Annotated in this window: 57 protein-coding genes and 1 tRNA gene (1 of these 58 running past the window's edge); 24 read left to right on the top strand and 34 right to left on the bottom strand. The window is 64.3% G+C overall.

The features are described 5' to 3' along the window. The 5 genes from GTP90_RS16965 to gpmA all read right to left on the bottom strand — a co-directional run. Positions 1–1,781, bottom strand: the 5' portion of a protein-coding gene (locus GTP90_RS16965) for an amidohydrolase family protein (RefSeq protein WP_161084664.1). Its footprint begins 346 nt before the window's first position; only the first 1,781 of its 2,127 coding nucleotides appear in the window; it begins with the start codon at positions 1,779–1,781; its stop codon lies off the left edge, out of view. Between the two features lie 28 nt (positions 1,782–1,809). Further along, positions 1,810–2,559 (bottom strand): HesA/MoeB/ThiF family protein, encoded by a 750-nt coding sequence (locus GTP90_RS16960; protein ID WP_161084663.1) that lies wholly within the window; start codon positions 2,557–2,559, stop codon positions 1,810–1,812. Between the two features lie 27 nt (positions 2,560–2,586). Next, positions 2,587–4,134, bottom strand: a complete 1,548-nt coding sequence (locus tag GTP90_RS16955) for a S41 family peptidase (RefSeq protein WP_161084662.1) — start codon at positions 4,132–4,134, stop codon at positions 2,587–2,589. A 14-nt stretch (positions 4,135–4,148) separates the two neighbouring features. After that, a complete protein-coding gene (locus GTP90_RS16950; protein WP_161084677.1) occupies positions 4,149–5,615 on the bottom strand; it encodes a murein hydrolase activator EnvC family protein in 1,467 nt (488 codons plus the stop codon). Between the two features lie 61 nt (positions 5,616–5,676). Next, positions 5,677–6,423, bottom strand: coding sequence for a 2,3-diphosphoglycerate-dependent phosphoglycerate mutase (gene gpmA / locus GTP90_RS16945; protein WP_117012623.1), 747 nt, complete (start codon positions 6,421–6,423; stop codon positions 5,677–5,679). Between the two features lie 107 nt (positions 6,424–6,530). Here gpmA and GTP90_RS16940 point away from each other — a divergent pair, with 107 nt between their 5' ends. From GTP90_RS16940 to GTP90_RS16920, 5 genes are all read left to right on the top strand, one after another. Next, positions 6,531–6,932 carry a rhodanese-like domain-containing protein gene (locus GTP90_RS16940; protein ID WP_161084661.1) on the top strand — a complete coding sequence of 134 codons (402 nt, stop codon included), beginning with the start codon at positions 6,531–6,533 and terminating at the stop codon, positions 6,930–6,932. Positions 6,933–6,942: 10 nt separating this feature from the next. After that, on the top strand, positions 6,943–7,203 hold the full coding sequence (gene grxC / locus GTP90_RS16935) for a glutaredoxin 3 (RefSeq protein WP_117012621.1): 261 nt from the start codon (positions 6,943–6,945) through the stop codon (positions 7,201–7,203). A gap of 153 nt (positions 7,204–7,356) precedes the next feature. Further along, the gene (gene secB, locus GTP90_RS16930; RefSeq protein WP_117012620.1) at positions 7,357–7,842 is read left to right on the top strand and encodes a protein-export chaperone SecB; all 486 of its coding nucleotides are present in this window, start codon (positions 7,357–7,359) and stop codon (positions 7,840–7,842) included. 98 nt (positions 7,843–7,940) lie between these two features. Continuing rightward, positions 7,941–8,384: an SH3 domain-containing protein gene (locus GTP90_RS16925; protein WP_161084660.1), complete on the top strand. Its 444-nt coding sequence runs from the start codon at positions 7,941–7,943 to the stop codon at positions 8,382–8,384. Between the two features lie 38 nt (positions 8,385–8,422). Next, positions 8,423–9,463: an NAD(P)H-dependent glycerol-3-phosphate dehydrogenase gene (locus GTP90_RS16920; RefSeq protein ID WP_161084659.1), complete on the top strand. Its 1,041-nt coding sequence runs from the start codon at positions 8,423–8,425 to the stop codon at positions 9,461–9,463. A 31-nt stretch (positions 9,464–9,494) separates the two neighbouring features. Here the strand turns inward: GTP90_RS16920 and GTP90_RS16915 are convergent, their stop codons facing one another. The 3 genes from GTP90_RS16915 to mscL are packed head-to-tail and all read right to left on the bottom strand — an operon-like array spanning position 9,495 to position 11,828. Further along, the gene (locus GTP90_RS16915) at positions 9,495–10,184 is read right to left on the bottom strand and encodes a DUF2461 domain-containing protein (RefSeq protein ID WP_161084658.1); all 690 of its coding nucleotides are present in this window, start codon (positions 10,182–10,184) and stop codon (positions 9,495–9,497) included. A 9-nt stretch (positions 10,185–10,193) separates the two neighbouring features. Beyond that, positions 10,194–11,357: a Do family serine endopeptidase gene (locus GTP90_RS16910; protein ID WP_161084657.1), complete on the bottom strand. Its 1,164-nt coding sequence runs from the start codon at positions 11,355–11,357 to the stop codon at positions 10,194–10,196. 36 nt (positions 11,358–11,393) lie between these two features. Beyond that, positions 11,394–11,828, bottom strand: coding sequence for a large conductance mechanosensitive channel protein MscL (mscL, locus tag GTP90_RS16905; protein WP_161084656.1), 435 nt, complete (start codon positions 11,826–11,828; stop codon positions 11,394–11,396). Positions 11,829–12,189: 361 nt separating this feature from the next. Here mscL and petA point away from each other — a divergent pair, with 361 nt between their 5' ends. The 8 genes from petA (at position 12,190) to GTP90_RS16865 (ending at position 18,292) form a co-directional block, all read left to right on the top strand. Next, positions 12,190–12,798 (top strand): ubiquinol-cytochrome c reductase iron-sulfur subunit, encoded by a 609-nt coding sequence (petA, locus tag GTP90_RS16900; protein ID WP_161084655.1) that lies wholly within the window; start codon positions 12,190–12,192, stop codon positions 12,796–12,798. A 3-nt stretch (positions 12,799–12,801) separates the two neighbouring features. Further along, positions 12,802–14,214: a cytochrome b gene (locus GTP90_RS16895; RefSeq protein WP_161084654.1), complete on the top strand. Its 1,413-nt coding sequence runs from the start codon at positions 12,802–12,804 to the stop codon at positions 14,212–14,214. A gap of 36 nt (positions 14,215–14,250) precedes the next feature. Continuing rightward, positions 14,251–15,015, top strand: a complete 765-nt coding sequence (locus tag GTP90_RS16890) for a cytochrome c1 (RefSeq protein ID WP_161084653.1) — start codon at positions 14,251–14,253, stop codon at positions 15,013–15,015. A 114-nt stretch (positions 15,016–15,129) separates the two neighbouring features. Then, entirely contained in the window at positions 15,130–15,741 is a 612-nt protein-coding gene (locus GTP90_RS16885; RefSeq protein WP_008443913.1) for a glutathione S-transferase N-terminal domain-containing protein, read from the top strand. A 90-nt stretch (positions 15,742–15,831) separates the two neighbouring features. Further along, on the top strand, positions 15,832–16,311 hold the full coding sequence (locus tag GTP90_RS16880) for a ClpXP protease specificity-enhancing factor (protein ID WP_161084652.1): 480 nt from the start codon (positions 15,832–15,834) through the stop codon (positions 16,309–16,311). Between the two features lie 26 nt (positions 16,312–16,337). After that, positions 16,338–16,413, top strand: a tRNA-Thr gene (locus tag GTP90_RS16875). Between the two features lie 266 nt (positions 16,414–16,679). Next, complete coding sequence (locus GTP90_RS16870; protein ID WP_161084651.1) at positions 16,680–16,943, top strand: helix-turn-helix domain-containing protein; 264 nt, start codon at positions 16,680–16,682, stop codon at positions 16,941–16,943. Positions 16,944–16,945: 2 nt separating this feature from the next. Next, complete coding sequence (locus GTP90_RS16865; RefSeq protein ID WP_161084650.1) at positions 16,946–18,292, top strand: type II toxin-antitoxin system HipA family toxin; 1,347 nt, start codon at positions 16,946–16,948, stop codon at positions 18,290–18,292. A gap of 46 nt (positions 18,293–18,338) precedes the next feature. On the opposite strand, the gene GTP90_RS37595 is transcribed toward GTP90_RS16865, so the two are convergent. Together GTP90_RS37595 and GTP90_RS16855 are read right to left on the bottom strand one after the other, a co-directional pair. Next, entirely contained in the window at positions 18,339–20,297 is a 1,959-nt protein-coding gene (locus tag GTP90_RS37595; protein ID WP_161084649.1) for a S9 family peptidase, read from the bottom strand. A 137-nt stretch (positions 20,298–20,434) separates the two neighbouring features. Further along, positions 20,435–21,316 (bottom strand): hypothetical protein, encoded by an 882-nt coding sequence (locus GTP90_RS16855; RefSeq protein WP_161084648.1) that lies wholly within the window; start codon positions 21,314–21,316, stop codon positions 20,435–20,437. Between the two features lie 387 nt (positions 21,317–21,703). On the opposite strand from GTP90_RS16855, the gene GTP90_RS16850 reads away from it, so the two are divergent. Continuing rightward, the gene (locus tag GTP90_RS16850) at positions 21,704–24,295 is read left to right on the top strand and encodes a glycoside hydrolase family 3 C-terminal domain-containing protein (protein ID WP_371875071.1); all 2,592 of its coding nucleotides are present in this window, start codon (positions 21,704–21,706) and stop codon (positions 24,293–24,295) included. A gap of 102 nt (positions 24,296–24,397) precedes the next feature. Beyond that, positions 24,398–27,358 carry a TonB-dependent receptor gene (locus GTP90_RS16845; protein WP_161084646.1) on the top strand — a complete coding sequence of 987 codons (2,961 nt, stop codon included), beginning with the start codon at positions 24,398–24,400 and terminating at the stop codon, positions 27,356–27,358. Positions 27,359–27,429: 71 nt separating this feature from the next. Here GTP90_RS16845 and GTP90_RS16840 read toward each other — a convergent pair whose 3' ends face one another. Then, on the bottom strand, positions 27,430–29,817 hold the full coding sequence (locus GTP90_RS16840) for a glycoside hydrolase family 3 N-terminal domain-containing protein (RefSeq protein WP_161084645.1): 2,388 nt from the start codon (positions 29,815–29,817) through the stop codon (positions 27,430–27,432). A gap of 103 nt (positions 29,818–29,920) precedes the next feature. Further along, a complete protein-coding gene (locus tag GTP90_RS16835) occupies positions 29,921–31,051 on the bottom strand; it encodes an endo-1,4-beta-xylanase (protein WP_161084644.1) in 1,131 nt (376 codons plus the stop codon). 140 nt (positions 31,052–31,191) lie between these two features. On the opposite strand from GTP90_RS16835, the gene GTP90_RS16830 reads away from it, so the two are divergent. After that, entirely contained in the window at positions 31,192–32,235 is a 1,044-nt protein-coding gene (locus GTP90_RS16830; protein ID WP_254451904.1) for a LacI family DNA-binding transcriptional regulator, read from the top strand. Here the strand turns inward: GTP90_RS16830 and GTP90_RS16825 are convergent. From GTP90_RS16825 to GTP90_RS16785, 10 genes are all read right to left on the bottom strand, one after another. Further along, positions 32,232–33,251, bottom strand: a complete 1,020-nt coding sequence (locus tag GTP90_RS16825) for a cupin-like domain-containing protein (protein ID WP_161084642.1) — start codon at positions 33,249–33,251, stop codon at positions 32,232–32,234. The genes GTP90_RS16830 and GTP90_RS16825 overlap by 4 nt on opposite strands. A 124-nt stretch (positions 33,252–33,375) precedes the next feature. After that, positions 33,376–33,969 (bottom strand): TetR/AcrR family transcriptional regulator, encoded by a 594-nt coding sequence (locus GTP90_RS16820; RefSeq protein WP_254451903.1) that lies wholly within the window; start codon positions 33,967–33,969, stop codon positions 33,376–33,378. 55 nt (positions 33,970–34,024) lie between these two features. Further along, positions 34,025–35,005: an SLAC1 family transporter gene (locus GTP90_RS16815; protein WP_161084641.1), complete on the bottom strand. Its 981-nt coding sequence runs from the start codon at positions 35,003–35,005 to the stop codon at positions 34,025–34,027. A gap of 79 nt (positions 35,006–35,084) precedes the next feature. Then, the gene (locus GTP90_RS16810; protein WP_161084640.1) at positions 35,085–35,432 is read right to left on the bottom strand and encodes a carboxymuconolactone decarboxylase family protein; all 348 of its coding nucleotides are present in this window, start codon (positions 35,430–35,432) and stop codon (positions 35,085–35,087) included. A gap of 76 nt (positions 35,433–35,508) precedes the next feature. After that, complete coding sequence (locus tag GTP90_RS16805) at positions 35,509–36,213, bottom strand: type 1 glutamine amidotransferase domain-containing protein (protein ID WP_117012598.1); 705 nt, start codon at positions 36,211–36,213, stop codon at positions 35,509–35,511. Positions 36,214–36,405: 192 nt separating this feature from the next. After that, positions 36,406–36,570 (bottom strand): hypothetical protein, encoded by a 165-nt coding sequence (locus GTP90_RS36435; protein ID WP_175048115.1) that lies wholly within the window; start codon positions 36,568–36,570, stop codon positions 36,406–36,408. Positions 36,571–36,635: 65 nt separating this feature from the next. Next, positions 36,636–37,667 carry an alcohol dehydrogenase gene (locus GTP90_RS16800; protein ID WP_161084639.1) on the bottom strand — a complete coding sequence of 344 codons (1,032 nt, stop codon included), beginning with the start codon at positions 37,665–37,667 and terminating at the stop codon, positions 36,636–36,638. 5 nt (positions 37,668–37,672) lie between these two features. Beyond that, positions 37,673–38,785: a flavin monoamine oxidase family protein gene (locus tag GTP90_RS16795; RefSeq protein ID WP_175048117.1), complete on the bottom strand. Its 1,113-nt coding sequence runs from the start codon at positions 38,783–38,785 to the stop codon at positions 37,673–37,675. A gap of 2 nt (positions 38,786–38,787) precedes the next feature. Next, complete coding sequence (locus GTP90_RS16790) at positions 38,788–39,456, bottom strand: cupin domain-containing protein (protein ID WP_161084638.1); 669 nt, start codon at positions 39,454–39,456, stop codon at positions 38,788–38,790. Positions 39,457–39,461: 5 nt separating this feature from the next. After that, entirely contained in the window at positions 39,462–39,740 is a 279-nt protein-coding gene (locus tag GTP90_RS16785; protein WP_161084637.1) for a hypothetical protein, read from the bottom strand. Positions 39,741–39,868: 128 nt separating this feature from the next. Between GTP90_RS16785 and gcvA the strand changes: the two genes are divergently transcribed. After that, a complete protein-coding gene (gene gcvA, locus GTP90_RS16780) occupies positions 39,869–40,834 on the top strand; it encodes a transcriptional regulator GcvA (protein WP_161084636.1) in 966 nt (321 codons plus the stop codon). Here the strand turns inward: gcvA and GTP90_RS36430 are convergent. Next, positions 40,771–41,040: a putative quinol monooxygenase gene (locus GTP90_RS36430; RefSeq protein ID WP_175048114.1), complete on the bottom strand. Its 270-nt coding sequence runs from the start codon at positions 41,038–41,040 to the stop codon at positions 40,771–40,773. The genes gcvA and GTP90_RS36430 overlap by 64 nt on opposite strands. Positions 41,041–41,073: 33 nt before the next feature. Here GTP90_RS36430 and GTP90_RS37590 point away from each other — a divergent pair, with 33 nt between their 5' ends. Further along, complete coding sequence (locus GTP90_RS37590) at positions 41,074–41,196, top strand: AraC family transcriptional regulator (RefSeq protein WP_371875070.1); 123 nt, start codon at positions 41,074–41,076, stop codon at positions 41,194–41,196. Here GTP90_RS37590 and GTP90_RS16770 read toward each other — a convergent pair. After that, on the bottom strand, positions 41,169–42,665 hold the full coding sequence (locus GTP90_RS16770; RefSeq protein ID WP_161084635.1) for an FAD-dependent monooxygenase: 1,497 nt from the start codon (positions 42,663–42,665) through the stop codon (positions 41,169–41,171). The genes GTP90_RS37590 and GTP90_RS16770 overlap by 28 nt on opposite strands. A gap of 54 nt (positions 42,666–42,719) precedes the next feature. Here GTP90_RS16770 and GTP90_RS16765 point away from each other — a divergent pair, with 54 nt between their 5' ends. From GTP90_RS16765 to GTP90_RS16755, 3 genes are all read left to right on the top strand, one after another. After that, entirely contained in the window at positions 42,720–43,352 is a 633-nt protein-coding gene (locus tag GTP90_RS16765) for a TetR/AcrR family transcriptional regulator (RefSeq protein ID WP_161084634.1), read from the top strand. Between the two features lie 85 nt (positions 43,353–43,437). After that, entirely contained in the window at positions 43,438–43,734 is a 297-nt protein-coding gene (locus GTP90_RS16760; RefSeq protein ID WP_161084633.1) for a toxin-antitoxin system TumE family protein, read from the top strand. Next, positions 43,731–43,931 (top strand): hypothetical protein, encoded by a 201-nt coding sequence (locus GTP90_RS16755; RefSeq protein ID WP_175048116.1) that lies wholly within the window; start codon positions 43,731–43,733, stop codon positions 43,929–43,931. The genes GTP90_RS16760 and GTP90_RS16755 overlap by 4 nt, the downstream gene beginning before the upstream one ends. 7 nt (positions 43,932–43,938) lie before the next feature. Here GTP90_RS16755 and GTP90_RS16750 read toward each other — a convergent pair whose 3' ends face one another. From GTP90_RS16750 to GTP90_RS16740, 3 genes are all read right to left on the bottom strand, one after another. Further along, positions 43,939–44,667, bottom strand: a complete 729-nt coding sequence (locus GTP90_RS16750) for a substrate-binding periplasmic protein (protein WP_254451902.1) — start codon at positions 44,665–44,667, stop codon at positions 43,939–43,941. A gap of 57 nt (positions 44,668–44,724) precedes the next feature. Continuing rightward, positions 44,725–45,720 carry an alpha/beta fold hydrolase gene (locus tag GTP90_RS16745; protein WP_161084631.1) on the bottom strand — a complete coding sequence of 332 codons (996 nt, stop codon included), beginning with the start codon at positions 45,718–45,720 and terminating at the stop codon, positions 44,725–44,727. 162 nt (positions 45,721–45,882) lie between these two features. After that, positions 45,883–46,734, bottom strand: coding sequence for an alpha/beta fold hydrolase (locus GTP90_RS16740; RefSeq protein WP_161084630.1), 852 nt, complete (start codon positions 46,732–46,734; stop codon positions 45,883–45,885). A gap of 172 nt (positions 46,735–46,906) precedes the next feature. On the opposite strand from GTP90_RS16740, the gene GTP90_RS16735 reads away from it, so the two are divergent. The 3 genes from GTP90_RS16735 (at position 46,907) to GTP90_RS16725 (ending at position 48,927) form a co-directional block, all read left to right on the top strand. After that, positions 46,907–47,806, top strand: a complete 900-nt coding sequence (locus GTP90_RS16735; protein WP_161084629.1) for a LysR family transcriptional regulator — start codon at positions 46,907–46,909, stop codon at positions 47,804–47,806. Between the two features lie 124 nt (positions 47,807–47,930). Next, positions 47,931–48,134: a hypothetical protein gene (locus tag GTP90_RS16730; protein ID WP_161084628.1), complete on the top strand. Its 204-nt coding sequence runs from the start codon at positions 47,931–47,933 to the stop codon at positions 48,132–48,134. 22 nt (positions 48,135–48,156) lie between these two features. Beyond that, a complete protein-coding gene (locus GTP90_RS16725; RefSeq protein ID WP_254451901.1) occupies positions 48,157–48,927 on the top strand; it encodes a GIN domain-containing protein in 771 nt (256 codons plus the stop codon). 81 nt (positions 48,928–49,008) lie between these two features. Here GTP90_RS16725 and GTP90_RS37440 read toward each other — a convergent pair whose 3' ends face one another. From GTP90_RS37440 to GTP90_RS16690, 7 genes are all read right to left on the bottom strand, one after another. Then, the gene (locus tag GTP90_RS37440) at positions 49,009–49,704 is read right to left on the bottom strand and encodes a LytR C-terminal domain-containing protein (protein WP_161084626.1); all 696 of its coding nucleotides are present in this window, start codon (positions 49,702–49,704) and stop codon (positions 49,009–49,011) included. Between the two features lie 6 nt (positions 49,705–49,710). Next, positions 49,711–50,646, bottom strand: a complete 936-nt coding sequence (locus GTP90_RS16715) for a type II secretion system F family protein (RefSeq protein ID WP_161084625.1) — start codon at positions 50,644–50,646, stop codon at positions 49,711–49,713. 10 nt (positions 50,647–50,656) lie between these two features. Beyond that, on the bottom strand, positions 50,657–51,634 hold the full coding sequence (locus GTP90_RS16710; RefSeq protein WP_161084624.1) for a type II secretion system F family protein: 978 nt from the start codon (positions 51,632–51,634) through the stop codon (positions 50,657–50,659). Positions 51,635–51,638: 4 nt separating this feature from the next. Continuing rightward, positions 51,639–52,985: a TadA family conjugal transfer-associated ATPase gene (locus GTP90_RS16705; RefSeq protein WP_161084623.1), complete on the bottom strand. Its 1,347-nt coding sequence runs from the start codon at positions 52,983–52,985 to the stop codon at positions 51,639–51,641. Positions 52,986–53,005: 20 nt separating this feature from the next. Next, entirely contained in the window at positions 53,006–54,178 is a 1,173-nt protein-coding gene (locus tag GTP90_RS16700; protein ID WP_161084622.1) for a CpaE/TadZ family protein, read from the bottom strand. A gap of 26 nt (positions 54,179–54,204) precedes the next feature. Continuing rightward, on the bottom strand, positions 54,205–54,483 hold the full coding sequence (locus tag GTP90_RS16695) for a hypothetical protein (protein ID WP_161084621.1): 279 nt from the start codon (positions 54,481–54,483) through the stop codon (positions 54,205–54,207). 13 nt (positions 54,484–54,496) lie between these two features. Beyond that, the coding region (locus GTP90_RS16690) for a type II and III secretion system protein family protein (protein WP_371875069.1) at positions 54,497–55,385 on the bottom strand (889 nt) is incomplete at its 5' end.

Here is a 55,385-nt window from a genome sequence, read left to right as displayed (position 1 = left end):
GCCTTGACCAGCAGCGCCAGCTCCGAATGCAGCGTGAAGCCGGCGATATCGTCGGTGCCGGCCACGATGGGCACACCGGCCTTGTACATGATGCCGACGAATTCCACCATCTTGCCGTAGGACTTCTGGTAGCGCTTGAGGGTGGCGTCGCCGTCGATCTTCATGGCACCGACCGCGAGGCTGCGCGCCACGTCCGGCGGCATGTTGGCGGCGAAGGCGCGGTAGGGCTCATTGAGGTCGCCGTCCTTCTGCTGGATGAAGGCGAAGGCCGACATGGTCGGGTCGATCGAGATCTGCTTTTTCGCCAGGCCGGCCACGAAGTCCTTGAACGGCTTGGTGTTGAAGTCCATGTCGGCCACTTTTTCGGCCGGCAGCAGGAAGCGGTTCAGGTTGCGCGTCTCGGTGTCCGGCTTGACGAGGAAGTTCAGCAGCACCTGGTTGATGTGCTGGATCTCGTCGTAGCCTGCGTCCAGCGCCTCCTGCGCGCGCAGGCCGGCCGGGATGTGGCCGGACACGCGCATGCCGCGGCTGTGGGCGTAAGCCACGGTGTCCTTCAGGATCGCCTTCGGGAAGGAGTTGTAGATCTTCAGCTGCGGATAGCCGCGCTCCGCGTACCAGTCGACCGCCTCCTTCGCGCCCGCCAGGTCCTTGATGACGAAGCCGTTGTTGGCGCTGAACGGGCTCTCGCCCTCCAGGAAGCCGGCCGGCACCACCTGCGGCGCCAGCAGCTTGCCGGCGGCGGTTTCGTCCAGCATCGCCTGCAGCTGCTTGTTGTCGTTGCCCATGTCGCGCACGCTGGTCACGCCGGTGGACATGTTCAGCGCGCCGGACCAGCGGTCCACGTGGCCGTGCATGTCGAACAGGCCAGGCAGCACGATGCGGCCGGCGGCGTCGATGGTGTTGTCGGCCTCGCGCACCGGCGAGCCGGCCGGCAGCACGGCGGTGATGCGGCCGCGCAGCACGTAGATGTCGGACGGCGCGCCGACGGTGGCCTTGTCGCTGTCGAACACGCGGGCGTTGCGCACCAATGTCAGGCCGGTGAGCGGGTGCTGCAGCTTGGCCGCCAGCTCTTCCAGCATGCGGTTCTCGGCTTTTTTCTGGCGCACGGCCAGCTCCGGCGCGGCGCCCTGCCAGCCCTCTTCCAGCATGTTGGCGAAGCCGGGGATGATCACGCCGAACAGGCGGGGGCTGGCGCCGGTGGTGGCCCAGTAAAACGCCGGCGACAAGCCGACGCCGGTCTGCGCCACCAGTTGCACGGTTTGTTTCGCGCCGCTGCCGCTGCTGACTTCCAGCGTATCGAGCACGGTCTGCGACAGCGTGCCCGATGGCAGCAGGGCCAGTTTATGCTCGGGCGCCGCGGCCAGCGCGGTGATGTAGGCGGAGACGATTTCAAAGGAACCGTTCAGCGGCAGGTAGCCGGCCGGGCCGCTGACGGCCTTGGTGCCCTGCTCGGAGGTGGACTTCCACTCGGCCTGGCCGCCGTTGCGCGCGAAGCGCTCGTCCACCACCGCGCCGAAGGTGGAGTTGCCCTTGACGCTGTACTCGCTCATCACGCCGTCGGCGCCCATGCGGAATTGCTCCGTCAGTTCCGGGCCGCGGCCGTTGTTCTTGAAGATGAAACGCACCTTGGTCAGGCCGTCGTCCTGGCGCTCGACGGCCTGTTCGCCGATCTGCTTGCCGTTTTCGGCGATGATCAGGTATTTGATGTTGGCGGCGGCGGTGGCCACCTGCGCGGCGAACGCCATGGACAGTGCCAGCGGCAGTACAGCGAGTCGTTTCATCAGCAAGATAGTCTCCTTCCGGTTAGTGTTATTTTTTTGCGCAGACCGGGCAATCGCCGTTGCGTCCCACACCGATGCTGGTCCACTCCATGTGCAAACCGTCCAGCATCAACAGGCGCCCGGCCAGCGAGGCGCCCACGCCCATCAGCAGCTTGAGCGCTTCGGCCGCCTGCATCGCGCCCACCACGCCCACCAGCGGCGCGAACACGCCCATGGTGGAGCAGGCCACGTCCTCGAACTTCTGGTCCTGCGGGAACAGGCAGGAATAGCAGGGCTGCGCGCCGCCGCGCGGATCGAACACGCTGACCTGGCCGTCGAAGCGGATCACCGCGCCCGACACCAGCGGCTTGCCCAGCGCGACACAGGCGCGGTTGACGGCGTGGCGCGTGGCGAAGTTGTCGGTGCAGTCGAGCACCACGTCGGCCTGCGCCACCAGTTCGGCCAGGCGGGCGTCGTCCACGCGCTCGGTCAGCGCGGTGACTTCGATCTCGGGATTGATCTGCGCCAGCGTGACGCGCGCCGATTCGGCCTTGGGCTGGCCGACCCGCTCCGTGGTGTGGGCGATCTGGCGCTGCAGGTTGGTGAGGTCGACGGTGTCGTTGTCGACCAGCGTGATGTGGCCGACACCGGCCGACGCCAGGTACATGGCGGCCGGCGATCCGAGGCCGCCGGCGCCGATCACCAGCGCATGCGCGGCCAGCAGCTTTTGCTGGCCTTCGATGCCGATTTCGTCGAGGAGGATATGGCGCGAGTAGCGCAGCAGTTGCGAGTCGTTCATCGTCTCAGGCCGGCGGCGCGCCCGCCGTTATTGGGTCACTGGTTGTTTCAGGGCCGGCTTCTTGTCGCTGGCCTTGGGCTTGGAATCCGGCTTGGCGGCTGGCTTGACGGCCGGCTTGCTGTCCGACTTGATCTCGCCAACCTCGCCGCCGGCGGCGGGCGCCGCCTCCACCTTCGACAGCTTGACCGGCAAGCCCTTGAAGTGGTTGATCGCCTGCGCCAGCTGGAAGTCGTCCTTTGAGCCGAATTCCACCGGCTTGGTTTTCTTCGCCAGCGAGGCCGCGCGCTGCTCGTCTTCCAGCTCGTCGCGCTGCGCGGTCAGGGCCTTCTGCGCGGCGCTGTCGCCGTCCGGGTCCTTGTCGTTGTTCAGGTGCTTTTGCAGGTCGGATTCGCGCACGCGCAGGCTGTTCAAGCCGTCGCCGTCGGCGGTTTCGTCGACCATCAAGTCCGGCACGATGCCGCGCGCCTGGATCGAGCGGTTGTGCGGCGTGTAGTAGCGCGCCGTGGTCAGCTTGACGGCGGTGTCGGCGGTCAGCTGGCGCAGCGTCTGCACCGAGCCCTTGCCGAAAGTCTGCGTGCCCATGATGGTGGCGCGCTTGTAGTCCTGCAGCGCGCCGGCGACAATCTCGGAGGCCGACGCCGAACCGGCGTTGACCAGCACGACCATCGGCACGTCCTTGAGCGCGGCCGGCAGCTTGGCCAGCGGATCGTTCTTGGCGCGCGTGGAATAGAACTCGCTGCGGCCGTAGAAGGTCTGCTTGGAGTCGAGCAGCTGGCCGTTGGTCGAGACGATCACCGAATCCTTGGGCAGGAAGGCGGCCGAGACGCCGATCGCGCCCGGCACCACGCCGCCCGGATCGTTGCGCAGGTCCAGCACCAGGCCCTTGATATGCGGGTCCTGCGCGTACAGGGCGGTGAGCTTGCGCGCCATGTCCTCGACAGTCGGCTCCTGGAACTGCGAGATGCGCAGCCACGCATAACCCGGCTCGATCATCTTGGCCTTGACGCTCTGCACGCGGATCTCCTCGCGCACGATGGTCAGGTTGAGCGGCTTGTCCTCGTCCTTGCGGCTGATGGTGACGGTGACCTTGGAGTGCGGCTCGCCGCGCATCTTCTTGACGCTTTCGTCCAGCGTCAGGCCCTTGATCGGCGTGCCGTCGATGCGGGTGATCAGGTCACCGGTCTTGATGCCGGCCTTGAAGGCGGGCGAATCCTCGATCGGCGAGACCACCTTGATGTAGCCGTCCTCCATGCCGACCTCGATGCCGATGCCGACGAATTTGCCGGCCACGGTCTCGCGCATTTCGCGGAAGGCTTTCTTGTCCAGGTAGACCGAGTGCGGGTCGAGCGAGGCCACCATGCCGGAAATGGCTTCGGTGAGCAGCTTCTTGTCGTCGACATTTTCAACGTAGTCGGTCTTGATCAAGCCGAAGACGTCGGACAGCTGGCGCAGCTCCTCCAGCGGCAGCGGCGAGCCGGTGACCTTTTGCGCGATGGCGGAAAACTGCAGGGAGACGGCAACCCCGGCCACCATCCCAAGGCCGATCAGGCCGATGCTCTTGACTTTGTTGCCCATTTTTTCCGCAAACCTTAAAACTTGACCCAGCCAGCCGGATCGAATGCCGTGCCCTGATGGCGAAGCTCAAAGTATAGCCCCGATTCCTCGTTGCCGCCGCTGTTACCTGCGCTGGCGATCGAGTCGCCGGCTTTGACGACGTCGCCGACCCGTTTGAGCAGCGACTCGCAATTGCCGTAGATGCTCCAGTACTGGCCGCCGTGGTCGACGATGATCATGTTGCCGAAGCCGCGCAGCCAGTCCGAGAAGATGACCTTGCCGCCAGCGATGGAGCGGATCTCGGCGCCCTCGCCGGTGCGGATGAACACGCCCTTCCAGCTTGGGCCGTCGCCGCGCTTGGTGCCGAACCTGGCGGCAAGCTTGCCGCTGACGGGCGCGCGCAGCTGTCCCTTAAGGCTGACGAACGGCGCGCCGGACGGCACGGTCGGCGCCAGCGCGATATCGGCCTGCTTGGCGGCCGGCCTGGCCGGCTCCTCCTCGCGCGGCGGCGGCTTGACCGGTTCCGGCGGCCGGACCGGCTGCTGCGCCACTTTCGGTTCGTCGGCGTCGATGGCGTCGGGCTTGGACGGCGGCGGCTTGATGGTGCCGGACTTGGCGGCGTTGGCCTTGGCCAGGCGCTGGCGTTCCGCCTCGGCCGCCTTGGCCTTGGCCAGTGCGCGCGCCTCGGCGTCAGCCCTGGCTTTGGCCTCGGCCCTGGCTTCCGCTTCGGCCTTGGCGCGGGCGGCGGCCAGTTCCTGGCGCTTCTTCTCGGCGGCGGCGGCGATCGCCTGTTCCTGGATCAGCTTGCCCAGCTTGTCGACCAGGCCGGTCAGGCGCTGTTCGTCGCGCTCGACGTTGCCGGCTTCCTTGCGCTGGGCCACAAGTTTCTTCGACAGCGAGGCCAGCAGCGCGGCGCGGCGCGACTTCTCCTGCTCCAGCCTGGCCTTCTGTTCCATTTCCTCGGCCGCGATTTCCTGCAGTTCGTCCTTGGCGTTCTGCGCCGCAGCCTGGTTGACCTCGACCGCCTTCAGGTTGGCGCGCAGCGAGTCCAGCAAGCGCGCCTGCGCCTGCGACACGTAGGACATCATCTGCAGGTCGCGGTTGATGCGGTTGGGGTTGTCGCCGGACAGCAGCAGCTTGATGCGGTCCTCGTTGCCGGCGACGTATTGCTCGCGCAGCAGCTTGGCCAGCTGCTGTTTCTGTTGGGCGACCGTGGCCGCCAGCTTGTCGTGTTCGACGGCGAGCTGTTGCAGCTTGGTGTTGGTGTCACCCTGCTCCTGCGCCAGGTCGCGCAGCGAGCGGTTGGCGTCCGAGATCGCCTGTTCGGACTCGGCCAGGGTGTCGGCGGCGTCGTCCTTGGCGCTCTCGGTCTTGCCGATGTCTTTCTTGAGCGCGCTGAGCTTCTGCTGCAGGCTGGCGCGCTCGGCCTCGGCCGCCGCTTTCTGCTTGCTGCGCTCGGTGGTCTTGCTGAACGGCGCGGCGTGCGCGCCATTCAACAGCATCAGCATCAGCGCCGCACTGGTGGCGGCGCCGCGCCAGCCTCGTAAGGAAAAATGCGACAAATTACTTGGCCTTGCCCTGGTTGGCCACGGCGGCTTGCGCTGCGGCGATGGCGTCGGCGTCGCCGAGATAGTAGTGGCGGATCGGCTTCAGGTCGGCGTCCAGTTCGTACACCAGCGGCTGGCCGTTCGGAATGTTCAGGCCGACGATGTCGTCATCGCTGATGCCGTCGAGCATCTTGATCAGCGCGCGCAGGCTGTTGCCGTGGGCCGAGATGATGATCTTCTTGCCGGCGCGGATGGCCGGGGCGATTTCCTCGTCCCAGGCCGGCATCACGCGCGCCACGGTGTCCTTCAGGCATTCGGTCAGCGGGATCTGCGACTTGTCCAGGCCGGCGTAGCGCGGGTCGTTGAAGGAGGCGCGGTCGTCGTTCTCGGCCAGCGGCGGCGGTGGCGTGTCGTAGCTGCGGCGCCATACCAGTACCTGGTCGTCGCCGTACTTGGCGGCGGTCTCGCCCTTGTCCAGTCCCTGCAGCGCGCCGTAGTGGCGCTCGTTCAAACGCCAGTCGTTCTTGACCGGCAGGTACATCATGTCCATCTCGTCCATGGTCAGCCACAGCGTGCGGATCGCGCGCTTGAGCACCGAGGTGTAGGCCAGGTCGAAGGTGTAGCCGGATTCCTTGAGCACCTTGCCGGCCGCCTTGGCTTCGGCGATGCCCTTCTCGGTCAGGTCCACGTCGGTCCAGCCGGTGAAGCGGTTCGAGAGGTTCCAGGTGGACTCGCCATGGCGCATGAATACGATTTTATACATTTGAACTATCTTCAAAAAGGATTGAACGGGACGGAAAACCGGTACTGCGAGAACTCTTCCAGCTTCTATTTTATAATGCGCGCATTGACTTAAACCATTGGAACCCTGTGAAATTCTTCATTGACAATATTTTCATCATCGCCATCGTGGTCCTCTCGGGCGGCGCCCTGCTCTGGCCGGTACTGACGCAGCGCGGCAAACGCGCCAGCGCGCAAGAGGTGACGCTGTTGATCAACCGCAGCAAAGCCACCGTTGTGGATGTTCGTGAAGCAACGGAATTTGCCGCTGGCCACTTGCCGGACGCCAAGAACATTCCGCTGGGCGAGCTGTCCAAGCGCATTGGCGAACTGGACAAGTTCAAGAGCAAGAGCGTGGTCCTGGTTTGCCAGAGCGGCGCGCGCGCCAACTCGGCGGCCGGCGTGCTGGCCAAGGCCGGCTTCGCGGACGTGGTCAACCTGGACGGCGGCATTGCCGCATGGCAAAAAGCCGGCTTGCCGCTGGCCAAATAAGGAGGTCAAGATGACAGCCCGTGTAATCATGTACACCACCGCCGTGTGCCCCTACTGCGTGCGCGCCGAGCGCCTGCTGGAAGCCAAGGGCGTGACCACGCTGGAAAAGATCCGCGTCGACCTTGATCCGGAACAGCGCATGCTGATGATGGAAAAGACCGGCCGCCGCACCGTGCCGCAGATCTATATCGGCGAGACCCACGTCGGCGGCTTCGACGATTTGTACGCGCTGGAGCAGGCGGGCGGCCTGACCCCCTTGTTAAACGGCTAAGCGCCCCCAAATAACAACGAGAGGGCCGCAGAAATAGTTTGAAATCTTAATGGTTTTGATACAATTGCCCTCGCGTTTGATTTGAGCTCCATACCAAGCCAACATATTCCGAGCGGCGCGTGCCGCTCGTTTTCACTATAACGAAAGCGTTCCATGTCTGACGAAAACCTGCAACCAGTATTCCAAATCCAACGCGTCTACCTGAAAGACATGTCGCTGGAACAACCGAACTCCCCAGCGATCTTCCTGGAACAGGAAGCGCCATCGATCGAAGTCGCCCTGGACGTCGGCGCCGAGCCGCTGGCCGATGGCGTGTTCGAATCGACCGTCACCATCACCGTGACCGCCAAAGTCAAAGACAAGGTCGCTTTCCTGGTTGAAGGCAAGCAAGCCGGTATCTTCGAAGCGCGCAACATCCCAGCCGAGCAGCTCGATCCGCTGCTGGGCATCGGTTGCCCGAACATCGTCTATCCTTACCTGCGCGCCAACATCGCCGACGTGATCACCCGTGCCGGTTTCCCACCAGTGCACCTGGCCGAGATCAACTTCGAAGTGTTCTACCAGCAGCGCATGCAAGCGATCGCCGACGCGGCCGCCGCAGCACCAGCAGCAACCGACGGCGCCGCGACCACGCACTAAGCCGTTTCTGAAGTACGACGCTGCCGGGCGCCACGTCCGGCAGCGGTATCACCCCGACACGCCGCGCCTTCGCGCGCTGTCCCTCTGCAAGGTAAGCCATGACTTTTCCCCGTTTGATTGCCGGTCTGACCCTGATGCTGGCGGTAAGCGCCGGGCACGCGTTCGACTTCAAAACGGTAGGCGCCGCGCCCGTGATCCTGTACGACGCGCCATCGACCAAGGGCGGCAAGCTGTTCGTGGTGCCGCGTGGTACGCCGCTGGAAGTGGTGCTGGCCTATGGCGAATGGCTCAAGGTGCGCGACGTCTCCGGCGAGCTGGCCTGGACCGAGGCCAAGGGCCTGACCGCCAAGCGCAACGTCATCATCCGCACGCCCAACCTGAAGATCCGCGCCACGCCGGACGACAGTGCCGCGCCGGTGTTCGTCGCCGACAAGGGCGTGCTGCTTGAAGTGACCGAATCGGCCGCCGGCGGCTGGCTCAAGGTGCGTCACCGCGACGGCCTGGTCGGTTACGTCAAGAATTCCGAAGTCTGGGGCATATAATTGCCGTAGCGGCGCCATCCGGCGCCGAATGAGGTCCCATGCAAGATAATCCAAACAAAGCCGCGGGCACCGTCCGCAAGGTGGCCGTGCTCGGCTCGGGTGCCTGGGGCACCGCCGTCGCCATGGCGCTGGCCCAGCGCCACGACGTCATGCTGTGGGGCCGCAACCGCGAGGCCATGCAGGACATGGCGCGCACGCGCGAGAACAGCGCCTACCTGCCCGGCCAACCCTTCCCCGCCGGCCTCCAGGTCACCGGCGATTTCGACGCCGCGCTGGCCCATGTGGCCGGCCCGGATAGCCTGCTGATCGCCGCCTGCCCGGTGGCGGGCCTGCGTCCGCTGCTGGAGCAGCTGAAGACGCGGGCGATACCGAACGTGGTCTGGCTGTGCAAAGGTTTTGAATACGGCACCGGCCTGCTGCCGCACCAGATCGTGCGCCAGGTACTGGGCGCCAGCGTGGCCGGTGGCGCCTTGTCCGGCCCGTCGTTTGCGCAGGAAGTGGCCAGGGGCCTGCCGTGCGCGCTGACCATCGCCTCCGACTCGGCCGCCTTGCGCGACTGCGTGGTGGCGGCCGTCCACGGCGGCAACATCCGCGTGTATTCCAGCGAAGACCTGGTTGGCGTGGAAGTGGGCGGCGCGGTGAAGAACGTGCTGGCCATCGCCACCGGCGTGGCCGACGGCCTGGGCCTGGGTCTGAACGCGCGCGCCGCGCTGATCACGCGCGGGCTGGCGGAAATCACCCGCCTCGGCACCGCGCTGGGCGGGCAGACCGAAACCTTCATGGGCCTGACCGGCATGGGCGACCTGATCCTGACCTGCACCGGCGACCTGTCGCGCAACCGCCGTGTCGGCCTCGGGCTGGCGCAGGGCAAGCCGCTGGACGCCATCGTGCACGAGCTGGGCCACGTGGCCGAAGGCGTGCCGTGCTCCAAGGCCGTGCGCGAACTGGCGGCGCGGATGGGCGTCGACATGCCGATCACCAACGCGGTGGCCGGCGTGCTGTTCGACGGCGACCAGCCGCAAGCGATGGTCTCGCGCCTGCTGGCGCGCGACCCCCGCGATGAAAAAGTAACGCGCTAACGTCATTCCCGCGTAGGCGGGAATGACCTGGTTAGTCCTCGGACGGCTCTTCTTTCGCGGCGCGCATCCATTCGACCAGCGGGTAGGCATCCTTCAGGCCGCTGGCGATCATCGGCACCAGCAGCTCCGGCTTGTTCAGCGGCAGGTCGACCTCGGTCCAGACAAAGAAACTCTTCAGCTTGATGTATTCGATGTGCTCGTGCTCGGGGTCGTAGCCCTTGGGTGGGCGCATCAGCTTGCCTTCGTTCTGGATGTCGCCGAAGGTGGCCTTTAATTTTTTATTCTTCAGCACCTTGCTGAAGCCGGCCGCGTCCTCGACCATGTGCTGGCGCAGCGCCTTCAGCCGCGCCGGCGGCGGCATGTATTCGCCCGCGCCGAACAGCAGCTTGCCGCTGCCGTCGATCTGCATGTAATACGTCGGCCCGCCGGCCTTGCTCGGACGGCGCAGGTCGTTCGGCGCCACCGCGGCCGAGAAGCGCGTCTTGTACGGGCTCTTGTCATGCGCGAAGCGCACGTCGCGGTTGATGCGGAACATCGCCTTCTTCGGATTGCAGAACTTGACGGCGGCGTCGAACTTGCCCAGCTCGCCTATCATCTCCGTCACCACCTGCAGGAATTCTTCGCGCAGGATGTCGTAGCGCGGTTTGTTCATGATGAACCAGGGACGGTTGTTGTTGTCCGCCAGTTCCTTGAGAAATTGAGTCAGGTCGCGCAGATGCATTCAGGTTCCTTATTTGGCGCCGGCCGGCCGCTTGCCGACCGTGATGTCGAGCGTGGTCTCGCGGCTCTTGCGCAAGATCCGCATTTTAGCGCTTCCGCCGGGAACGAGTTGGGCGATCAGATTGAGCATGTCGTTGGTGTCGGCCACCGGCTTGTCGTCCACCGACAGCAGGATGTCGCCCGGCTTCATGCCGCCCTTGTCGGCCGGGCCGTTGCGCACCACGCCAGCGATGATGGCGCCGCTCTGGCGCGTCAATCCGAAGCTCGACGCCAGCTCGGGCGTGATCTCCTGCGTCTCCACGCCGATCCAGCCGCGCACCACGTGGCCGGACTTGATGATGGCCTCCATCACCGACTTCGCGGTCGACACCGGAATGGCGAAGCCGATGCCCACCGATCCGCCCGACTGCGAGTAGATCGCCGAGTTAATCCCCAGCAGGTTGCCGCTGGCGTCCACCAGCGCGCCGCCGGAATTGCCGAAGTTGATCGCGGCGTCGGTCTGGATGAAGTTCTCGAAGTGGTTGATGTGCAGGTTGTTGCGCCCCAGCGCGGAGATGATGCCCATCGTCACGGTCTGGCCAACGCCAAACGGATTGCCGATGGCCAGCACCACATCGCCCACCCGCGCCTGCTCAGCCTGGCCCAGCACGATCACCGGCAGCTTGTCGAGCTCGATCTTGATGACGGCCAGGTCGGTCTCGGGATCGGTGCCCACCACCTTGGCGGCGGCCTTGCGGCCGTCGGCCAGGATCACCTCGATCTCGTCGGCCGCCTCGACCACGTGGTTGTTGGTCAGGATGTAGCCTTCGCCGGAGACGATGACGCCCGAGCCCAGGCTGGATTCATCGTCGTCGTTCTCGCCGTCGCGGTCGCCGAAGAATTTCTTGAAGAAGGGGTCGCGCAGCAGCGGATGCTTGCCGCGCTTGGGTTTCTTGCTGGTGATGATGTTGACCACGGCCGGCATGGCCCGCCCCGCCGCCGCCCGGTACGAGCCGACCGCCACGCCGGGCGCCTTGCCAGGCCCCGCCTCCAGCGTCACGGCCGGATGGTCGGCATTGCCGATCTGCTGGGAACGCACCGGCGCGAGCCGCTCCGGCCCCACCGCCGTGTAGACGAAATACAGTGCCAGTACGACGGTCACCGTTTGCGCAAACAATAACCAGAGTCGTCGCATAGCGTTCAGCCTGCCGCCCGGTGGACGGCGTCCTTGTTATTTCTTCAGAGAGTCGCGGATTTCGCGCAGCAGCACGATGTCTTCCGGGGTCGGCGCCGGCGCCGCGGCCGCTTCCGCCGCCACTTCCTTGGTGTTCAAATTGCGCGCCTTGTTCATCAGCCGCACCATCTGGAAGATCACGAAGGCCAGGATGATGAAGTTCAGCAGGATGGTGGCGAAATTGCCGTAGGCGAACACCGCGCCCAGCTTTTTCGCTTCGGCCAGGCTCAGGTGCGGATCCTGGCCGTTCAGCGCGATATAGTAATTGGCGAAATCGAGCCCGCCAAACAGTTTGCCGATCGGCGGCATGATGATGTCGGCCACCAGCGAGTCGACGATCTTGCCGAATGCGCCGCCGATGATCACGCCAACGGCGAGGTCGACCACATTGCCCTTCATCGCGAATTCTTTAAATTCCTGCATCATTGCCATTCTTCTATCCTCGCTCTGTGGTCATTTGTGAACAAAACTGCGTCTGGATCATACTATTTTTTCAATTGGATTCCAAACTCGCTCGCGCCATGCGCATTTGACACCGATTTACGCTATAAATTTGTCTTGCATCAATATCTATCGCTTGCGCTCCGCCAGTAGGGGATGGGCCGGCAAAATTCAAGTCCAAAACGGTGCGCAAATGCCCGCAATTGGGGTTACGGCAACGTTTTTGCTTTAATTCGTATCACGCTTACCTTATAATTTAAGGTTGCTAGAAGCGATATTCGTGCTTCAACAGGTTTCAGATTTTGTTCGCGGTTTTCGGATTTTGTTCGCACTTTGACTGATTGGGGTTTGTATGAGTATCGAAAAGCAGGTCGATTCGGGCCGACGCGGATTGCTCGTCGCAACAGGCGCGGCGGGTGGTGTAGTGGGCCTGGCAACCGCCGGGGCACTGGTAAGCACGTTCCAACCGTCCGAGCGCGCCAAGGCCGCCGGCGCACCGGTGGAAGTGGATATTTCCAGCCTCAATCCCGGTGAAATGAAAACCGTCGAATGGCGCGGCAAGCCGGTCTGGATTATCAAGCGTACCCCTGAGATGGTGGCCTCGCTGAAAAAGACCGACGGCAAAGTGGCCGACGCCGACTCCAAGCGCAACCCGGAGGAATTCACCCCGGAATACGCCCGCAACGAATGGCGCTCGCGCAAGCCGGAGATCCTGGTGGCGGTCGGCATCTGCACCCACCTGGGCTGCTCGCCATCGTCCAAATTCACTCCCGGCCCGCAGCCATCGCTGCCGGACGACTGGGAAGGCGGCTTCCTGTGCCCATGCCACGGTTCGACCTTCGACATGGCCGGCCGCGTGTTCAAGAACAAGCCGGCGCCGGACAATCTGCAGGTGCCGCGTCACATGTTCCTGAGCGACACCAAGCTGATCATTGGTAAAGACGAGAAAGGCGAGGCGTAAATCATGGCGGCTTTCAAAGAGACTAAATTCCCGGCCGATGCACCGGCCGCACAAAAAGCACTGGGCTGGGTCGACGACCGCTTCCCGCTGACCAAGCTGTGGAACGACCAATGGGGCAAATACTACGCCCCGAAAAACTTCAACTTCTGGTACATCTTCGGCTCGCTGGCCATGCTGGTGCTGGTGCTGCAGATCGTCACCGGCATCTTCCTGACCATGCACTACAAGCCGGACGCCAACCTGGCCTTCGGTTCGGTCGAATACATCATGCGCGAAGTACCGTGGGGCTGGCTGGTGCGCTACATGCACTCGACCGGCGCATCGGCCTTCTTCATCATCGTCTACCTGCACATGACGCGCGGCCTGCTGTACGGCTCGTACCGCAAGCCACGTGAACTGATCTGGCTGTTCGGTTTCGCCATCTTCCTGTGCCTGATGGCCGAAGCCTTCTTCGGCTACCTGCTGCCATGGGGCCAGATGTCGTACTGGGGCGCCCAGGTGATCGTCAACCTGTTCGGCGCCATCCCGCTGATCGGCCCTGACCTGTCGCTGTGGATCCGCGGCGACTACGTGGTGTCCGACGCCACCCTGAACCGCTTCTTCGCCTTCCACGTGATCGCGATCCCGCTGGTCCTGCTGGGTCTGGTGGCTGCCCACCTGATCGCGCTGCACGAAGTCGGCTCGAGCAACCCGGACGGCATCGAAGTGAAGGAAAACCTGGGCGCCGACGGCCACCCGGTCGATTCCATCCCTTCGCACCCTTACTACACCGTGCACGACCTGTTCGGCGTCTCGATCTTCCTGCTGATCTTCAGCACCGTGGTGTTCTTCGCCCCGGAAATGGGCGGCTACTTCCTGGAATATAACAACTTCCTGCCGGGCGACTCGCTCAAGACCCCGCTGCACATCGCGCCGACCTGGTACTTCACCGCGTTCTACTCGGTGCTGCGCGCCACCACCGCCGACTTCATGTGGGTGCTGATGTTCTTCGTGGCCGGCTATGTGGTGTTCATCTGGCTCAAGTCGCGCCTGTCGAGCGCGGTCAAGACCGCCATCGCCGCGATCGCGCTGGTGGCCATCGTCGGCATGCTGCCGCAGGTGCTCGACGCCAAGTTCTGGGGCGTGGTGTTCTTCGGCGGCTCGGTGGTGATCCTGGCCTTCCTGCCATGGCTGGACAAGTCGCCGGTCAAGTCGATCCGCTACCGCCCGAGCTGGCACAAGTATGTGTACGCCGTGTTCTTCTTCTGCTTCCTGTCGCTGGGCTACCTGGGTACCCTGCCACCGACCGAAGGCCGCACGCTGTTCTCGCAAGTATGCACCCTGCTTTACTTTAGCTTCTTCCTGTTCATGCCTTGGTGGAGCGCCATGGGCACGTTCAAGAAGGTCCCGGACCGCGTAGTGTTCCACGCGCACTGATCGACGCCTCCCGCTAAAGTACACAAAGGACATTACATGAATTTTTCTAAAAAACTGCTCGCCATCCTGGCCCTGGTGCCAGGCCTGGTACTGGCCAATGAAGGCGGCGTCGCCCTCGACAAGGCGCCTGACCGTTCGAATAACATGGCGGCCCTGCAAAACGGCGCCAAACTGTTCGTCAACTACTGCCTGAACTGTCATAATGCGTCCTCGATGCGCTACAACCGTCTGCGCGACCTCGGTCTGACGGAAGAGCAAATCAAGGCCAACCTGCTGTTCACCGGTGACAAGGTCGGCGAAATGATGACCACCACGATGAACCCGAAAGACGCGAAAGCATGGTTCGGCGTGGTGCCGCCGGACCTGTCGGTGATCGCGCGCGCGAAAGCCTCGGGCGCCGGCAGCGGCGGCGACTACCTGTACACCTACCTGCGCACCTTCTACAAGGACGACACCCGCCCGACCGGCTGGAACAACCTGGTGGTCAACAACGTGGCGATGCCGCACGTGTTGTGGGAACTGCAGGGCGTGCAGAAGGTCAAGATGGAAGAAGTGGCCGACCCGCACGAAGAAGGCAAAAAGATCCATCGCTTTGCCGGCTTCGAGCAAGTCACGCCGGGCAAAATGAGCAAGCTGGAATACGACACTGCGGTGGCCGACCTGGTCGGTTACATGGAGTGGATGGCGGAGCCTGCAGCGCAGACCCGCAAAAAACTGGGCGCATGGGTGGTGCTGTTTATGGCCGGCTTCGCCTTCCTGGCATGGCGCTTGAACGCGTCGTTCTGGAAAGAAGTTAAATAATCGAGAGTGCCGGCTAGCCGGCGCTTGTTTTGCGATGCCCGCGTTGGCGGGCGATCGATCCGGGGTGATCCGTTCGCGGCTTCACCCCCTTTGTTCTTCTAAGGAACTATAAAAATGATGGTTCTCTATTCGGGTACAACCTGCCCATTTTCGCAACGCTGCCGTCTGGTCCTGTTTGAAAAAGGCATGGACTTCGAAGTGCGCGATGTCGACCTGTTCAACAAGCCGGAAGACATCTCGACCATGAATCCCTATGGTCAGGTGCCCATCCTGGTGGAACGTGAATTGATCCTGTACGAATCGAACATCATCAATGAGTACATCGACGAACGCTTCCCGCATCCGCAGCTGATGCCGGCCGATCCGCTGATGCGCGCCCGTGCGCGCCTGATGCTGTTCAACTTCGAGAAAGAATTGTTCGTCCACGTGCACGTGCTGGAAAGCGAACGCGCCAAGAGCAACGACAAGAGCCACGACAAGGCGCGCGCGGAAATCCGCGACCGCCTGACCACGCTCGCGCCGCTGTTCCTGAAGAACAAGTACATGCTGGGCGATGAGTTCTCGATGCTGGACGTGGCGGTCGCGCCGCTGCTGTGGCGCCTGGATCACTACGGCATCGAACTGTCGAAGACCGCAGCCCCGCTGATGAAGTACGCCGAGCGCATCTTCTCGCGCCCAGCCTACATCGAAGCGCTGACGCCGTCGGAAAAGGTCATGCGCCGTTAATCGGACGCAGGCCGATTTACTTGAAGTCTATCGGCGCGTTTGCCGGCCTTAGCGGGCGGCGCGCCGGGTTCTACTGCAGTCTGGAAGACCATGTCTGAAATCTCAACCAAGCCCTACATGCTGCGCGCCATTTATGAGTGGTGCACGGACAGCGGCTATACGCCCTACCTCGCCGTCAAGGTCGACGCCTCGACCACGGTACCGATGGAATATGTGAAAAAAGGCGAAATCGTCCTCAACATCAGCTTCGGCGCCACCTCGGGCCTGAAGATGGACAACGACAGCATCCGCTTCCACGCGCGCTTCGGCGGTGTGTCGCGGGAGATCTACGTCCCGGTCAACAACGTCATGGCGATCTACGCCAACGAGAACGGCCAGGGGATGGCGTTCGAGCCGCAACTGGGCTTCGCCGAGCCGCCGGCCGATGAGGAAACCAGCGCGCCGGCACCGGTGCTGGCCGCCGTTCCAGCGCCCGCGCAAGAGGCTAAAACCGAGGCGCCAAGCGCTCCGGACGACGATACCGACCCGCCAAAAAAGGGTGGCCGGCCTACTCTCACGCGAATTAAATAGCGTATAATTCGCCCCGTACAAGTTTCGCCGACTTAGCTCATTTGGTAGAGCAGTTGATTTGTAATCATCAGGTGGCCAGTTCGAAACCGGCAGTCGGCACCATGAAATACTCGGTAATATTTAAGGGTTACACGTTTCGACGTGTAACCCTTTTTGTTCTATGGCTCCTTGCGATGCTCCATGTCACCGCTGTGTAACCGGTGCTGTTGTGGCGGCTGCCTGATGTCAACCAGTCCTGCGGCTTCCTGATCAGTCAGTGTTTGCCTTTGTCGTTAGGAGCGGGTATCCGGATGACGGATAAATTCGGATAGATTGAATTTATCTGAAATTCAGCTAAACTCAGTTTATCTGAATAACGGATACCTTCCATGCCAACTGCCCCCGCATCCCAGCTTATCATCACCACGCCACAGCTAGGTCAGTTGCTCTTGTCTACGCGTAAGCGGCGCAAGCTCACGCAGACCGCCGTGGCGCAGCGGCTTGGCCTGAGCCAGAACCGCATTTCGCACCTGGAGCAACATCCGGATGAAATCAGCGTCAAGCAGTTGCTCAGCTGGTGCTCGGCAATCGGGCTGGAGCTGCGGCTCGGGGAGCGAATCGAGGACGGGCCGAGCAGCTCCGCTGAGTGGTAATCATGGGCCGCCGCGCGCATCACCAAACACTGCACCTCTGGGCAAATGGGGACTATGTCGGGCGCTGGACGGTCAAAGCCTCTGGCGACTCCGAGCTGCAATACGACGAAGCCTGGTGCAAGTCCCCACGTGGGCGCCCAATCTCGCTATCGCTGCCGTTCAATCTTCATAACGAACCGCTAAAGGGAGACCGCGTCTCCCACTACTTCGATGGACTGCTGCCGGACAGCGACACCATACGCAAACGCCTTGCAGTCCGGTTCAGGACTGGCTCCACCGATGCGTTTGACCTTCTCGCGGCCGTCGGTCGGGACTGCGCTGGTGCTTTGCAGCTTCTGTCCGAGGGTGTCAACCCCGAAGGACAGGACAAGGTCGACGGCATAGTGGTTGATGATGAGGCCATTGAGCGGCACCTGCTGGACGTGGTTGATCCAGGCCACTACAGCGCCATGCCGGACCCCGATGACGATTTCAGGATCTCGCTGGCCGGCGCGCAAGAGAAGGACGCGTTCCTGTGGTGGGATGGAAAATGGATGAAGCCGCGGGGCGCCACACCGACGACGCATATCTTCAAGCTCCCCATCGGCCTGGTTGGCGGGAGAAAAGCGGACTTCTCCACATCGGTCGACAACGAGTGGCTATGCCTGCGGCTGTTCAAGGAATACGGGTTGCCGACAGCGAATGCGCAGATCGCGACATTCGGCTCACAGCGGGTACTCGTCGTCGAGCGCTTCGACAGGACAACGTCGCGCGATGGGAAGCAGCTGTTCCGGCTGGTTCAAGAGGATTTTTGTCAGGCGACGGGCACCTCGCCGCTGATGAAATACGAAAACGAAGGCGCTCCGGGCCTGCAACAGATGTTCACCTTGCTGCAGCAGTCGCAACAGGCGGTCGCGGACATGCACACACTCATGGCCACGCAGCTTCTGTTCTGGATGCTGCGTGCGCCGGATGGTCACGCCAAGAACTTCAGCATCCAGCTACTCGCCGGCGAGCAGCGCTTCAAGATGACGCCTGTCTATGACGTGATGTCGGCCTACCCTGCCATTGGCAATGGGCCGAACCAGTGGGCCGAGCAGGACGTCAAGATGGCCATGGCGCTACTCGGGAAGAACAGGCACTACCTGGCACACAGCATCATGCGACGCCACTTCAACAGCACGGCGAAGAAGGTCGGCTACGGCGACAACGCCGAGCCTCTGATCCAGGACTTCATTACCCGCACACCTGGGATTGTGGACAAGGTCCGCACGGAGCTGCCAGCCGGGTTCTCGGAAAAAGTCGCCGACCGAATTCTAGGTGGAATTCTGGCAGCAGCGCACGCCCTGGAACGGATGTCGCCAGTCTGATCGCGTACTTAACCGCGGTGCCGGCCGCCGATCCCCCCCCCCCCTACTATCGCGCCACGTCCGCTGCTTGTTCGGCGGGCATGGACGGTCCGATATTTCGGGCCAGGAAAGCTTCGATGTGCTTCCACAGATCGATGCGGTTGGCCTGGGTTTTCCAATCGGTCACGCTGGGCGAATAGGTCAGCCATTCCACGCGGGGATTGGTGGCGCTGAGCTTTTCGTAAAACTTGAGGCCGTCGGAGAACGGCACGCGTTGGTCTTCCTTGCCGTAGGCGAGCAGCACCGGCTGGTGTATGCGCGCTGCGTTCTGTAGCGGCGACGCGTCGTTGAACTGTGCCGCGTCCGACTTTGGATCGCCGACGATGGCGCGTAGTTCCGTCGTTGCGCGCGCGGCGGCAAGGCTGTCCGCATCGTACTTGAATATGGCGCCGATATCGGTGATGCCGGACCAACTGATGCCACATTTGAATACCTGTGGATCGCGGATCAGTCCCATCATCGCGGCATAACCACCGTAGCCCGGACCCGCGATGCAGACGCGCGCTGGATCGGTATAACCCTGCTGCACCGACCATTTGACTGCGTCGGCAATATCGTCCTGGATGGAGCGTCCCCATTGTTTGGCGCCAGCCTCCCTATGGGCGCGGCCAAAGCCGGCCACGCCTCGCGGATCAGGTCGCAGCACAAGATAGCCACGCGATGCCAGGAACTGCACTTCATCGTTCCACGCCCAGGACCCATTGCGCGTCCACTGCGTTTCCCCCATCAGCACCACGGTCGGCAGCATCTTCTTCGGTCCCGCAGCGGGCAAGGTGACATAGGCCGGTATCTTCATGCCGTCGCGTGCTGGATAACGGATCATCTCCGAGGTCGCCATGCGCGTGACGTCAATATCGGGATGGGCTCCGCCCAGCATCAGCAAGGTCTTGGCCTCCCGGTTGTAGAGCAGGTATATATGGCTGTGCACATCCGAGTAGCTGTCGATGACCACGAAAGGTGTCGTATTGTGATCACCGTACGAGAGATTGTTGACCCTGCCGGGCAGCAGCGCATCAACGTCGGCCTGCAGCTGCTTCATTTCTTTGTCGAACCACACCGTGGTTTCGCTTTCGAGATTGAGCTTAAAACCCAGCATCCGTTTTTCGTCCACCAGGAAGTGACCATCGGCGTCGAAACCTGGCGCCGTGATGAGCGGCCCGGGAATGATGGCATTTTTTTTCAGGTCGTAGCGATAGACGGACGATTCGTTGGCGCCGTTGTAGGCGCGTATGTACAGCATGCCATCGACGAACAGCAGCGGCTCGAAAGCTTCCGGGCTCAGCGGGCTAAAGGCGGCGATCTGGCGCCAGTTGCCATCGTCTTCGTAAAACACAACGTTTTCGTCTTTATGCCTCGCTACGGCGATGCGCGGATCGCCGGCGGCGTCGATCAACCAGTTGAAGGTTTTGAGGGGCGCCTGCATGGCGGTGCGCGCACCATTGCGGGTGTTAAGACGCACCAGCTCGACCCGGTCCTCCCAGCGCTCCATCGCGAACATGGCCTCCCGCTTGCGCGCGGCGAAACCATGCATCGACAAGCTAGCCAGCGTGCCGCTGTTGTTGGAGGAATCGGTATCGGCAAAGGAGCGTGGTTGTTTGATGGTTTCCGTCAGCGCGGAAAACTTGCTGCCGTCGCGGTCCACCGCATACAGGCCCGGTACGCCGATGTCGCCATCATGGTCGACGTTGATGATCGAAAAGGCCAGGCGTTTGTCGCTCAGCCAATAGAAGTGTTCGATATCGGCGTTGCGATAGTTGGCTACCGCCTTCTGTTCGCGCGTCTCGGTATTGAGGATCACCAGCATGCTGCGGCCATTTGGCGACTGCGTGCGCATCGCAACGAAATGACCATCGGGGGAGATGGTGGCGCCCGTCATCTCGGGTCTTTTGAAGAAATCCTCGATTGGAAGGAGAGCGGGCTCCGCAGCCAGCGCCCCGCTGATTGCGAGCGAGCAGGCGATGAGCACGGCCGAGCGCCAGGGGGCTGAAGTCATTGTCGAGTATGAAGATGTTAAAAAATTAATTCTAGCAGAATGCCAGTCCATTGAAAGGCTTTTAACATCTGCGCCTGGCATTCGCCATGACACGCAGCGCACAGCCCGAATCAGCCCAGCCGTCCAGTCAGCCACAGCGCGACGTTGCTGGCGTATCGATGAACCGAACGCATTGCGTGAGGCGTCGTCGCCAGACTATTCCCCGGCGCCTCGCTCACGAAATCCGGGCAGCCTGAGGCAGGGTTCCAGTTGTAGTCGGCGAAGTGGTGGAAGGTGGACTCTGCAATCACCGGTCCGTTGCCGGCGGACGCTTCGATTGCGACGGCGATATTGAACGGGTTGCCGGTGGCCTTGCTGATGCCGGTGGCGATCACGCGTGCATTCGCCACGCCGGCGGGCGCGTCGACCGCGCCTTCATGCGGATGGGCCGGCAGATAATGCAACAAGCCGTCTTCGGACTCGGCATCGCGCAACACGGGATGCGCCGGACTAACAATGTTGATGCGCTGGGCGTCGCCGTTGGCGCCCGAATGAAAATTTGGCCACAGGATTTGCGGCGTGCCGCGATCGTCCGGCGCGGGCGGCAAGCTGCCCGCGACGCGATTATGGTTATGGAAAATATGCATGGCGCCGATCACGTCTATCGAGCAGATGGAGCAGCCCAAATCCATGTGGTCGCGCGTGATCATCAAGCCGCCGCCCCGGCGGTGAAACGCGGAGAGTCCCGCGCGGTCATCGGCGTGCAAGCCGTCGCCGGTGTCGACCGCGAACAGCCATACCTGGCCGTAGTCCGACTCCGCCAATGTGGACAGCACCGGATCGGCGCTGCCGACACTGACGCGATCGCGCGCAGTGACCTCGAACAGCGGCTGGCCATCGTCGCCGGTCAAGCCGGCCAGCAAGTCGCGCAGCAAAGAGAAGCGGCCGATATGCCAGTCATTGTCGGTGCTGACGATGGTGGTCTGCAAAAGAATCTTGATGGGCTTGTTCATGGCGCCTTCCTTACAATTTGTGGTCGATGGCCATTACATTACAACAGCCTTGGTTGAATACCCGCTGGACCTTCACGCTCCGGACCGAGATCGGACCATGGACCGCCGCCGGCGTCAAGCGCAAGCGGATTTCCACAATCCACTCATCTGCCCACCGCAAAGGCGATCGGCGCAACCGGCGCGCCCTCCCTGTGATATCAATTTCGATATCAAGCGCGAAAAAAAAGTGATTGGTTAATTGATAATGCAAGGACTACATTTGTCGTATTAAAAAATGTTACCGCAAACATTTTTAGCTTCACTAACATGAAGGCTAACATGCGACATAAAAAGGCCCGCCTACAGGGCCGAACAGGAGACACGTATCGCGGATGGAAGCGCTTGGCCGTGCAGGCCCTGGTGCTGGCTGCTGCCATTCCGCTTCCCGTCCACGGCGCAGACGTGCGCGGTGACGCCCAGGCGCACGCCCACCGCCTGGTGGCGCAACTGACGCTGGACGAAAAGATCAATCAGTTGCTGAACGTGGCGCCCGCCGTGCCGCGCCTGGGCATCCCGGCCTACAACTGGTGGACCGAGTCGCTGCACGGCGCACTGGGGCCGCTGCCCACCACCAACTTCCCCGAACCGATAGGCCTGGCCGCCAGTTTCGACGCGCCGCTGCTGCACCAGGTGGCCGCCGCCATCAGCACCGAAGTGCGGGCCCTGCACACGCTGGGCCGCGAGACCGGGCACCTGGGACGCATCGGCACCGGGCTCGACACTTGGTCGCCCAACATCAACATCTTCCGCGACCCGCGCTGGGGACGCGGCCAGGAAACCTATGGCGAGGACCCTTACCTGACCGCGTCGCTGGGCGTCGCTTTCATCCGCGGCATCCAGGGCGGCAATCCGGACCTGCCCGACGTGATCGCCACGCCCAAGCACTTCGCCGTGCACAGCGGCCCGGAATCGACACGCCATGCGGCGAACGTGTTCGTTTCCGCGCATGATCTCGAGGACACCTATCTGCCGGCCTTCCGCGCCGCCATTGTCGATGCCAAGGCCGGCTCCATCATGTGCGCCTACAACCGCATCAACGGCCAGCCGGCCTGCGGCAGCGAGCTGCTGATGCAGCAGCATCTGCGCGGTGCCTGGGGCTTCAAGGGCTATGTGGTTTCCGATTGCGACGCGGTGACCGACATCTCGGAACGCCACAAGTACGCCGCCGACCCCGCCGCCGCCGTGGCGGTGGCGCTGAAGGCCGGCACCGACAACGAGTGCAATACCAAGACCCTGGGCGAAACGCCGGGCCTGGCGGAGCGCTATCGCGAAGCCTGGCAGCGCGGCCTGATCAGCATGGCCGACATCGACCAGGCCCTGGTGCGGCTGTTCTCGGCGCGCTACCGCAACGGCGACCTGGCCGGCCTGCCGCAGCGCCAGGCCCATGCGGTGCCGGTCAGCGCCATCAACACGCCCGCGCACCAGGCACTGGCGCTGCAGGCGGCCACGCGCAGCCTGGTGCTGCTGAAGAACGACGGCGTGCTGCCGCTCAAGCCGGGACTGAAACTGGCGCTGATCGGCCCGCTGGCGGACGCCACCCGCGTCCTGCGCGGCAATTACTCGTCGACCCAGTCGGCGCCGCCGGTATCGGTGCTGGAGGGCTTGCGCCGCGTGCTGCCGCAGGCGCGGATCACGCTGGCGCCGGCCGGCGCCTCGATCACCGATGGCGATCCGGTGCCGGCCTCCGCCCTGCGCGCGCCGGATGGACAGCCGGGCTTGCGCGTCGAGTACTTCAACCGCAACGGTGAACAATACGACAGCAAGCCGGCGCTGAGCGTCAACGAACCGGGACTCGAGGCGCACGGCCTGCAATTCAAGGCGGTCGCCGATCATCACAAGGTCACCTGGGATGGCGAGCTGAGCGTTCCGGAAAGCGGCTTGTACCGGCTGGGTGTCAGCGGCGTCAAGGGTGCGCTGAAGGCAGGCGGCAAGGCGCTGGTCGAGGCCAGCGAGTATTCGCAATGGGGCGAGCCGCTGAAACTGACCACGGTGCGGCTGGAACAAGGCCAGCGCTATCCGCTGCACTTCGAGGCGGAGTCCGGCGGCAGCGGCGTGCCCGGCCTGTTCTGGAAGCGCATCTCCAGCGACGCCGATGCCGACCTGCGCCGCGCCACCGCGGACGCCGACGTGATCGTTGCCGTGGTCGGCCTGACGTCGGACCTGGAAGGCGAGGAAATGGCGATCAAGGTGGACGGCTTCGAGGGCGGCGACAAGACATCGCTGGACCTGCCGGCCGAGCAGCGGCAACTGCTGGAACGCGCCAAGGCGCTGGGCAAGCCGCTGGTGGTGGTGCTGATGAACGGCAGCGCGCTCGACCTGTCGTGGGCCAAGGACAACGCCGCCGCCATCCTGGAGGCCTGGTATCCCGGCCAGTCGGGCGGCCTGGCGATTGCCGATGTGCTGACCGGCCGCGCCGATCCGGGCGGCCGCCTGCCGCTGACCTTCTACCGCAACGTGGCCGACCTGCCGCCGTTCGACGACTACGGCATGCGTGGCCGCACCTACCGCTACTACAACGGCACGCCGGTCTATGCCTTCGGCGCCGGGCTCAGCTACACGAGCTTCGGCTACGCGCCGCTGCACATCGCGCCGGTGGATGGCGCGCCGGAAAACGGCGTGACGGTGACCACGCAAGTGACCAACACCGGCGGCCGCGACGGCGACGAAGTGGCGCAGCTGTACCTGACGCCGCCGGCCTTCGAGGGTGCGCCACGGCTGGCGTTGCGCGGCTTCCAGCGCGTCACGCTGAAGGCGGGCGAGAGCCGCAAGATCAGTTTCCGCCTGACGCCGCGCGACCTGAGCTTTGTCACGCGCGACGGCCAGCGCCAGCTGACACCGGGACAGTACCAGCTGAGCGTGGGTTCCGGGCAGCCCGGCACGGGCGTGGCGGGACAGCAGGCGCCCATGGAACTGAAGCGCACCGTGTCATTGCAGCGATGACAGGGAGCGGCTAAACATCAACCGTTACAAGGAGAGAAGCGACCGGACATCAAACCGTTAGACCACGTACAAGCAACTCAATATAAAAAATACGGAGACTTTATGCAGAAACCTTTTCAACGTCGTTTGATGTACCTGGCCGTTGCCAGTGCATGCAGCGCGCTGGCCATGCCCGGCCACGCACAGCAGGCGCCAGTTCCCGGCACCGAAGGCCCGCAAGTTATCGTGACAGGCATCCGTGCCAGTATGCAGTCAACCCTGAACCTGAAGCGCAACTCGGACGGCATCGTCGATGGCATCGTTGCCGAAGACATGGGCAAGTTCCCCGATACCAACCTGGCCGAATCGCTGCAGCGGATTTCCGGCGTCTCGATCGACCGCAGCAATGGCGAAGGGCAGAAAGTCACCGTGCGTGGCCTGGGTCCGGACTTCAACCTGGTGCTGCTGAACGGCCGCCAGATGCCCACCACCGACCTGAGCGATTTGTCCGGCCGGTCGTTTGACTTTTCGAACCTGGCGTCGGAATCGATTTCGCAACTGCAGGTGTACAAAACCGGCCGCGCCGACAGCCCGACCGGCGGCATCGGCGCCACCATCAACGTGGTCACCGGCCGTCCGTTCGACAATCCCGGCATGCACTCCAGCATCGGCGTCAAGGCGGTCAAGGACACCTCGAACGACCATCTGCCTGCTGGCGTGAAGGGCGACAGCGTCACCCCGGAAGTGTCCGGCATCTACTCGAACACCAGCGCCGACGGCCGCTTTGGCGTGTCGTTGAGCGCCAGCTTCCAGTCGCGCGATTCCGGCTTCAACCGCGCCGGCCTGTTCAACGGCTACCAGGGTCCGTATCTGGGATCGGCGGTCATCGACGGACAGACCCTGCCGCAGCCTGGCAAGCCCGGCTCGCAGAACATCACCAATCGTCCGGCACAGGACGCGCTGTATTCGATTCCACAAAATATGAACTACAACGTTGCCGCGGTCCAGCGGCAGCGCACCAACGGCCAGCTGACCTTCCAGTTCCGCCCGGTGAAGGACCTGACCACCACGGTCGACTACACCTATTCGGAAAACAAGATCCAGACCAAGCGTAACGAACTCAGCGTATGGTTCGCGCAGACGCCGACCTCGACCAGCAGCTGGCCGAGCGGCCACGTGGTCAGCCCGCTGACCTATTCGGAGGTCTACCCGACGCCGCAGGATATCTCGGTGGTGGGCAGCGACTTCGCCACCAAGACCAAGAACCAGTCGATCGGCTTCAACGCCGCCTGGAAAGTCCGCCCAGGCCTGAAGCTGGAGTTCGACGCCCACCACTCCACCGCCGAGTCGGGCTCGGACAGCCCGTTCGGCAGCGAGAACGCGCTGTCCAACGCCAGCTTCAGCCGTGGCACGACCAAGGTCGACTTCACCCACGAGCTGCCGATCCTGAGCATGCCGGCCGCCAACCTGGCCGCCGCGCCGATCCAGGCCGCCGGGTCGTGGTTCCACAACGGCTACGAGAAATCGGTCATCAAGCAGGCGCAGGCAAAAGGCAGCCTGCAGTTGATGGAGGCATCCGAGCTGAACTTCGGCGTCGGCTATACCGACACCACCAACCGCTCGACCTTCTCCAATGTGCAGAACAACACCTGGGGCGGCGCGACCAAGGCGTCGGACTATCCGGCCAGCCTGTTCCAGGCCAATTCCCTGCCCTCGTTCTTCAACAAGCTGGGCGGCGCCAACTCGCCCGACCTGTTCGCCACGCTGTACACCTTCGACTTCGCCAAGGTGCGCCAGGTGACCGCGAACGCGGTGGGCAACCAGGCCGCGTATCTTCCTAACTTCGGCGTTCCCGACACCGACCGCACGCTGCAGGAAAAAACCACGTCGGCCTACCTGTCCCTCAGCAGCGATTGGGATCTCAAGATTCCGGTCCACACGTCGGTCGGGGTGCGGGTGGAACGTACCCAGGTCAGCTCGGTCGCCCAGGTGCTGCCGGCCAGCGCGGTGGTGTGGGTGGCGCAGAACGAGTTGCCGCTGACCTTCGGCGGCCAGGCATTCAGCAACACCGATGCGTCCTACACCAACGTGCTGCCGGCCCTCAACCTGGATGCCGACCTGCGCAGCGACATGAAGCTGCGGGCCAGCCTCGGCGCCACCATCGGCCGCGCGCGCTACGATCAGCTGCAAGGCGGGCTGACGCTGGGCACCATCGCCAACGTCTTCACCGGCGGCAGCGCCTCGGTCGGCAACCCGGCGCTGAAGCCGGTCAAGTCGAAGAACCTGGATCTCTCGTGGGAATGGTATTACAACAAGCAGAGCCTGTTGTCGCTGGCGTTCTTCCGCAAACAGCTGGACAACTACGCCGGCCAGACCCTGGTCTCGCAGACGCTGTACGACCTGCACACGCCGATCGGCGGCGCCTACTACAAGGCTGCGTTGTCGAACGGCTGCGGCGCCGCCGATACCAACTGCATCCGCAATTACATCCTGGGCCACTTCGACGGCCAGCCAGGCGTGAAGAAAACCGGGGTCAAAGGCGATGGCATGCTGGACGGTACCATCACCGGCCTGTCGACCGACCCGCTGCTCAACTTCCAGACCACCACCTATGCCAACCAGAAATCGGCCAACGTCAGTGGCGCCGAGGTCAACGTGCAGCACATGTTCGGCGAAAGCGGTTTCGGTGTGCAGGCGAACTACACGTACGTGCACTCGCCGCTGAAGTACAACAACGCCGACGTCAACGACCAGTTCGCCATTCTCGGCTTGAGCAACTCAGCCAACGTGGTGGGCATCTTCGAGAACAAGCAATGGTCGGTGCGGGTGGCGTACAACTGGCGCGACGAGTTCCTGGCCGCGACAGTCGACGGCAACAACCGCGCGGCGCCGGTGTACACCGACGCCTACGGTCAGGTCGACGTCAGCGTGGGCTACAACTACAACAAGAACCTGAGCTTCCAACTTGAGGCGATCAACCTGAACGATGCCACCCAGCGCCAGCATGGCCGCACGTTCGCATCGACCTTGAATGTGACGCAGGCCGGACCGCGTTACATGATCGGCGCGCGCTACAAGTTCTAAGCACTACACCATCGTCTCGCGGCCACGCTCGTGGTCTTAGCCGCTCCCCGTAAAGGGAGCGGCTTTTTTGCTTATGACACCATCAGCTTGACGGATTTCAGCTGCACGCTGTCCGGGCCGGCATGGATGGTAAAACTGCCCGGCTCGACGACCCGCTTCATGTCGATGTTGTAGAACCACAGATCGGCCGGCGTGATGTCGAAGGACAGCGTGCGTTGCTCGCCCGGTTGCAGCGTCACGCGCTTGAAGGCCTTCAGCTCCAGCACCGGACGGGTGACCGAGCTGACGTCGTCGCGGATATAGATCTGCACCACTTCGTCGCCGGCCAGCTTGCCGGTGTTGCGCACGTCCACTTCGACCCTGGTCGATTCGCCGGCATGGATGCTGGCCTTGGCCAGGCGCGGCGCCGAGATGTCGAAGCTGGTGTAGCTCAGGCCGAAGCCGAAGGGATACAGCGGCTTGGTCACGCCGTCGATGTAGCCGCGGCGCGCGGAAGGCTTGTGGTTGTAGAACACCGGCAGCTGGCCGACGCTGCGTGCGATCGACACCGGCAGCTTGCCGCCCGGGTTGGCGCGGCCGAACAGCAGGTCGGCGGCGGCGTGGCCGGTTTCCTGGCCCATGTACCAGCCTTCGATCAGCGCGTCGGCCTTTTCCGCCAGCAGGTTGACCGACAACGGGCGGCCGTTCAGCAGGAACACCACGGTCGGCTTGCCCAGCGCGAAAATGGCGCGCGCCAGGTCGTTCTGCTGGCCCATCAGGTCCAGGCTGTCGCGGTCGCCCAGGTGGTTGTCGGCCCAGGCCTCGCGGCTGGTCTGCTCGTTGTCGCCGAGGACCATGATGATGGTGTCGGCCGACTTGGCCGCCTCCACCGCCTCGGCGATCAACCTGGCGTTGACGTCCGGCGCCGTGAACCTGATCTCGTCCGCGCCCCAGACGTGGCCTTCGGTGATGCGCACGCCTTCCGCGTAGCGCAGTTCAAAACCCTGTGCCCGGCTCTCGGCCAGCAAGCCGTCGTGGATCGACACCACATGGCGCGGCACATCGGAATAGCCGCCGATCGGGCAGTCCTTGGCGTGGGTGCCGAGCAGCAGCACCTTGCCGACCTTCTTCGGATCCAGCGGCAGCAAGCCCTTGTCGTTCTTCAGCAGCACCGGCGTACGGGTCGCGGCGCGGCGCGCCAGCGCGACCGCTTCCGGCGTCGCGGTCAGGCCGTCGGCGGCCTTGGCATCCACATAGGGCTGTTCGAACAGGCCGGCCAGGAATTTCAGTTCCAGGATGCGGCGCACGACGGCATCGATTTCTTTTTCGGCGATCTTCTTTTCGCGCACCAGTTCGCCCAGCGTCTTGTAGGCCAGGCCGTCCGGCGTTTCGATATCCACGCCGGCCTTGAAGGCAACCAGCGCGGCCTCCTTCGGCGTGGCGGCCAGCTTGTGGCGGCTGATCAACTCGTTGATGCCGAAATAGTCCGACACCGTCACGCCCTTGAAGCCCCACTCCTCGCGCAGCACCTTGGTCAGCAGCCAGCGGTTGGCGTGCGAGGGGACGCCGCCGATCTCGTTATACGACGGCATCACGGCGCTGATAGGGGTTTCCTTGACCAGCTTCTCGAACGGCGGGAAGAACTCCTCGCGCAGCGTGCGCTCGCTGACTTCGGCCGGGCCGATGTTGGTGCCGCTCTCCGGCTGGCCGTGTCCGGTCATGTGCTTCAGCGTGGCGAATACCTTGTCCTTGCCCAGCTGTCGCGATTCGCCCATGAAGCCCAGAACGGCCGCCTTGCCCATCTCGCCACACAGGTGCGGGTCTTCACCGTAGGTTTCCTCGATGCGGCCCCAGCGCGGCTCACGCGCCACGTCCACCACCGGCGCCAGCGCCAGGTTGGCGCCGCGCGCGCGCATCTCGCGCGCGGCGGCGCTGAACACGTCGCGCACCATGCCGGTATCGAACGACGACGCCAGGCCGATCGCCTGCGGGAAGCTGGTCGCGTCGCGGGCCACGTAGCCGTGCAGCGACTCCTCGTGCATCAGCAAGGGGATGCCGAGGCGGGTTTGCTCGAGTGCCCATTTCTGCATGGCGTTCACATAGGTCGCGGTTTCAAACGCATTGCGGTTGCCCACCGCACCGGTGTCGCCGGCGCCGGCCGCCTGCCCCACCTGGCGGTCGGACGGACGCGCCACCATGCCCAGGCCGTGCGGGTAAAGCCGCATCGCCTTCTCGGCGGAGAATTCGTTCTGCGCGTCCTGGATCAGCTTCTTGTCCTGCCAGATGCACTGCATCTGCGCGACCTTCTCGTCCAGCGTCATGCGGCCCAGGAGATCGTCCACCCGCCTGGCGAGCGGCAGCGACGCATCCTTGTAAGGCGGGCGCGCGCTGGCGCCCAGCGCCATCGCCGGCGCGAGCGATGCCGCGCCGGCCAGGCCGGTCATCGATTTGAGGAACTGCCTGCGCTTGTCGTTACTCATCTTGTCTCCTGGTTTTTGTTAGGCGGTATGACGCCATTAACTCAAAATGAATAGCGCTACCATTTCCCAGTGTGATCGAATGAGATTGCCAAGTCAACACGTCTTAGCCAGGCGCGCCGGACCTGGGCGACATGGCCTTGATGGCGTTCGCGATGGCTGTGCGCAGCGGCTTGCCGTTCAGCCGGCTGTCGAAAGGCGCGGGCCGCATGGGCAAGCCATCCAGCCGCGGCGCCTCCTTCCACCCTTGCAGCCAATTCATGTGATCGGCCATGCCCCACATCACGAAGTCGCGGCAGTTCGGGTAGCTGAAGGTCACATCCAGATAGTCCTTGGCCAGCGCCGCCACGCCCGCATCGCGCGCCGCGATATCGGCCGGCAGCTTGCGGTCGTTGACATCGAATTCGGTGACCAGCAAATCCAGTCCCATGCCGCTCACCTCGTCGAGGAACTTGCGCCACTCCAGCAGGCCCTTGCTGCCCGGTCCCATCTCATCCCATGAACCGATATGGCTCTGCAGCCCCAGCGCCTGTACCGGCGTGCCGCGCGCCTTCAACGCCTGCAGCAGCTTCAGCACGCCGGCGCGATGCCTGGCGCTGCCGTCGTCGGGCCGCATGTAGTCGTTGTAGACCAGCTGCGCCTGCGGCGCGTGCTCGCGCGCCAGCCGGAACGCCAGGTCGATCTCCTCGACGGCCCCGAGGCGCTCGGTCAGCACGTTCTGCCGCAGCGCGCCGTCGGCCGGATCGACGGCCTCGTTGACCACGTCCCAGCTATGGACCTGCGCACCGAAGTGCTTGCAGACGGCGCCGATATGCTCGCGTATCAGCCGCTCCGCCGCCAGCGCGGGCCGCGCGCCGAAGTCGTATCGATTGATCCACGCCGGCTGCCACCTGGCCGTCTGCCACAGCAGGTTATGCCCGCGTATCAGCATGCCCTGCTCCCTGGCCCAGGCGAACATCCGGTCGGCCGGTTCGTAGTTGGCTTGTCCCTGGCGCGGTTCCAGCGCAGGCCATTTGCATTCGTTCTCCGCGACGATGACATTGCACTCGCGCGCCATCAACGCCAGGTAGGCGGGATCGCGGAAGCTCGCCGCGCCGATCGCGTTGCCGACGTTGAGGCCTTTGCGCTTGCCGAGCGCCTTCAACGATTCCGCTTGGTCGGCGGCGGACACGCCGCTCAATGGCATCAGGCCGGCGCCGGCCAGCAAGGCCAGGGTATTTCTACGAGAAATCGTCATCGACAGGCTCCATGGTGAAAATGTTTGCTAACACTCGTGGCATAATCAAAATGTTACAACACAAGGTTAGCAAAAGGCCGATGGCAAGCATCAAGGTGAAATCCAAACCCGCAACGGGTTCCCGGTCGGGGGCGCCGACGATGATCGACGTCGCCAAGCTGGCCGGCGTTTCGCCGATGACCGTGTCGCGCGTGATGAACGGCGACACCCGTGTCCGCGAAGTCACCCGCAACCGCGTCGGCAAGGCAGTGGCGGCGCTGAACTACGTGCCCAACCAGGCCGCGCGCCGTTTGGCGGGAGCGCCGCCCATCCGCGTCGGCTTCTTGTACAGTAACCCAAGCGCCGGCTACCTGAGCGAATTGCTGGTGGGCCTGTTGAACCAGGCCAGCCCGAACAACGTGCAACTGCTGGTGGAAAAATGCGAGGCCGACGACCAGGTCGCCGACCAGGCGCGCCGCATGATCGCCAACGGCATCGACGGCATCATCCTGCCGCCGCCGCTGTGCGACACGCCGAACCTGATCGATGCCATCGCCGCTTCCGGCACGCCGGCCGTCACGGTGGCCTGCGGCAGCCCGGACGATCGCGTCTGTGCCGTCAGCATCGACGACTTCCACGCGGCGCACGCGATGACCAACCACCTGATCTCGCTGGGCCACCAGCGCATCGGCTTCATCATCGGCCATCCCAACCAGACCGCCAGCGCACGCCGGCTGGCCGGCTTCCAGGCCGCCATCGCGGAAAAGCGCGCGCAAGCCGGGCCGGAGCTGATCGTCCAGGGACTGTTCACCTACCGCTCGGGCCTGGACGCAGCCGAGACCTTGCTGGGACTGGAACAACGCCCCACCGCCATCTTCGCCAGCAACGACGACATGGCGGCGGCGACGGTGGCCATCGCCCATCGGCTGGGACTGGATGTGCCGGGCGACCTGACGGTGGCAGGCTTCGACGATACCGCGCTGGCGACCACCATCTGGCCGGAGCTGACCACCGTGCGCCAGCCCATCACCGACATGGCGGCGGCGGCGGTGCAGTTCCTGGTCAGGCAGATCAACGCCCAGCGCGACGGCGAGGACGAGGCGCCGGAGCATGTGGTGATGGACTACAAGCTGATACGGCGCCAATCCGACGCCGCTCCACGGATGCGCCCGGTCACCAAGATCGCGGGCAAGCTCAAGGTTTAACGCCGCATCATATTCAACAACTGCGCGCGCAGCCTGCGGGCCGCGTCGCCATCGAACGGCGCCAGCACCCCGCGCGCATGCGGCGGAATATGGCCGGCTTCGCCGCCATCGCTGTCGAACACGTAATGGCGGAAGATCTCCTGCCACGCCTGCCGCTGCGCCGGCGGCAGTTCGCGCAGCGTCATCAGGGCCAGCAGCAGCGTGTTGACCGGCGTGTCCATATAGTCGGGCGATTGCCGCCACCAATAGTTGACCAGCACGTTGAAGCTGTCCAGCGCCTCGATGTGATGCCACCACATGCTGGGAATGAAGAGCGCGTCGCCGGCTTCCAGTTCGGCCGTCTGCGCGTGTTCGAGCGCGGTGGCGAATTTGGGGAAGGCGGCGAAATCGGGCGCGGCGAAGTCGACCAGGCTGATCGCCTGGCCGGCCGGCGTCAGGTCCAGCGGGCCGATGTACAGATTGGCCAGTTGGTCCGGCGGGAACAAGGTGAAGCGTCGGCGCCCGGCCGCCACGCACGCCAGGTTATCCGGCAAGTCGTAGTGCGCCGGGATGCGCGTGCGGTTGCCCACCCAGATGCTGGCCAGGGCATCGCGCGTGCCCAGGTCGATATCGTTCTCCGCGCGAAAGCCCGGCAGGCAGGCGTCGATGGTGGTCGAGCCGACATAGAAGGTGGGCGGCTGCTTGTCATCCAGGTGCTCGCGCAGCGCGTCGAGCACGGCGTCGAAGCGGACCCGCACCGACGTGAAATTGAAGCCGCTCATATCGGCGTTGTAGAAGAAACGCCCGCCGATGTCGGGCGCGCCATGCATCGCGTTGACGCTGGCGTCGCGGTAGAAGCGGCGCAGATAGGCGTCGGCGGCCTGCGGCGAGGATTGCGCGGCGCGCACCATCGGCCACGCCGCCGCCAGGCCGCGCAACACCAGCGGCTGCGTCGCCGCCAGGATGGCGTCCGTCAAACCGTCCGGGCTGACGCCGTGGAGTTCGCGTATCGGCTTGGCGGCCTGATGGTTGCCCAATGTTGTCGTCTCCGATTGGCTGCTATGTATTGTCCTTTACCCAGTGTAAAAGGGTTGAAAAGTTATTGTCAATAAAAACCATCGACAATGATATGCGCAACCATTGGGGGCAATTCGTGGAACGCTAGCGCAGCGAGGCCAGGAACACCTCGGCGACATGTTGAGGACCCTGGTCGATTTGACGTCCACGTCCCAGCAACATGCTGCCCTCCAATGCGGACAACAGGTAATCGGCCAGCATCCCCGGCGGACACTTGAGCTGGATCTCTCCGGCCTGGGCGCCCTGCTTCAGCACGTCCGCCAGCCACGCGGCGTTATGCTCGAAGAAACGTCTCACCTCGACCTGCACCACGTCGGGAATCGCATTGGATTCGGCGCCGAGCATTCCGCAAATGCACAGGCTCCGGCCGGTGGCATAGGTTTCCGAAAACAGATCGCAATACGCTTGCAGCCGGCCGGCCGCCGTCGCGTGATGCCGGCCTATCTCCTCCAGCCGCTCCGTGAAGCGATGCGTGTAGCGCTGAACGACAATCACACCCAGCTCGCCCTTGGTCGGAAAGTGGTGATGCACACTCGGCTTGCGTATGCCCACCATCCGCGACACATCCTCATACGAGAAGCCGTTGTAGCCCACGCTCCGGATCAGGCTTTCCGCCGCGTCGACGATGCGTGCCGCCGCCGGCGTAATTTCGCTGAAGTGCTTCATCTGCTTCGTCATCCCCGGTGAGCCTGCCATCTAGTTGGCAGGATTGTATAGAGCCGTTTTTTCAACGTCAAACCACGGCGGCGGGAAGCAGCCGGCCTTGCCACGCAAGGCGCACGGTCCCGAGCAGCAGACCGCCGACGACCAGGCTGGCGCCGGCCAGCGTCAACGGGGCCAGCACCGCGGTCAGCGTGCCCGGCGACCGTTCATGCAGGCGCAGCGTCAAGTTGGCCAGCGCCGCCACGCCAAAGCTGAACGACCAGTACGACGGCGCGAAGCGCTGCTGCATGATCCACGGCAGCAGGCGCAACGCGAGGGCAGCCTGGTACAAGCCATAGCCCAACAGCATCTGCACGAAAAAGTCGGCCGACTCCGGCCGCAGGCTGGTATAGCAGACGCCGGCCACGACCGCCGGCGCGAGCTGTATCCCCAACAGCGGCCGCTGCGCCTCGGGCAACGGCGTGTGCGTGGCGGCGCGGCCGAGTATCATCGACTCCAGCGCCAGCCATGAAAACATGCCGGCGCCGAAAAATAGTACGCCAAGCTCGCTGCACCCAAACGCCGCGCTGGACATTCCAGCCACCAGGTTCTGCCCCACCGCCGGCAGGTAGACCGCCGCGGTAACGTTCGCCGGAGGGTGGCCGCCTTTCCAGAAGCGCCCGTATATCCACAGCCCCAACACCATCTGCCAGGCCAGCGCGGCGGCCCACAGCGCCAGCCCCGCCGGCCGCGACCAGGCAAGCAGCGCCACCGAGGCCAGCATGGTCGATATCGGCCCCAACGTCGCCAGCGACGAAATCACCGGATCGTACAGCTCCGCCAGCGCGGCATCGCGGCGCGCCCACCACTTGCACAGATAGGCCAGCAGCAGCACCGCCCAGATCAGCAGCCCCGCCGCACCAAGCCAGTGCGATGGATGCGCCATGTCGGGCCATAGCCGCCCCGCCACCAGCCACGCCTGCGACAGCGCCAGCACGCCGACGGCCATGCCGAAGAAGGCGACCGGCACGCCGGCCAGGCGATCGATAGATTCGGACACGGGATTCGGCATTGTTTTTCCTTTGAAGATGCGACAACGCGCACGGTCCGTCAGCGGGACCATGCGCGCCAGTCAACCAAGCTCAACAGTATCACGCGCCCTGCTGCAGGGCGGCGTGGGCTTCCAGCACGCGCGCCGTGTAGGTCAGTGCGGCGCCCGCGTTCAGCGCGATCGCCACGCCCAGCGCTTCGGAGATTTCCTCCAGCGAGGCGCCGTGTTCAACCGCCTTCTTGGTGTGAACGGCGATGCAGCCATCGCAGCGCGTGGTGACCGCCACGGCCAGCGCGATCAACTCATGCATTTTCGGTTCCAGCTTGCCGGTCTTGAGGGCGGCGCCTTCGACGGTTGCCAGGCCGCGCATGACGTCCGGGGTGATCTTGGCGTAGTCGCCCACTTTGGCCACCAGCGCGTCGCGATATGCGTTCCAGTCCTGCATCATGATGTGTACTCCCTTCGAGGTTGTAAGACCCGCGCCTTCAGGCGGCGCGGGCCGGGCGGGTTTGCGTTACGCTTGCTTACGCTTTGAGGCGGTCGGCCAGTGCCTGGGCCAGTGGAGCGGCGGAGGCAGGGCTCTGGCCTGTCATCAGCGGACCGTCCACCACCACGTTCGGCTCCCAATTGGCCTTGCTCAGGTAGTTGGCGCCACGGTTCTTCAGTTCGTCTTCCAGCGAGAACAGCAGGTGCTTGTCCAGCTCGATCTCGGCATCTTCGGCGTTCTTGAAGCCGGTCAGGCTCACGCCCTTGACCAGGTATTCGCCGTTGTCCTTCTTGACGTCACGCAGGATGGCCGGTGCGTGGCACACCATCGCGATCGGACGCTGGGCGGCGTGGAAGTCCTTGATCAGCTTGAGCAGGAACGAGTCCGACGCCAGGTCCCACAGCAGGCCGTAGCCGCCTGGCACGAACAGCGCGTCGAAGCCGGTGTAGTCGATGTTGCGCAGCTTGCGGGTGTTCTTGGCGGCGTACAGTGCCACCGGATCCTTCAGGAAGCGCTCGGTGTACTCGGTGGTGAACGGTACTTTGTGGCTCAGCAGGTCGATCGGCGCTTCGCCACCCTGCGGCGAAGCCAGCACCACTTCGTAACCGGCTTCGGTCAGGATGTAGTACGGCGCGGCCACTTCGGTGAACCAGGTGCCGGTGTGCTTGCCGCTGATGCCCATTTCGTCCAGCGAGCTCATCACCAGCAGTACGCGTTTTTGTTTGTTTCCAGTTGCTTTCATGATCTTACCCTTTCGATAAAGCGCTTACATACCAACTAGTAGGTAGGTTTCTGCGCGAAAAAAATACCATCACCGCCACCCGAAGAAAAACTACTTGGAGCCATTACCGCGTTGCGTTGACAGGTACCCATTATGTCCTTGCAGAGCCTGATAAACAAACCACTTAATCTGTCAGGAACTGAAAGAAAAACTTTATGCTTCAGCCGTCAACAGGCCGATGGAGGAGAATCCCAGGTGATGCATAAACTCACGCAGGATCAACAGCGTGGCGGCAAACGCGTTGTCGTCGGGGATGCCTTCGTGCGCCGCCGGTTTCCCCTGTATGACCGCCGCCAGGCCGGGAGCGTATCGATGCATAGTGCTGAGAGATATTCATAGTTGTTCAACGCATGGTGCGCGGATGGCGATATAGTCGTGGTGCTTCATCGCGATGCCGGCTTCATCGTCAGCACCATCCGGAATTTGACGTCGCCCGACTTCATCCGGCTGTAGGCCTCGGCGGCCTGCTCAAGCGGCATGATCTCGATGCGCGGCCGCACGCCGGCCAGCACGCTGAAGTCCAGCGTCTTTTCATTGTCGTATGGCGAGCCGGTAATCGAGCCTTGCACGCTGCGCTCGCCCACCACCAGATGGCCAGTCGAGACCGGCAGCGGATCCTTGCCGGCGCCCAGCACCACCAGCCGTCCGCCCGGCGCCAGGCCGCCCATCAACGCCGCCACGGTGGTGGCATGGGCCACGGTCGTGACGATGGCTTGCGCGCCGCCCATGGCTCGCAGCTCGGCCGCCGCGTCCGCCACATTGCTGTCGATGTAGAGATGCGCGCCCAGCTCCAGCGCATCCTGGACGATGTCGCCGCCACGTCCCACGGCGACCACGCGGAAGCCCATGCGCCGCGCATATTGCAGGGCCATGTGCCCCAGTCCGCCAATGCCCAGGATCACCACCGTATCGCCGGCCTGCGCGCCGCTCTTCTTGAGCGCGCTGAACGTGGCCAGCCCGGCGCACAGGATCGGCGCGGCTTCCTCCGCATCGAGCTGATCCGGAATGGAGACCAGTCCGGTGGCGCGGGCCAGCATCATCTCGGCATAGCCGCCGTCGCGCGAGGCGCCGACGAAGGGCTGGTTCTGGCACAACTGGAAATGGCCCTGGCGGCATTGAACACATTCATTGCAGTGCCCGCCCAGCCGGCCCACGCCCACCCGCTGGCCGACCTTCCAGATGCCAGGCGTATGCTCGCCCAGCGCCGCGATGCGGCCCACCACTTCATGGCCCGGCACGCGCGGCGGTTGCTGCGCCGGATCGGCGCCCTCGATGTCGCCAGTGTCGGCGCCGCAGATGCCGCAGGCCTCCACCTCGATCAGGACTTCGCCGATGCCGGGTGCCGGCGTAGGACGTTCCACCAATTCCAGCACGCCGGGCCGGCTGATCTGCATGGCACGGTATGTTTGCTTCATGGTCGTTACTCCTTGGATGTTAAGTGGTTCACGCCGATTGCGGCCGCTTCGATGGCGCCCGCGACATAACCGGGGAAGCGCGGCGACCATTCGCTTGCGATGCCGGTCAGACGTCCCTGCCATGGACCGGAGCTGGCGGCCGCAGCCGGTGCGTGACCGTGATCGCCGCCGCCGTCCAGATCGGCGGCCGTGGCGGTCCAGCGATCCTGTGCCCAGTCCTTGATGATCTCGACGCGCGGCGCCGCCGCCTGCGGCCCGAACAGGCGGGTCAGCTGCGCCCGGCACAGCGTCAGCAGCGCGTCGTCGGACAGGCGCTGGCGGGTGCGCGCCGGCACACCCAGGAAGCCGAACAAGGCCCCGCTGCCATCGGGCATCGAGGCGTCATGGATCTCGCCCATCGGTCCGCTGCCGCTGCGCGCCGAGCCGGACAAGCCCTGCCCGCGCCAGAACGGCGTGTCGTAGATGGCGAGGTACTTCGCGTGCGGCGCCATCCAGGTCGCCGTCCCGCGCCACTCGCGCGCCAGCGGTGCAGGCAGGGCCGGCTCGAACGCGATGGCGCCGGCGGCCAGGCGCGGCGGCAAGGCCAGCAGCACATGCGCGGCACGCCAGGTCGTGACGTGGCCGCTGGCGTCTTCGCTGTCGAGCTCGACGTGCGTGTCGGTGTTGCGCACGCGGCGCACGGCCTGGCCGGTGACGATGCGCGTGCCGTCGAGCGTGGCGTGCAAGGCGTCGGTCAGCGCATTCATGCCGCCGACCAGGCGCATCGATTGCGGCGCGCTGACGTAGCCGCGCATGCGCACCGGCGCCTCGCCCGGTGCGCGCTCGACCATCATGTCGCCTTCGTCGTGCTGGGCGAAGCGTTGCAGGCCCAGCTCATCGATAAGCTCATGCAGTTCGCGCTGATGGTCGGGCCAGAACCAGGTGGGGCCGAGGTCGAAGCGGTCGATGGCGGCGGCTGCGCCCGATGTACCGGGCGCGTGCACGGCGGCGATGCGGCCGCCGATGACGTCCCGCGCCTCCAGCAGGACCACGTCGCGGATGCCACGGCGCTCCAGCAAGTGCGCGGCGTACAGGCCGCTCAATCCCGCGCCGACGATGACGATGCGTGCGTGTTCCATGCTTATCCTTTCAAGCCCATGTTGGCCAGATGGCGGACCTTCAGATAGACGGTCGCCCCCTGTTCGCCCGCGACGATGGCGGGCAGGGCTCCCGCGGGCAAGCGCATCCAGCTGCGCGGCGCGTAGGTTTGCTGCTGCGCCACCACATCGCCTTCCAGCACCAGCAGTTCCATTCCATCCTCGGCGTCGGCCAGCAGCGCGTCATGCGGCGCAAGGCGTTGCAGGCTGACCTGTTCCGACGCGTCGGAAAACAGCGGACAAATCTCGCGGCCCTGCTCGGCATGCCAGGATGCCGGATCGCGCGTATCGATGCGCACGTAGGGTTGCTCCGGCGTCGACATCTGCCGCAGCTTCACAAAGATGATGGCGCCTTCGCCACTGGACGGCTGATGGCTGGAGCCCGGCGGATTGCGCAGGTACCAACCGGCGGGATAGTCCAGGCCACCTTCCGAGAAGGTGCCGTCGAGGACCAGTATTTCCTCGCCACCGGGATGCTGATGGCGCGGGAACGAGGAATGCGGGGCGTAGCGCACGATGCTGGTGGCGCGGGCCTTCTCGGCCCCGACACGATCGAGCATCACGCGCTCCACGCCGTCCTGAGGCGAGGCCACCCATTGATACTGATGGGGCGCCATCGCGACGGGACGGGAGAAGTCGGCGTTGATCAGCATGGCGTTTAGCTTGCGTAGATGCGCACGTCGGGCGCGGCGTCGAGCAATGGCATCAGGCCGCCCACCACGTCGGCGTTGAACAGTGCGCTTTGCAGATAGGCGTTGGCGTGTTCCACGGTGTCGAAACCGTGCAGCACTTGTACGTCCTCATCGCGGGCCAGCAGTTCCTTGGATTTCGCGCCGGCGATGGTTTCGAGGAACGGCGCCTTGTATTTCTGGTAGACGGCTGCTGCGGCGGCGCGGTTGGCGTTGGCGATCTTGAGGGTGATTTGCAGGTAGGCCATGGTGAGCTCCAGTTGAGTTAAGAAAAACCATTGTGCGCCGCCCGGACCGCCCGGACAAATCAGATTAACTGCTAGTCGTTGAAAGAAAATGTTTATCGTAAAAATTGCCCGGCGCGTAGAATGACCTCATGAAAACACCTATCCACCTGAACGCCTTGCGCGCATTTGAAGCCAGTGCCCGGCACCAGAGTTTTTCGGCGGCCGCTGCGGAACTCAACGTCACACCGGCGGCGGTCGGCCAGCTCGTGCGCACCCTGGAAGACTGGCTTGGCGCGCCCCTGTTTCACCGTAACGCCGGCGGCAAGTCACGGCTGCTGACCACCGAGACCGCCGAGCGCGCCCTGCCCGACCTGCGCGCCGGCTTTGACAAGCTGGTGTCCGGCCTCGAACGCCTCAAGGAAGGCGGCCTTGCCGGCGTGCTGACGGTGACGGTCAGCCCGGCCTTCGCCGCCAAATGGCTGTTGCCGCGTATCGAAAGATTCCACGCCATCTGCGCGGATACCGATGTGCGCCTCGATACCAATCTCAAGGCCGTGGACTTCGTCGCCCAGCGCATCGACATCGGCGTGCGATACGGCACCGGAAGCTGGCCGGGACTGACGGCGGACAAGCTGCTGGACGAGGAAATCTATCCCGTCTGCTCGCCGGAATTCCTGCGCAAGAACCCGCGCTTGCGCAAACCGGCGGACCTCGCGCAGCACATGCTGATCCACGACTTGTCGATGGACGGCCATGCCGATTTCCCCACCTGGGACGCATGGCTGCGCAAAGCTGGCGTCAGCAACGCCGCCGCCTCACGCGGCATGAAGATCAACAACTCGGCGGCGGTGCTGCAGGCAGCGGCGGAAGGCCAGGGCATCGCCCTCGCCCGCAGCGTGATGGCGCGTGACGACATCGCCTCCGGACGGCTGGTGCGCCTGTGCGGCGACATCAGCTTCCAGTCGCCGCTGGCCTACTACATCGTCTACCGGCCCGAATCGGCCAACTTGCCGAGGCTGGCGACGTTTCGCCGCTGGCTGCTGGAGGAGGCTTACTTAACGCCTTTGGCGACCACCAGCTTCAGCGGGGAGATATCCAGCGGGGACGCCAGGTAAGGCGGCACCGTCGCCATGATTTGCGCGGCGGCGGCATCCTTGTAATGCGCGTCGCGGCCGGCGGCGTCGGTAAAGACATCAACGATATAAACGGTATGCGCTCCCAGCGATCCCTTTCTTTTTGAAGCCGAGAACATGGTCCGCCAGACGCCGGATCTGTTGACGGCAAGCGCCTTGGCTGCCTTGCTGGCGACCAGCGAGCGCAAGCTGCACCGGCGGTTGAAGGCCCTGGTCGGCGAATCACCCAGCAAAGCGGTTACGCCGATGAGAGCAGCTTCCGCCGCGCCTTCACCCGCTTCATGGGAATGAGTCCCAACGCGTACCGGCAATGGGTTCAGCAGAGAGAAGGAAGCGGCGCCTGAACGAACCAGCGGTGCAGCGCTTCCCGCAAACCGTTGATGCCGTCTTCTGCGGCGATCCAGGCTACGCAGGCATCGGGACGGATCAGCAGCGACGGCCCGGTCTCGATCGCGACGCAGCGTATTCGTGGCGTCGCGGCGGCAACCAGCCGGGACGCGGCGCCCTCGTTTGACGCGTCGAGCAGAACGCCCATGCCATCCTGCATGCAATCGTAAAGCGTCACGCCGGAGCCTGTCTCCCGGTCGCCCAGCAGGCGGCCCACGCCATCTTGTTCCGAGCCCAGGTCGTAACGGGTGGACAGCCCGCTCATCAAGCCGCCGATCAGCCGGTTGACGTCATCGAATTGCATCAGGTTGGCCATCAGGTCCCGCATCGCGCCCGCTTGCGGATCGGGCCGCATGATCGCGAGCTGGGCCAGGGTGTTGGCCAGCACCGCCTGGGCGGCGGGGCGCCGTTCGGCCGTGTAGGTCTCGAGCAGGCTGTCGGGCATTTCGCCGCGTATCACCGCCGCGAGCTTCCAGCCGAGATTGGCGGCGTCCACCAGGCCCAGGCTCATGCCCTGGCCGCCGAACGGCGTGTGGATATGCGCCGCGTCGCCGGCCAGCAGCACCCTGCCCTTGCGATAGCTGTCGACCAGGCGTGTGTTGTCGGTCCACCGGTTGCCGCTCTCCATCGTCCGCACGCGCACATCCGCGCCGCTCACACGGCGCAGCACGGCTTCAATCTCTTCGCAGGTGACTGGCTCCTGCCGGTCCTCCGGCGGACCGCTGAAGTCCAGCATGAACAACCGGCGCTGGAAGGCCCCGAACGAGAACACGCCGCCGGATGTACGCCGCCAGCCTGCCGGCAGCAGGCGGTCGGGATGGTCGATCTCGACCACGGCCTGGTAGAGCGTCAACGTGGGCGGCGTGCCGGGGAAGTCGAAGCCAGCCATCTTGCGGATGAGGCTGCGCCCGCCGTCGCAGCCGACCAGGTAGGAGCATTGGATGCGGCCCTCGCCAGCCGGCGCGGTCCACGCCACCTCGACGCCGTCCGCCTGCTGGTCAAAAGCGGTGACGTCGTGCTCGCGCCGCACCTCGATGCCCAGCGCGCGGGCGCGCTCGGCCAGCATGGCTTCGATGGCGTGCTGGTCCACCGGATGGGAACGGCGTTCCGGCTCCGCCTGCGCATCCTTGCGTATCAGCGACAGGCCGGCGAAATGCCCGCTGAATTTCGACGTGCGACCACGCAGCTCCGCCACCGCCGGCCCCATGGCCTCGAAGCTGCGCGCTTCGGCGGCGGCGATGGCCGCGCCCATGCCCCGGCGTCGCAGCGCTTCGCCGCCCAGCGGCCCGATTCCCAGGGCCTTGATGACCATGCTCGGGCTCGCCAAGCGCTCCAGCACCAGCACGCGCACGCCGCACAAGGTCAGCTCGATGGCGGTCAGAAGTCCAACCGGTCCCGCACCCACAACGATAACATCGACTTTCATATACTCAATCCCAATATGTACTCAGTATATGTAAACTATGCTATCATCTGCCGCATGTCAACCGATCTTCGCTCCCGCAAACGCCTTGCCACGCGGCAGGGCATATCCAATGCCGCCACGCGCCTGTTCTTCGAGCGTGGCTTCGATCATGTGACGGTGGATGAGATCGCGGCGGCGGCCGACGTCGGGCGGATGACGGTGTTCAATCACTTCCCGCGCAAGGAGGACATGTTCTTCGACCGCGACGAAGAAGGCCGCGAGCTCCTGCGCGAAGCATTGCGGCAGCGCGATCCCGGCATCGCGCCGGTCGAGACCTTGCGCCTGCTTGCCCATCGGCTGGCGGAGGAACAGAGTCCGTATGTCTGTTTTACCGCCGGCAGCCAAAGCTTCGTGGCGACCATCAATAGCAGCGAGACCCTCAAGGCCCGGGCCAGGGCGATACGCGACGAGATCGCGCAAGTGGTGGCGGTGGCGCTGTCCGAATGCGCTGGCCGCGAACCGGATGATGTCGACGCCCAACTGGCGGCCTCCCTGCTGCTGGCGACATGGAGCGTGGCGCTACTCCAGGCGCACCAAGCCTATCGGCGAAGCCAGGATCCAGCGGCGGCGAAAGCCATCTTTCTCGCGATCGTGGATAAGGGAACCATCGGATTAAACGTTGCGCTGGCGGATACACCCTACGTTTAGCATTCCTCGAAACAGTCCAGCAGATTGATTTCGTTTGAGCAGCCGCAGCCCCGAGCGACCAATTCGGCCATAGCACGAAGCCGCCATGACCGAGAAAAAAATCATCAATACGGTTTATAAAATTTCCGACAAGCGCGGAAATGGGCTGTTGCGCCGCGAAGTCTGGGTGGATGGAAAAGGACAGGTGACACGCTACAATCTGGCGTATATTAATCACAATCTGTACCAGCGGGACAACGGCAGAGTACTCGGCTACGACAACGCACACGGAATCCATCATCGGCATCGAATGGGTATTGTGGAGCCAGTAATATTTACGAGCTTCGAAGATATCGAGACGCGCTTTCAGCAAGACTGGCAAGCGCTGCGGGAGCAAAAATGAATACTGTGACCATCAAGATCGCAAACGTGGACGACTTCTTCCAGCATGGCAGGCGAATCGCTCAGCTCGCCGATCAACAGACGGAACTGCCCAACGAAAACAGCATCAGTTTCGAGGATCCCGCTGATCTGCACAAGTTATTGGCGATCGTAGACGAACTTGAACTGGCAACGTCGTCGCGACATCACGAACCGTGATCCTGGCCTACTCGTACTTGGCAACCAGACGCTGCCATTCCGGATCGTCCTTGAGTTGCCGGATCACCGGCGCGATCTTTTCGTAGACCGCCGCCTTGGCGCGCGGCACCAGGAAGTGGCGCTCGGTCAGGCTGGATGGCAGCTCATGCAGCTGGAACTTGCCCGCCTCCATCGCATGCACCTTCATGTAATAGCGCACCACCGACTGCGCGGCAATCACACTATCGACCCGCCCCACCCGCAACTTCTCCAGGCTGTGCTCGTCGCTGGGGGCGTCGTTGCGGACCAGGCCTTGCTGGCGTATCCATCCGTCCAGCTCGGGATAGCTGTAGCCCAGTACCAGGCCGACCGTGCGGCCGGCCAGCGCGCCGGGCCTTGATGAGTTGAAAGGCAGGGCCGGCGGCAGCACGATCACGTACCGGTCAGTGCCGAAGGCCGCCGTCCACAGGTATTTTTTCTCGGCCACGTCGTTGAACCAGTGCGGCATCATGCCGATGACGATGCCGTCCAGCTCGTTGCGCTCCACTTGCAGCTGCAAGCGCTTGCGCGGCAGATAAACCAGTTTGAAGCTCAACTGGTCGAGCTTCTTGCGGTTCAGGTAGGCCACCAGGTCAGGATAGATGCCGCGGCCGTCGCCGACCACCAACGGCGCGACACGAGCGCTGGTGTACACATTGATGACCTCGCCCCGCGCGGCGCCGGGGAGCACGCCAACGCACAGCATGGTCAGTGTCATCAGGTGCGCTCTCATACTTGCAATATAGCACGGAGAAACCGCAACCCTGTGGTCGTTTTAAGACTGGGCGAACGCCAGGAAGTCGGCATTGAACTTGTCCTTGTGCGTATCGGTCAAGCCGTGCGGCGCGCCTGGGTAGACGATCAGCTTGGCGTGCTTGACGATGGCGGCCGAGGCCTTGCCGGCGGCGTCGATCGGCACGATCTGGTCGTCGTCGCCATGGATGATCAGCGTCGGCTTGTCGAACTTTTTCAGGTCATCGCGGAAGTCGGTTTCCGAGAAGGCCTTGATCGAATCGTAGGTGTTCTTGTGGCCGGCCTGCATGCCCTGCGCATACCACGCCTGGATGATGCCCTGCGATGGCTTGGCGCCCGGACGGTTGTAGCCATAGAACGGCCCCGAGGCGATATCTAGATACAGCTGCGCACGGTTGGCGACCGAGCCGGCACGGATGCCGTCGAACACTTCCATCGGCAGGCCGCCAGGATTGGTGGCAGTCTTGAGCATCAGCGGCGGCACCGCCGAGATCAGGCCCAGCTTGGCGATGCGTTTGGTGCCATGGCGGCCGACATAGCGCGCCACTTCGCCGCCACCGGTCGAGAAGCCGGCCAGGATGATGTTCTTCAGGTCCAGCGCTTCGATCAGCTGGGCCAGGTCGTCGGCGTAGTGGTCCATGTCGTTGCCGTCCCAAGGCTGGCTGGAGCGGCCGTGGCCGCGGCGGTCATGGGTGATGACGCGAAAACCGTTGTTAGCCAAATGGAAGGCTGCCGATTCCCAGCTGTCGGCGTTCAGCGGCCAGCCGTGGCTGAGGATGACTGGCTGGCCGGTGCGTGGACCCCAATCCTTGTAATAGATCTCAACGCCGTCGTGGGTGGTGATGGTGCTGCCGGTCTTGCTGACAGCGCCGCCGCGAATGACGGGCGCGGCCTGTGCGCTACTGCCGGAGAAAGCCGCCAGCGGAAGAGCGACCGCAGCCGCTGCAGCACCGGCGCCACCGAACAAGGCGGAACGACGGGATGGGTTCATTGCTTGGGATTGGGAAGATTTATTCATGACGAACTCCATTTTAAGTAGTTAACGATTTAATAGTGAGCTATTTCAAGTGTCTTGTTCGGGCGTTTCGTGCTGCCCATGTCGACAATATATATCGCCAACAATTCAATAGCAAGCTATTTAATTAGATTATTTAAGGCCGCCCGAAGGCGGCCTTATGCATCAGGACTGGGCGAATGCCAGGAAATCGGCGTTGAACTGGTCCTTGTGCGTATCGGTCAGGCCGTGCGGCGCGCCGGCGTAGATGATCAACTTGGCTTGTTTGACGATGGCGGCCGAGGCCTTGCCGGCGGCGTCGATCGGCACGATCTGGTCGTCATCGCCGTGGATGATCAGCGTCGGCTTGTCGAACTTTTTCAGGTCGTCGCGGAAGTCGGTTTCCGAGAAGGCCTTGATCGAATCGTAGGTGTTCTTGTGGCCGGCCTGCATGCCCTGCGCATACCATGCCTGGATGATGCCCTGCGATGGCTTGGCGCCCGGCCGGTTGTAGCCGAAGAATGGCCCCGAAGCGATATCCAGGTACAGCTGCGCACGGTTGGCGACGGAACCGGCGCGCAGGCCGTCGAATACTTCCATCGGCAGGCCACCGGGATTGGTCTCGGTCTTGAGCATCAGCGGCGGCACGGCCGAGATCAAACCCAGCTTGGCGATGCGCCCGGTGCCGTGGCGGCCCACATAACGCGCCACCTCGCCGCCGCCGGTCGAGAAGCCGGCCAGGATGATGTTCTTCAAGTCCAGCGCTTCGATCAACTGGGCCAGGTCGTCTGCGTAGTGGTCCATGTCGTTGCCGTCCCAGGGCTGGCTGGAGCGGCCGTGGCCGCGGCGGTCGTGGGTGACGACACGGAAACCATTGTTAGCCAAGTGGAAGGCTGCCGACTCCCAGCTGTCGGCGTTCAGCGGCCAGCCGTGGCTCAGCACGACAGGTTGGCCGCCGCGTGGACCCCAGTCCTTGTAGTAGATTTCGACGCCGTCGCGGGTGGTGATGGTGCTGGTGGTGTGCGTAACGTTTTGCATGATTTTCTTCCTTTTAGTCGATAGATGGAGTTGAGGTGCTGTGCTACAGTTCCCGGCAAATCTGGCCTTGCGATGGGATGAATCTTAGGCCTGCCACCGCGTTTGCGGAACAGACAGCCCTGCAAGGTGACTTTGCAAAAATGCAGGCCGCCACCACGAACCGATCCCGCCCATGCCATCAACCACCGAATTCGACTGGAACGACATCCCGCTGATCCTGGCGCTGGCCCGCAGCGGCAACATGAGCGCCACCGGCCGCCACCTGGGCGTGGATGCGTCGACCATCAGCCGCCGCATCGCCGCCGCCGAAAAGTCCCTGAAGCTGCGCCTGTTCATCCGCGATAACACCGGCTACCAGCTCACCGACGCCGGCCAGGTCTTTGTGGAGCATGGCGAGGCGGTGTACGGCAATGTCCAGAGCATGCTGCAGGCCTCGTCCCAGGAGGCCGACGCCACCGCCGGCCCGGTCAACATCACCTCGATCGACTTCCTGTTCGACTACTGGCTGCTGGAGCACGTCCCCGCGCTGCACGCCCAGCATCCGCACCTGCAACTGACGCTGCAGGCGGAAAACCAGAACCTGTCCTTCACCCGCCGCGAGGCCGACTTCGCGCTGCGCCTGGGCCAGCCAGGCGAGGACGCGGCGCTGGTCATGCGCCGGCTGGGCGACCTGGGCTTCGCGGTCTACGGCCACGCCAGCTTCGCCGGCCTCCCGCGCGAGCGCTGGGGCGAGCAGCCGTGGATCGCCTATGACAACGCGCTGGCCGGCACCGCCGAAATGCAATGGCTGGCGGGAATAGCGCCGGCGCGCATCGTGCTCAAGGTGAACAGCCTGAGCACGATGGTGCGCGCCTGCCGCGCGGGCGTCGGCATGGCGCTGCTGCCCTGCATCATGGGACGGCAGGAAGGACTGGTGCGCATCGGCGAAGGCGTCGAGGTGCTGCGCGACATCTGGCTGCTCAGCCACCGCGACGCCGGCTCCATCGCCCGCTTCAAGACTGTCGCCGCCTGGCTGTCGCAGCTCTACGCCGCCAGCCAGGAGCTATTGTGCGGTGCAGCTTCACCCCCCTAATCCGCATTCTGCCCCCCCGTTTTTGCAGTTCGTCACATCCCGGTGGCTGTGCAGAGGGCCCTTGTCTATAGTTCACTCAACGCAAGACAAAACGCAGTGAAACCAACCACCCAAGGAGCTCAAAATGAACATCGCTAAAAACATGGAAGCCATCTTCGTCGCAGCAATCGTAGTCGCCAGCGCCACCTCGTTTGCCACCGCGGCCGTACCAGCCCTGCACACCGCAGCCCCAACGGCAGCGGTGGCCGCCAAGGCCGACACCAGCAAGATGCAGGTCGTGACCGTCAGCGCCAAGCGCCTGACCGCCGCTGAAAAAGCAGCCCTGTAATTCACGCCGGACGACGGAGCGCATGATGAAAAAATATCTGAAGGCTGCGATGCTGGCCACGGTACTGAGCAGCGGCGCCCACGCCGCGCTGGCCGCCGATGTGATCAGCGAGAACCGCGGCGTCGATGCGCGCACCGTCAACATCGATCTTGATGGCGTCATCAGCCTCAAGGTCCGGCAAGGTCCAGTCGCGTCGCTGACTCTATACGGAGAGGCTGACGCGCTGAAAAAAGTGACGGTGGAGCAGGCGGGCGATACCCTGCGCATCGGCACCAGCAAGATCCGCAGCTTCAACTTCGGCAACAAGCAGGAGCTGCGGGCGGAACTGACGCTGCCCAATCTGCGCCAGGTGGTGTCGGGCGGCGTCGGTTCCACGGAAGTGAACGGCTTCAATGGCGACAAGCTGCGCCTGGCCCTGGAAGGCGCCGGCGCGGTCAGGGTCTATGCGCAGTACCGCAACGTCGACGTCAAACTGGGCGGCGTGGGCAGCATGACCGTCAACGCCGGCAGCAGCGACAACATCGACTTGAACCTGAGCGGCGCGGGCCACATTGAAATGGCGGGCCAGACCCGGCAACTGCACGCCAGCCTTGGCGGCGTGGGTGGCCTGGACGCGCAGCAGCTGCGCGCCGACACGGTGGACGTCGATATGTCAGGCCTGGGCAGCGCGTCGGTGTACGCGAAGACCAGCGCGAACATGAAGTTATCCGGCATGGGTTCGGCCAAGGTGTATGGCAACCCGGCCAACAGGAACGCCAGCGCCCGAGGCATGGGCAGCATCAGCTGGCAGTAAGGAATGCGGTAGTCCGCAGCAGGAAACACATGGGTGTGTTTTTCCCGTCCGAGAGGGTCACCCCCTTTCGGACGGTTTTTTTTATTTGAGATAGCGTGCCTGCGCCGTGTCGCGCCCCAGCACGATGCGCATGTCGGCGTAAGCCTGCTTGCCGCCCTGTACCTGCAACGGCAAACCCAGTCGCTGCGACAGCGCCTGCGCCAGTGGCTGCTGGCCGCGCTGGTATTCGATGCGGCTGATCGACACCACGAATGGCTTCAGATTGGTCAGGCGCGTGGCCTTGATGCCTTCCGCGTCCAGCGTGCGCGCCAGCCGCGCGGCGGCGCCGGCCACGCCGTTGCCGTTGCTGATCTCCAGCTTGACGCCATGCGCCTCGGCCACCACCTGCTCGCCGGCGGCGACACGCAACACCTCCACCAGCGCCGCCCCAACCTGCCGCACCTCCGTGCGCGGCATCGATGCATCGACCGTGGCCGTGGCACCTGCCTGCGCGGCGGCTTCCTTCACCAGCGCATAGTCGCGCCGCACATCATGCGCGCGCAGCGCGGCGGCCTGCCTGAACATGGTCGCAGCGCGTTCATGTTCGCCGCCGGCCTCCAGCGCCGCGCCCAATTGCTCCCATCTTTCCGCGCTGGTCGGATCCAGCAGGCAGGCCTGCCCCAGCGCCGCGATGGCGGCGGCCTGCGAGTGCACCTGCGGTGCCGGTGCGGGCTGCATGCCGCTGCACGCCATCAGTAACGCGCCGGTGCATGCGGCGCCCAGGGTACGTTTCATCATCGCCTCCTATTTCCCCATCAAGGTTGGCATCATCCGGAAAATCTGGATGCCGGCGGGGCCGATCAACACCAGCATCAACGTCGGGAAGATGCAGAAGATCAGCGGGAACAGCAGCTTCAACGCGATCTTGGCGGCGGCTTCCTCGGCGATCATGCTGCGCTTGGCGCGCAGATTGTCCGAGTGGACCCGCAACGATTCGCCCATGCTGGTGCCGAAGCGCTCCGATTGGATCAGCATCGCCACCAGCGTGTCGACGTCCTCGACGCCGCTGCGCAAGGCCAGGTTGCGCAAGGCTTTCTCCTTGCTGAAACCCGCGCGCATCTCCATCAGCGCCAGTTGCAGCTCCTGCGCCAGCGCCACGCTCTTGATGTGGATCTCGCCCGCCACCTTGGCCATCGCACGCTCCAGGCTCAGGCCCGCCTCCACGCAGACGGTCAGCAGGTCCAGCGCATCCGGGAAGGTCTCGAAGATTTCGCGGCAGCGGCTGGCGGCCCTGCGCGACAGGACCACGTTCGGCAAGTAGTAGCCGATGGCCGCCGTCATCAGCAGCAGGTAGACGAAGCCCTTGTTCACCGCGTTCTCCAGCGTGGCGGCGCCCAGCAGCGCAAGCAGTGACGGAAGCCCCAGCGACAGCAGCGTCTTGGCGGCGAAGTACAGCGACGGCGCCGACGCGCTGCGCCAGCCGGCGTTCATGAAGCGGGTGCGCAGCGGCGAACGCTCCCAGCCCTCCTCCGGCAGCGACAGACGGGAGAAAGGCTGCGCCGCGTGCGCGACCTTCTCCACCCAGCCGCCGTCCGTTGGCGCCGACGATTCCGCCGGCCCCATGAAGCCATTGAGCCGGTCGCGTATCGGCACCGACGAAAAGCCCAGCAGCGCCACCAGCGCCACGCCCGCCACCACCGCGAAGACGATCAGGAGGAATACGATCTGCCGGATATCCATGCCGCGCTCCTCACACCCGTATGCGTATCAGCTTGCGCATCCACAGCACGCCGCCCACCGCCATCACCAGCGTGTACCACGTCAGCGTTATGCCGGCCGGATCGGTCCACAGCACCCGCACGTAGGCGGGATTCACCACCATCATCAGCGCCAGCACGCACAGCGGCAGCAGGCCCAGTATCCACGCCGACATCCGGCCCTCGGCCGACATCACGCGCACCTGCGCCATCAAGCGCAGGCGCGCGCGTATCAGGCGGCTGATGTTGCCAAGGACCTCGGCCAGGTTGCCGCCCGACTCGCGCTGTATCAGCACCGCGATCACCAGGTAGCGCAGATCGGTCAGCGGCACGCGCATCGCCAGGTTGTGCAAGGCTTCGTTCATCGGCACGCCGTAGTTGATCTCTTCGTAGGCGAACTTGAATTCGCCGGCGATCGGCTCCGGCAGCTCTTCGCCCACCATCTGCATGACGTTGGCGAAGGAGTGGCCGGCGCGCAGCGCCCTGCCGAGAAAATCGGCGGCCTCCGGCAGTTGCTGCTCCAGCTTGAGCAGGCGTGCGCGCCGCGTACGCATCAGCACCGCCCAAGGCGACGACAGGATCAGCGCCGTCAGCGCGGCCCCCGCCAGCGCCGGCATGTTCAGCATGGCCGGCAGCAGCAGGCCGGGCACCAGCAACGCCAACACGCAGACGATGAACTGCGCCACCGACCAGCGCACGCCCGCCTGCAACAGCAGCCGGTCCAGCGTGGCCAGGCGGCCGACGCGGCGCAGCAGCTTCTCCAGCGCCGGATTGCGGCTGTAGCAGCGCTGCTTGAGAATATCGATGCGCTCCCCGCCGCGCTCCCCGCGCGCCGCCATCAGCCGCAGGCGCTTGGCGATGCGCCGCGCCCCCCGGCCGTGCGCGCCCGACCACCACAGCCAGCCGCCCTCGATCAGCAGGATCACGGCGGCAAACAGCAGCACCTCGAAGGCGGTGAAGATTCCATCCATGCCGCTACTCGTAGATCTTGTCGGGGTCGAACGCCGTGTCGGCCACCGGCACGCCGAACATGCGCAGGCGGTCGGCGAAGCGCGGCCGCACGCCGGTGGCGGAGAAGCGGCCCAGTACCTTGCCGTTGGCGTCCACGCCCTTTTGCTCGTAGCGGAAGATCTCGTGCATGGCGATCACGTCGCCCTCCATGCCGGTGATCTCCTGCAGGCTGACCAGCTTGCGCGTGCCGTCGGTCAGCCGCGACACCTGCATCACCACCGTGATGGCGGAGCAGATCTGCTGCCGCGTGGCGCGCGGCGTCAGATTCAGGCCGGTCATGCCGACCATGTTCTCCAGCCGCGACAAGGCGTCGCGCGGGGTGTTCGAGTGGATGGTGGCCAGCGAGCCTTCATGGCCGGTGTTCATCGCCTGCAGCATGTCGAGCGCCTCCGGCCCGCGCACCTCGCCGAGGATGATGCGGTCCGGCCGCATGCGCAGCGCGTTGCGCACCAGCGAACGCTGATTGACCTCGCCCTTGCCCTCGATGTTGGGCGGCCGCGTCTCCAGCCGCACCACATGCGGCTGGCGCATCTGCAGCTCCGCCGCGTCCTCGATGGTGACGATGCGTTCCGCCGCCGGGATGAAGCCGGACAGCACGTTCAGCATGGTGGTCTTGCCGCTGCCGGTGCCGCCGGAAATCAGGATGTTGACCTTGGCCTGGCCCAGCGCCTTGAGCACCTCCATCATCGGCGGCGTCAGGCTGCGGTAGTCGAGCAGGTTCTGCACCGTCAGCGGCGTGACGGCGAAGCGCCGTATCGACAGGATGGGACCATCGATCGCCAGCGGCGGAATGATGGCGTTCACGCGCGAACCGTCCGGCAGCCGCGCATCGACCATCGGGCTCGATTCGTCCACGCGCCGGCCCACGCGCGAGACGATCTTCTCGATGATCTTCATCAGGTGGGCGTTGTCGTTGAAGGTGACGTCGGTCAGCTCCAGCCGGCCGGCGCGTTCGACGTAGACCTGGGCGCAGGTGTTGACCAGGATGTCGGACACGCCGGGATCGGCCAGCAGCGGCTCCAGGGGCCCGAAGCCCAGCATCTCGTGCTGGATGTCGAGCACCAGGCTATGCCGCTCGTGCTGATTGAGCACGATGCGCTCTTCCTCGATGATGCGCTGGACCAGCAGCGCCAGCTCGTGCTTGAACTGCTCGGGCGTGAGGCGCTTCAGGCGTTCCAGGTCGATACGGTCCAGTATCGTCTGGTGCATGCTCTTCTTCAGTTCCTGGTAGGCCGCAGCCGCCAGGCCCGGCGGGCCGTTGACGCCGTGGCGTTTGTCGTCCGGTGAAGCCAGCCGTTCGCGTAAGCTCATGTCATCCTCCGCTATCTTGGTCAGTCGTTGTCGTTGCGGCCGAACAGGCGGTCGAACAGGCCCTTGCTCTCCGAGACCCGCCGCGCCGTCACCATTTCCACCAGCTCGGCCAGGCTGCGCGCCACCGCGCTGCTGCGCGACAGCTGCAGCACCGGTATGCCCTGGTTGACCGAGTCGGTGGCCGACAGATAGTCGTTCGGCACCGTGTGCACCACGTCCGCGCCCAGCGCCTGTTCCAGGTCGATCAGCCGCAGCTTGCCGCCCTTTTCGTAGCGGTTGACGATCAGCCGGATACGTTCGCTGGGGTAGCCCAGCGAACGGAAGATGTCCAGCAGGCGGCGGCCGTCGCGGATGTCCGGCAGCGCCAGTTGCAGCACCGGGTGGATCACGTCCGCCTGGTCCAGCGCGCGCAGCGAGATGGCGTCGATCTGGCGGCCCACGTCAAGCACGATGAAGTCGTAGTGCTGGCGCGCCAGGCGCAGGATGGCGTCCATGTGCTCCGGCTTCATGTCGACCGCGTGATTGGGATCGTCGGCCGCCGCCAGCACGCCGAAGTTCGACGCCACATGCACCAGGCAGGAATCGAGGAAGGCGCCGTCCATGCGGCTGATCTGCGCGCAGATGTCGGACAGCGTCATCCCCGGCTTCTGGTCCGACACGTACAAGGTGGCGTCGCCGAACTGGCCGTGCAGGTCGATCAGCAGCACCTTCTTGTCGGCCAGCGCGGCCAGCGCGTAGCCGAAGTTGGTCGACAAGAAGGTCGCGCCGCTGCCGCCCTTGCAGGAGATGAAGGCCAGCACCTTGCCGTCGCGCGTCTGGCTCACGCCCGCGGCCAGCTCGATGCGGCCCATCGACTCGTGGAAGGCGCTGTGCACCAGCGGCAGTTGCAGCACCTCGCGCATGCCGGCGCGCATGGCGCGGATCAGCAAGTCCTGTTGCGGTTCGCGCGCCAGCAGCATGAAGGAGGAGGATGGATACAGCTTGCTCAGTCGCTCGACCAGCTCCCCCTCATCCGGGCCGACGTCGCTGGCATCGAGGATCACCAGTTCCGGCATCTCCGGCAGCTGGCGTTCCACCGCGTCGCGCAGCCCGTTGCGCGACGCCACCAGCTGCACGGCGGGCATGCGCGCGGAACCCTGCGCAGCGACTTCGGCATGCAGCAGGCTGTCCTTGCTGATCATTAGTGCTTTCATATTCATTCCTCGCTTTATCTGCGCGGCTATTTGGCGCCGCTGACGCCGATGGTGAATGCGGACGGCTGCGCCGGCGGCTCGCTGTTGGCCTTCTGATACCGCTCGTAGGCCGCGTGCGCCGCGCGCCCGTCCATGCCGGCGACCGGGTCGCGGTTGCGGCCCGCCTCCGCGTCAACCACCTGCTGCGCCAGAGTGACGCGGGTGACGATGCCGAAGTCCCGGTCCCATTGCGGCGTGGTCGGCGTGAGTTGCAGGGCGCAAGAGGCCAGCATGCATGCCAGCGGCAGGCTAAGTAGATGTCGCATAGTCGTATCCCGTTTATTTGCGGTCGGTGCTCGGGGGCGGAGCCCCCTCCATGCGCCCTTCGAGGAAGAGCTGGGTGCGGGTCGGCGTGGTCACGTCGTCGGTCGGCAGCTTGTAGTTCGGCGGCAGCGGCTTGACCAGGTGCGGCGTGACGACGAACAGCAGCTCGGTGCGGTCCTGCTGGAAGTCGGTGCTGCGGAACAGCGCCCCCAGCACCGGCAGCTCGCCCAGCACCGGCAGGCCGCGGATGTTGGTGGTCTGGTTGTTGCTGATCAGGCCTCCGATGGCGAAGCTTTGGCCGTCGAACAGTTCGACCGTGGTGGCGGCGCGGCGCGTGGTGATCAGCGGCAGGATGGCGCCGCCCGAGAAGCCGGCCGCCGAGATGCCGATGCCTTCGCGCGACAGCTCCGACACTTCCGGCGCCACGCGCAGGTTGATGCGGCCGCCGGCCAGCACGGTGGGCGTGAAGTGCAGGCCGACGCCGAACTCCTTTTCCTCCAGCGTGACCTTGTTGTTGTCCTGCGCGACCGGCACGAAGATCTTGCCGCCCGCCAGGAAGCTGCCTTCCTGGCCGCTGATCGCCATCACCGTCGGCTCGGCGAGGATGCGCACCAGGCCATCCTGCTTGTCGGCGGCGATGCCCACATGGTTGCCCGTGGCCTTGCCGCCGCTGAGCAGTCCTTTCAACGTCCCGCTGATGAAGCTCGATGCCAGCGTAGTGCTCCAGCTGCCGCCGCCAAAGCCCAGCGACACGCCGGCCTCCAGCTTGTCCAGCAGCGTCTTGGATACTTCGGCGATCTTCACCTCCAACATCACCTGCTGCGGCGCGCCGACGCTGAGGAAGTTGACGATGCGCGTGGCGCCCGCGACGGCGGCCGACGCCGGCGCCGCGGCCGCTGCCGCA

Origin of the sequence: Duganella vulcania (genome assembly GCF_009857655.1) — a bacterium.
GTDB lineage: Bacteria > Pseudomonadota > Gammaproteobacteria > Burkholderiales > Burkholderiaceae_D > Rugamonas > Rugamonas vulcania.
Note: the sequence above shows the minus strand (reverse complement) of the source record. Positions and strands in the feature narration are given on the sequence as shown.

Bases quoted from the DNA above. Each gene is read 5' to 3' on its own strand.
- GTP90_RS16760 (WP_161084633.1), top strand. From the start codon at position 43,438: ATGACCGAGAAAAAAATCATCAATACGGTTTATAAAATTTCCGACAAG.
- GTP90_RS16770 (WP_161084635.1), bottom strand. From the start codon at position 42,665: ATGAAAGTCGATGTTATCGTTGTGGGTGCGGGACCGGTTGGACTTCTG.
- GTP90_RS16730 (WP_161084628.1), top strand. From the start codon at position 47,931: ATGAACATCGCTAAAAACATGGAAGCCATCTTCGTCGCAGCAATCGTA.
- GTP90_RS16840 (WP_161084645.1), bottom strand. From the start codon at position 29,817: ATGAGTAACGACAAGCGCAGGCAGTTCCTCAAATCGATGACCGGCCTG.
- GTP90_RS16870 (WP_161084651.1), top strand. From the start codon at position 16,680: ATGCCAACTGCCCCCGCATCCCAGCTTATCATCACCACGCCACAGCTA.
- GTP90_RS16755 (WP_175048116.1), top strand. From the start codon at position 43,731: ATGAATACTGTGACCATCAAGATCGCAAACGTGGACGACTTCTTCCAG.
- GTP90_RS16915 (WP_161084658.1), bottom strand. From the start codon at position 10,184: ATGCATCTGCGCGACCTGACTCAATTTCTCAAGGAACTGGCGGACAAC.
- GTP90_RS16700 (WP_161084622.1), bottom strand. From the start codon at position 54,178: ATGAAAGCACTAATGATCAGCAAGGACAGCCTGCTGCATGCCGAAGTC.
- GTP90_RS16865 (WP_161084650.1), top strand. From the start codon at position 16,946: ATGGGCCGCCGCGCGCATCACCAAACACTGCACCTCTGGGCAAATGGG.
- GTP90_RS16790 (WP_161084638.1), bottom strand. From the start codon at position 39,456: ATGCTGATCAACGCCGACTTCTCCCGTCCCGTCGCGATGGCGCCCCAT.
- GTP90_RS16890 (WP_161084653.1), top strand. From the start codon at position 14,251: ATGAATTTTTCTAAAAAACTGCTCGCCATCCTGGCCCTGGTGCCAGGC.
- GTP90_RS16800 (WP_161084639.1), bottom strand. From the start codon at position 37,667: ATGAAGCAAACATACCGTGCCATGCAGATCAGCCGGCCCGGCGTGCTG.
- GTP90_RS16695 (WP_161084621.1), bottom strand. From the start codon at position 54,483: ATGCGACATCTACTTAGCCTGCCGCTGGCATGCATGCTGGCCTCTTGC.
- gpmA (WP_117012623.1), bottom strand. From the start codon at position 6,423: ATGTATAAAATCGTATTCATGCGCCATGGCGAGTCCACCTGGAACCTC.
- GTP90_RS16710 (WP_161084624.1), bottom strand. From the start codon at position 51,634: ATGGATGGAATCTTCACCGCCTTCGAGGTGCTGCTGTTTGCCGCCGTG.
- secB (WP_117012620.1), top strand. From the start codon at position 7,357: ATGTCTGACGAAAACCTGCAACCAGTATTCCAAATCCAACGCGTCTAC.
- GTP90_RS37440 (WP_161084626.1), bottom strand. From the start codon at position 49,704: ATGATGAAACGTACCCTGGGCGCCGCATGCACCGGCGCGTTACTGATG.
- GTP90_RS16785 (WP_161084637.1), bottom strand. From the start codon at position 39,740: ATGGCCTACCTGCAAATCACCCTCAAGATCGCCAACGCCAACCGCGCC.
- petA (WP_161084655.1), top strand. From the start codon at position 12,190: ATGAGTATCGAAAAGCAGGTCGATTCGGGCCGACGCGGATTGCTCGTC.
- GTP90_RS16715 (WP_161084625.1), bottom strand. From the start codon at position 50,646: ATGGATATCCGGCAGATCGTATTCCTCCTGATCGTCTTCGCGGTGGTG.
- GTP90_RS16925 (WP_161084660.1), top strand. From the start codon at position 7,941: ATGACTTTTCCCCGTTTGATTGCCGGTCTGACCCTGATGCTGGCGGTA.
- GTP90_RS16820 (WP_254451903.1), bottom strand. From the start codon at position 33,969: ATGACGAAGCAGATGAAGCACTTCAGCGAAATTACGCCGGCGGCGGCA.
- GTP90_RS16855 (WP_161084648.1), bottom strand. From the start codon at position 21,316: ATGAACAAGCCCATCAAGATTCTTTTGCAGACCACCATCGTCAGCACC.
- gcvA (WP_161084636.1), top strand. From the start codon at position 39,869: ATGAAAACACCTATCCACCTGAACGCCTTGCGCGCATTTGAAGCCAGT.
- GTP90_RS16950 (WP_161084677.1), bottom strand. From the start codon at position 5,615: ATGCTGTTGAATGGCGCGCACGCCGCGCCGTTCAGCAAGACCACCGAG.
- GTP90_RS16885 (WP_008443913.1), top strand. From the start codon at position 15,130: ATGATGGTTCTCTATTCGGGTACAACCTGCCCATTTTCGCAACGCTGC.
- GTP90_RS16815 (WP_161084641.1), bottom strand. From the start codon at position 35,005: ATGCCGAATCCCGTGTCCGAATCTATCGATCGCCTGGCCGGCGTGCCG.
- GTP90_RS16810 (WP_161084640.1), bottom strand. From the start codon at position 35,432: ATGATGCAGGACTGGAACGCATATCGCGACGCGCTGGTGGCCAAAGTG.
- GTP90_RS16705 (WP_161084623.1), bottom strand. From the start codon at position 52,985: ATGAGCTTACGCGAACGGCTGGCTTCACCGGACGACAAACGCCACGGC.
- GTP90_RS16910 (WP_161084657.1), bottom strand. From the start codon at position 11,357: ATGCGACGACTCTGGTTATTGTTTGCGCAAACGGTGACCGTCGTACTG.
- GTP90_RS16765 (WP_161084634.1), top strand. From the start codon at position 42,720: ATGTCAACCGATCTTCGCTCCCGCAAACGCCTTGCCACGCGGCAGGGC.
- GTP90_RS16795 (WP_175048117.1), bottom strand. From the start codon at position 38,785: ATGGAACACGCACGCATCGTCATCGTCGGCGCGGGATTGAGCGGCCTG.
- mscL (WP_161084656.1), bottom strand. From the start codon at position 11,828: ATGGCAATGATGCAGGAATTTAAAGAATTCGCGATGAAGGGCAATGTG.
- GTP90_RS16735 (WP_161084629.1), top strand. From the start codon at position 46,907: ATGCCATCAACCACCGAATTCGACTGGAACGACATCCCGCTGATCCTG.
- GTP90_RS16725 (WP_254451901.1), top strand. From the start codon at position 48,157: ATGATGAAAAAATATCTGAAGGCTGCGATGCTGGCCACGGTACTGAGC.
- GTP90_RS16845 (WP_161084646.1), top strand. From the start codon at position 24,398: ATGCAGAAACCTTTTCAACGTCGTTTGATGTACCTGGCCGTTGCCAGT.
- GTP90_RS16880 (WP_161084652.1), top strand. From the start codon at position 15,832: ATGTCTGAAATCTCAACCAAGCCCTACATGCTGCGCGCCATTTATGAG.
- GTP90_RS36435 (WP_175048115.1), bottom strand. From the start codon at position 36,570: ATGCATCGATACGCTCCCGGCCTGGCGGCGGTCATACAGGGGAAACCG.
- GTP90_RS16920 (WP_161084659.1), top strand. From the start codon at position 8,423: ATGCAAGATAATCCAAACAAAGCCGCGGGCACCGTCCGCAAGGTGGCC.
- GTP90_RS16830 (WP_254451904.1), top strand. From the start codon at position 31,192: ATGATCGACGTCGCCAAGCTGGCCGGCGTTTCGCCGATGACCGTGTCG.
- grxC (WP_117012621.1), top strand. From the start codon at position 6,943: ATGACAGCCCGTGTAATCATGTACACCACCGCCGTGTGCCCCTACTGC.
- GTP90_RS16745 (WP_161084631.1), bottom strand. From the start codon at position 45,720: ATGAATAAATCTTCCCAATCCCAAGCAATGAACCCATCCCGTCGTTCC.
- GTP90_RS16750 (WP_254451902.1), bottom strand. From the start codon at position 44,667: ATGACACTGACCATGCTGTGCGTTGGCGTGCTCCCCGGCGCCGCGCGG.
- GTP90_RS16835 (WP_161084644.1), bottom strand. From the start codon at position 31,051: ATGACGATTTCTCGTAGAAATACCCTGGCCTTGCTGGCCGGCGCCGGC.
- GTP90_RS16805 (WP_117012598.1), bottom strand. From the start codon at position 36,213: ATGAAAGCAACTGGAAACAAACAAAAACGCGTACTGCTGGTGATGAGC.
- GTP90_RS16740 (WP_161084630.1), bottom strand. From the start codon at position 46,734: ATGCAAAACGTTACGCACACCACCAGCACCATCACCACCCGCGACGGC.
- GTP90_RS16895 (WP_161084654.1), top strand. From the start codon at position 12,802: ATGGCGGCTTTCAAAGAGACTAAATTCCCGGCCGATGCACCGGCCGCA.
- GTP90_RS16960 (WP_161084663.1), bottom strand. From the start codon at position 2,559: ATGAACGACTCGCAACTGCTGCGCTACTCGCGCCATATCCTCCTCGAC.
- GTP90_RS16955 (WP_161084662.1), bottom strand. From the start codon at position 4,134: ATGGGCAACAAAGTCAAGAGCATCGGCCTGATCGGCCTTGGGATGGTG.